Here is a 44,253-nt window from a genome sequence, read left to right on the forward strand (position 1 = left end):
TCTCGGGCTGCAGTGCCGGAGGCGGCAGCCCGCAAAACTGGGTGTCGCCCTAGCTCGTCACTCGCATGTCGCCTTACATGAACGGGGTGAAGCCCATCCGGGCGCAGCGCTTTCCGTTCTGGTTTGTGCAGCCATGGGCGACCTGGGCGCAGCACAACCCGGTCGAAGGTCCGACGCCGATAGCACCGCCGCTGCTGACCCTAGAATACGTGAAGAAGGATCAAGGTCATGGGTGAGTTTGAGGTTAAAGTGCTGGGCGTCAAGCCGCCCGGAAAGCCGGATGGCACGCTGAAGCGTCTGATCAAGCGCAGCGGCGAGCTGCTGAAAGCCATGCTGATGCGTCCAAGGGTGCTGGTCATCGCAGGACTTGCTGGTGCCGTGATCTTCATCGGCACGCCGCCCTTCGCCCGGTCCGACCGCCTCGGCGCCGTGTCGAGATCGGCCCTGAAAATCTCGACGTCGACCACAGCCGCAAGCCCTTCGAGCGGATCGCCTGCTCTCGAAAGGGCCGCATACCGCTCATCCAGATCGAAGAAACCGCGCTGATCCGCCATGCCGCCCTCCCGCCGCCGATACAGCGACGGAATCACGCCAAGCCGTTCGATGCGAGACGTTTCTCAAGGCCTCCAATCGTCTCATTCCGGGCTCCCCGCTCTCTTCCAAAGAGCACGAGGCTACCCCGCTGCACGATCGCTCGAGACGCGTCCCTCAGCCGGAACCCGGGTGACCGGGGAGTCCCGAATCTGTGACCGGATAGGCCCGGAATGCGAACGAAAAATAGGCCGAAGACTCATCCAAAACTGCTATGCCATTTGTCAGACAAGAAGACTGAGAAAACAAACAAGCCGCCAACTCACCAAGTACTTCAAGCACTTCGCCGTAGTCAGTCAGGCCCCGGTCCAGACCTCCATGATCAGATCATGTCGAGGCGTTTCGCGCGCTACCGGGCGTTCCGAAACAGGCTCTATACTTCCACGATCAGGTAGTCGTCTTCGACAGAGACATCGAATTTCTCGACCTGCAGCTCCTCCGGAACCTCCCCCGGTGCGGCGCGCTCCACGTCGTAGCGCCGGACCTTGATATCCGCAGGCCGGCACTTCGACTTCCCCGTGCGAATGTCGAATTCCCATCCATGCCAGGGACACCGTATGAACTCGCCTTCGCGGGAATAGCGGTATTCCCCCGGCACTTCGGACTCGATCAGGCCCACCTGGCGTCCCTTGCAGAGGTCTCCGCCCTGGTGCGGGCAGCGGTTCAGGAGGGCGAACCATTCGCCATCCAGGTTGAAGATCACGATCGGACGCCCCTTGACCGACACGAGCTTCCGCGCGTTCGGCGGGATCTCCGACGCCCGTCCCACCACATGCTTACTCATGTCCGACCCCGTAAAGATTCCTGGCGTTCTCGAGGAAGAACTGCTGGCGCTGCTCCTTCGAGAGCGGTGCCGGCAGTACATGGGCGGGGTCGTCGAAATCCCAGTGCGGGTAGTCGGAGGCGAACAGGACCCGGTCCCACCCGATCCAGCCCATCACGTCGACAATATGGCTCCGGTCCTCCGGCTCCTCGATCGGCTGGCTCGTGAGCCAGACATGCTCGCGGATGTATTCCGAGGGAGGGCGCTTCACATGCGGGACTTCACTGCGCAACTGGGACCACAGCCGGTCGAGCCGCCAGGCAAGGCTTGGCAGCCAGGCGAGCCCCCCTTCCACCAGGACCAGCCTGGTGCGCGGGAACCGCTCGAACACGCCTTCGAAGACAACGCTGGAGACCAGCGACTGCATGGATTGCGAATGCGCGACCATGTCTTCCATGTAGTAGGATGGCCACCCGCCCCCCGTGACCGCCCAGCCGCCATAGCCGAAGGCATGGACGGCGACCGGAAGGCCCGCCGCCTGCGCCGCCTCGAAGATCGGCCAGTACTTGCGGTTGCCCAGCGGCTCGGCGCAGCGGCTCAGCACCTCGACCTGCACGAAGTCGGGTTTTCCCGCGCACCGCTCGATCTCCTGCACGCTTGCCGCGGGGTCTTCGTACGGCACCATGACGGAACCTCTCAGCCGCGGTTCCTTCGAGGTCCATTCGGTGATCTGCCATTCGTTCACGGCACGGCACAGCGCAGCGGCCAGTTCCTGGTTCTGCAATCCGAGGCCGACGCGCAGGGGCAGCATCACGCCGAATTCCACATTGTTGGGATCCAGATGCTGCTCTCGCATGAAGGCCAGATCGCTGCCAGGGAAACCGCCATCGGGCAGGAAGGAATCGCGCCGCGATGCCTGCGGCTGCCCCTTCGGATAGTTGGTTCCGTTCTGGAAACCGGAGCGGAGCGGCGCGCCGTACTCGGCCAGATGCGACTGCCACCGCTTCTCGAGATGCGGATAGATGTCCTGCTCCATCGACCGAGGAGCGGGGTGAATGTCGCAGTCGGCGACCCTTTGCTTGCTTGTCGGCCTGGCGCGCACGGCGCGGAGGTTGTTCTGAATCTCGTTCATTGCCGTCCTCCCTCGGATAGCCGCCGATAGGTCGCGTGCGGATTGTCTATCTTGATCTTGCTGATGAGACTGGCGGGAAAACCTTCGGGGATGGGGTCGCGGTCAAACTGCCAGTGCGGATAGTCGGTCGAATAGAGGATCAGGTCGTCGCAATCGAGATGGTCGAACAGCCGTTCCAGCTGCGCCGGGTCGGGCGGCGCATCCACCGGCTGCAGCGTGAAGCGCACGTTCGACCGCACGACCTCGATGGGGGAAACCGTGAGCCACGGCACTTCCATGCGCAGGCCATGCCAGTACTTGTCCAGCCGCCAGAGATAGGGCGGCAGCCAGGTGAAGCCGCTCTCGCTCATGACGATCTTCAGGTCCGGAAACTTCTGGAACACCCCTTCGCAGATGAGGCTCGTCAATTGCGTCTGCATTGCGGTGGACTGGCTGGCATAGTCCTGAACGTGGTAGGTCGGCCAGCCGATGCCGGTGATCGGGTGGCGATACATGCTGCCTGCATGCACGGCGACCGGGAGACCGTGGCGCTCGGCGGCCTCGTAGATCGGCCAGTAGTAGCGCTTGCCAAGCGGCATGTCGCCCATGGCCAGCATGAGCACCTGCACGAACCTCCGGTCCGGCGCGCAGCGGTCGATCTCTTCGACCGACATGGCCGGGTTCTGCATCGGCACGGCGATCGACGCCCGCAGGCGCGGGTCGCGGTCGAGCCACTCCGCCTTCATCCAGTCGTTGATCGAGCGCGCGAAGGCCCGGCCCATGTCCTCGCTGTTGAGCATCTGGAAGCCATAGAGGCAGTTGCAGATCGCGAACTCGACATCGGTGCCGTCCAGGGCCTGGCTCGCGAGTTGCTCCAGCGGCACGGCATGAAACGGCGCATTGCTGGCCCGCCATTCCGGGCGGATCGTCAGCGGCGAGTTGTTGGGATATGCGTTGGTGTCGATTTCGGGGATGCCGCGCTGCATGATGGTATCGCGCCATTGCGGCTCGAAATAGGGCAGCAGGGACTTCAGTCCCGGCAGAACAGCATGGATATCACAGTCTACTGCGCCGCGGCCCGCCAAGCTGTCATCGTATGCCATCCGTTTCCTCTCCTCATCGCCCCGAATATGGGCGCAATCTTTTTGTACTAGTATACCCAGGTCCGTTGCGATCTGGCCGGTACAGATGCGCCTCGCTCGAACCGGCCGCTACCTGCGCTGCGGTCTGCCGGTTCGACGCGCGCGCCCGATGCGCCGCGGCCTGCCCGCCGCTTCACGCGCATTTCGTCTTGCCGGCTTCCTGCGCGGTCTCTTTCGGGCAAAGGACCTCCAGGATCCCGTCGACGACCCGAAGCTCGTAGGTCTGCAGGTCCACTTCGACCGGGTCTCCCAGCGCCTTGCCGGTGCACACGTTGAAACACCCGCCATGCAGCGGACATTCGACAACGTCGCCGTCGAGCCAGCCATCCGACAAGATCGCAAAGGCGTGCGTGCAGATATTGTCGGTGGCATAGAATTCGCCATCCACCTTGTAGATGGCTATCCGACGCTCGCCGATCTCGACACCGATCATCTCCCCATCGTCGAGTTCGTTCACGTCGATGACCTGATGCCACTGCCCGTTTTCTTCCGTCACAACCGTCTCCTGTCATCCGCATGTCAAGGCCTGAACGCCGAGGTTCAGAGCAACATTCCCATCCAGCGCACCGGTCATCGGGGGTCAACCGACTGCGTCTTCCGAAGACAGCCGCACCGCTTCGCATTCGTCCACAAAACTTTCGGGCAGGCGCCCCCCTTTCAGGATGACCCGGCGCAGCATCGAGATGTCGCGGCCATTGTTGATCGCGACCGCACCCATCGGCTGCATGGCGTCATTGACCGAAACGAGCGTCCAGCCATCGGACTTCGCCGCCCGGTGCAGGAGCTGCCGTGTGCCCGCCAGCGGATCGCCGAGGCTCTGTATGTTGAGGTCGTACTGATCCGACCAGAGATAGGGCGGATCGTCGAACGCCACGTCCTCTCCCAGCATGGATGCCGCGGCGATGGCGGCCTGGTTGCCGGCGTGGCGCCAGGATTCGATCCGCCGCAGCTGCCCGGATGGCCCGCTCGGATGCCGGGTCACCTCGCCGGCTGCGAAGATGTCGGGATCGGAGGTCCGGCACTGCGCATCGACAACGATGCCGTTCTCCACCTCCAGCCCGGCCTCAGATGCCAGCTCGGTATTGGGAACGATCCCGATCCCGACGATCACGACATCCGACACCAGGCTGCCGTCCGGCAGGTTCAGCCTCAGCTGCCGCGGCCCTTCCGCGACGATCGAGCCGGGAACGGATGCCAGCATGACATCGACCCCGTTCTCACGATGCACGCCTTCGATGTAGTCGCTGACGAGACGAGGCATGCCGCGCGACAACAGCCGGTCGCGCGCCTCGACCACGGTCACATCGCAGCCGAGGGAGCGTGCCGCCGCTGCCACCTCGAGCCCGATGAAGCCGCCGCCGACGACGGTCACCCGCGCGCCCTGCCCCAGCGCGCTCCGAATCCGCTTCGCGTCGTCCAATGTCCTTATGTAATGCAGGTTTTCCCGCTCGCCTTCGAGCGGCATCTTCCTGACCCGCGATCCGGTGGCAAGCAACAGCTTGTCATAGGACAGGGTGGCGCCATCCGCCGTCGCCACGATCCTTGCGCCGCGATCCACGCGGGTTGCGCGGACACCGGCGCGAAAGTCGATCTTCTTCTGCTCGTAGTTCTCCGCATTGCTGAGCGTCAGCCCGGCCTCGTCGATCTCGCCCAGGAGGAAATCCTTGGTCAGAGGCGGCCGATCGTAAGGCAGGCCAGGCTCCTCGCCGAGCAGGGTGATCTGTGCATCGTCCGACAGGCGCCGGAGCTCCAGCGCCGCCTTGTGCCCGGCCAGCCCGCCCCCAATGATCACGAATGCCTGCATTATCGATCCCTAGCTGAAACCGGTTCGCGGTCAGACGACGACGGTTTCGTTGACAACCGAGGCGCAAGAGAGCAAAAACACTACTGTACTGATAGCATCAGAAATATCCAATATGGATCAGTACAGACTTTGGGGGCCCCGCTTGTACCGATACGAGAGGATTCTCGTCCAGATCCGCACATGGATCGCGTCCGGCATCCTGAAGCCGGGAGACCGGCTCCCCTCGGTCCGGGAAATGAGCAAGCAGACCGGCTTCAGCGCCGTGACGGTCCAGAACGCCTATGCCATTCTGGAGAGCGAAGGCGTTGTCACTGCGCGACCCCGGTCAGGCTATTATCTGAACGAGGATCAGCATGATGCGGCGCCGTTTCCGAACGGGCAGGAAGATTTCCGGGCGTCTCCCGACCGCCCGGCATCGACCCTCAAGCGCCTCTACCGGCTGAAGCGGGCCTGGCACGAACACCGTCTCGACAGTTTCGGCCACACGCATCTGAGCGACGACCTGCTGCCGCGCAAGGAAATGATCACCCACATGCTGCGCGCCCTGCGGGACCAGAACCACCGTCCGTCGGAGGTTGGCCCCGTCGAGGGAGAATCGGCCCTGCGGAAGATCATCGCGAAACGGGTCGCCATGCGCGGTCAGTTTGCGCATGCCGACGACGTGATGGTCACCAGCAGCGCCCAGTCCGCCCTGAACCTGTGCCTCGACGTCGTCACGAGCCCCGGCGATACCGTCATCATCGAGAGCCCCGGCTTCTTCCCGCTGTTCGGCGCGCTGCGTCGGCGGCAGCTCAACGTGATCGAGATCTACTCGCATCCCGATTCCGGCCTCGACCCCGATCAGCTTGGCTATCTGCTGCAGCAGAACGACATTTCCGCCTGCATCCTGATGCCGGTCCATCACTTTCCGACCGGCGTCACCTGTTCGAATGATGCACTGATGCGCATACTCGAGCTGTGCGGGGCGCAGGAGATCCCGATCATCGAATACGACATCTATGGAGAGCTCGGGCATGGCGTCGTTCCCGCATCCAGCCTGAAGAAGTTCGATCACGACGATCTTGTCCTACAGATCGGGAGTTTCTCCGAAACGCTGGGGCCCCGGTATGGCATGGCATGGATCATCAACCAGCGGTTCAGCAGCCGGCTGGTCGAGCAGTTTTTCCTGGACGACATTGCCAATCTGGACGGGGCCCTGCAGTCGGCCCTGATCCATTACTTTCAGAAGCGCAGCTATGATCGACATCTCAGAACGCTGCGCGAGGAGCTGACGCGGCGGATGCGTTTCGGCATGGAAACCCTCCGGAACGAGATGCCGAGGAATTGCATCATCTCGGAGCCGACCGGCGGGTTCATGTGCTGGATGCGGGTGTCGTCTGACTTCGATTCGCTGGAGGCCGCGTTCAAGGCGGTGGGCCGGGGGATCAGCATCGCTCCGGGCTCGCTCTTCTCGGTGACCGGCTCCTTTCGCAATTTCATCGGGCTGAACCTGTCATGCCCCTGGAGCGAAGACTACTGCCGGCGCCTCGGAACCCTGTCGGATCTGATCAGAGCCCGCACACCGTAGCTGTTGGCGTTGCCCTCAGTTGACCGGACCCCTCGGCGGGTTTTCGGGTATGCCGGAATGCGGATGGTTCCCGCCTTGGCCCTCGCACCAACCGGCGGTCGCCCGAAGCACCGCTGCGGCACCTGGCAAAAAGGGCACGCGCGCATCATCGGACCAAGCGACCCGATCCGCCCGGACTGAATGGACCAGACGATGCGGTCAGGCCGGATGCCCGCCGGGGCGGGCAGGAACCGCGAGGTCAGGGTCCGGCGCGGAAGGCCCTGCAGTTCTGCCATCCCCAGCCGAAGACGGCCTCCTGCCCCGGCCTGAAGTCGGGGCGGTTCTCGGAGTTCGGCTGCTTGAAGATCAGCTCCTGCGACCCGAAGGCTGCGAGATGGCCGCGCAACTGATCGCCAAGGAAGATGACATCGCTCAGCGTCGCGCTGAAGCGGTTGTCGCAGGCCTCGGCATCCTGCCCGATCAGGATGCGCTCCGGCCGGATCGCCAGCCTTGCCTCGTCGCCCTCGCGCAGGTCGTCGACCGCCAGGGCGGACACCTCGTCTCCGCTCTCCAGCCGGATGCGCGCCTGCCGGTCGTCCCGCCCGATCACCCGGCCGGCGAGCTGGTTGTTCTCGCCGACGAACTGCGCGACGAACAGGTTGCGCGGGCGCTCGTAGATCTCGCCCGGCGAGGCCACCTGCTGCATCACGCCATCGCTGAACACGGCGACCTCGTCGGACATCGTCAACGCTTCCTGCTGGTCATGGGTCACGTAGATCATGGTCACGTCGAGCCTGTCGTGCAGTTGCTTGAGCTCGTATTGCATCTGCTCGCGAAGCTGCCGGTCGAGCGCCCCGAGCGGTTCGTCCAGCAGGATCAGCTCCGGCTCGAAGACCAGCGCACGCGCGAGCGCCACGCGCTGCTGCTGCCCCCCCGAGAGCTGCGTCGGCCTGCGGTCCATGAACCCCTCGAGGCGGACCGTGGCCAGTGCCTTCTCCACCCGCTCGCGGCTCTCGGCACGCGGGATGTGGCGAACATCGAGCGGGAAGGCGACGTTCTCCGCCACCGTCATGTGCGGAAACAGCGCGTAGGACTGGAACACCATGCCGATGCCGCGCTTGTAGGGCGGCAGGTCGTTGATCGGACGGCCGGACAGCTCGATCGTTCCCTCCGTCACCGACTCGAAACCTGCCAGCATCATCAGCGTTGTGGTCTTGCCGGAGCCGGATGGCCCGAGCAGCGTGAGGAAGGTGCCTCGACGGACCTCGAGGTCGAGGTTGCGGACGACCAGGGTCCGGCCATCATAGCTCTTCTGCACGCCCCGGAACCTGACGAGGGGGGCCTCCGTCTCGAGTTGCGCCACGGTCAGGACCCCGTCCATCCGGCGAAGCTCGGCGGGAAGACCTCCTCGACCGTCCGGCCGGCCCAGTGATAGTCGGAGAAGCTGCCCCAGACCCGTTCCGCATTCGCCCATGCGGCATCGAGCACCGCCGCCTGGTCCCACGGCCGGAGACGCTTGTCGGCGACCACGGTGCGCCCGTCGATCACGACCCTGTCCACCATGTCGCCGGTGCCGCTGTAGACGAGGGCGCGGATCGGGTCGATCACGGGGCCTATCGTGTGGTTGTCGAAATCGACGATGGTGATGTCTGCCTTGGCGCCGGCGGACAGCCGGCCGATATCGTCGCGCCCGAGCGCCCGGGCGCCGCCGGTCGTCGCCGCGCGGAACACGTCGCGCGCCGCCGGCTCCTCGTTGTTGCGCTCGAGCAGCTTGCCCACGAGAGCGGCCATGCGCATCTCCGAGATCACGTCGGTCGGGAAGGTGTCGGTGCCAAGCGCCATGTTGATGCCGTGATCGATGTAGCGCTTGAACGTTTCGAGCGCGAAACCCCGGCGGGCATAGGCCACCGGCGAATGCGCGACGCTCGCGCCCGATGCGGCGATGGTCTCGAGATCGCCGGGAAACGGATAGGCGGTCATGCTGTGCCCGCCGAGATAGATCCCGTGGCCGAGGATCACATCGGCCCCGAGGAAACCCTCGCGCGACAGCAGCTCGACGGGCGTGAGGCCGGTCTCCCGCAGCGTGTGATGGAACTCGTAGAGCTGCTCGGCGAAATGGGTGGTGATCGGCACGCCGAGCCGGGTCGCCGCCTCGCGCGTGCGGCGGCGAAGTTCCGGCGTGCTGGCGAAGAATTCGTTCAGCACCAGGATGCCGGTCAGGCGGCTGTCGGCGTCGCAGCGGGTCTCTATGAAGCCGACGGCCTTCTCCAGCCCCTCGAACCCTGCCTTTTCGTCCCATTGCTGAACCAGGCGCCCGTCCGGGGCATATCGGTAGCCGGCGGCCGAGAAGGCCGGGGAATATGCCATCCTTATGCCGCATTCCGCAGCCAGCGCGGCAACCGTCTCGCCATCGTCCGGCGCGCCGTCGTCCATCTCGAGGATCGTCGTCACGCCGGCGAGGAGATGCGTCGAGAGGCAGAAGCGTATCGCCTCCTCGTGATTGGTGGGGGCGAGGAAGGTCGGCCCGCCGTCGAGCTTGCTCCCGGCATAGTTGGTGAAGCCGCTGCGCAGGAAGTTTCGCCGGCCGCCGTCGATCACCATGCGGTAGCCTTCGTTGATCCGCAGATGGGTATGCGTGCTGATCAGGCCCGGGATCACCAGACGGCGCCGGCCTCTGACGACGCCGTCGGCATCGCCGCTCCAGTCGCGCCCGACATGGATGATCCGGTCTCCGCGATAGACGACGACGCCATCCTCGATGATCCGGTGGTCCTCGCCGTCATGCGCCACCACCCAGTCGCCATGCACCACGGTTGTCCGCGCATCGCCATCGTCTGACATCATGGATCGCTTTCCCGCACTCATTGTTTGCCTTGTATCCGCCTGCCCTGGCGGCGCAGCCATTCGGCCAGCAGCATCACCAGAACCGAGACCAGCATCAGGACGACCGCAGCCGCCGCGATGGTGGGGTTGATCGTCTCCTGTACGCCCGACCAGAGCTGCCGCGGCAGGGTCCGCTGCTCGGGCGACGCGACGAAGAGTGTCAGGATCAGTTCGTCGAAGGAGGTGATGAAGGCGAACAGGCCGCCGCTCAGCACCCCCGGAAGGATCAGCGGGAGGGTCACCCTCGCGAAGGCCTGGCGTGGCGTCGCGCCCAGCACCAGCGCCGCCCGGAGCAGGTTGGCGTCGAAGTTCTTGAGCGTGGCGTTGACCGTCACCACGACGAAGGGGATCGCCAGCGCGGTATGGCCGAAGATCAGCCCCGGATAGGTGCCGACGATGCCGAGCCGCGAGTAGAAGTAGAAGGCCGAGACCGCATAGATGATCACCGGCACGATCAGCGGCGTGATCAGGAACACGGCAACCGCCGGCACGAGGCGGGATCGCAGCCGGTTCAGCCCGAGCGCGGCGAAGGTGCCGAGCGTCGTCGCCAGCACCGTCGTCGGGACCGCGATCAGCACGCTGTTCCACGTCGCCTGGACCCACAGCCGTTCGGTGAAGAACTCCTCGTACCAGCGCCCCGAAAGCCCGGGGAGCGGATAGATCAGCAGCGTGCCCGAGGTCAGCGAGAGCGGCACGATGACGATCATCGGCGCGACGAGCACGACCAGGATGACCAGCGCCGCGATGCGGGTGCCGCGAAAGACGAGACGCTCGACAAGCGAGGCCTGGTTGGGTGCGCCGGCCATCAGCGCGCCTTCAGCCGGTCGAGCCCGACGAGCCGGGCCAGCGCCGCATAAAGCACCACCACCATCAGCAGCAGGATGCCGGCGAGCGACGCCGCCATGCCCCAGTTGACCGAGGTCGAGGTGAAATAGGCGATGAAGTGGGCGATCATCTGGTCACGCGGCCCGCCGACCAGCGCCGGTGTGATATAGTAGCCGAGCGCCAGGACGAACACGAGCGAGCATCCCGCGATGATTCCCGGCATGACCTGAGGCAGATAGACCCTGCGGAACACGGTCGATGGCGGCGCGCCCAGTCCCGCCGCGGCGCGGGTGAGATCGCCGCCGACGCCCTTCATCACGCTGTAGAGCGGCAGCACGAGGAAGGGCAGCAGCACATGGGTCATCGCGATATAGACGCCGAGCCGGTTGTAGATCAGCGTCAGCGGTGCATCGATCAGGCCGAGCCGTTCCAGAACCTGGTTGACGAGGCCATTGCGCTGCAGCAGCACGATCCAGGCTGTCGTGCGCACGAGCAGCGAGGTCCAGAACGGCAGCAGCACCAGCACCAGCATCCAGCTGCTGAGCCGCGGCCCCGAAGAGGCCATGACATAGGCCAGCGGAAAGCCGAGCACGAGGCAGAGCAGGGTCACCGCGATGCTGATCCAGGCCGTCCGGACGAGGAGATCGACGAAGAGGCGCCGCTCCGGCGGGATCGTCCGGATGCCCTCGGGCCCGCGTTCGAGGTCCAGCGATGCGAGGAGATAGAGCGGTGTGAGCCAGCTCCGCTCCTGCTGGATCACGCGCCAATGGGCCGGGTCCGACCAGCGCTTGTCGATCGCGATCAGCGCTTCGCGGCCGAGCGGTCCCTCGTGCCGGCGCAGGCCCGTGAAGGTCCGCATGACGAGGCTGCGATAGCCCGTCAGGTTGTGGTTCAGCCGCCGGCCGAGGCTGGCTGCGGCGGTAATGTCGGGCAACGCGGTGAAATCCTCGCCGAGCGCCATGAACAGGCTCTCGTCGGGCAGATCCTGGCCGTTCCAGCCCCCGATTTCCGCCATCGTCCGGGGCATCGCGCCCACCAGATCGGTGTTGTCCACGGATCTCAGCAGGAACGCCCCGATCGGCACGGCAAAGAAGAACGCCATGAACAGCAGTGACGGGGCAACCAGGAGCCAGCCGACAAGCTCGCGGCGGCGGTCGGCGCGCTCCACCTTCCGGCGGAGGCGCCTGGTTCCATCGATTGGCGCTGAACTCGAAATGGTCCCAACTCCCCCAAGGCACCGCAGGACACGGCCGATCGGCCGGGCCGGAAGGGTGGCCGCGGCCTGCGAAACCCGGCGTTACTGCGCTGCCCAGGTGGCGAGGCGCTGCGTCAGGCTCTCGAGGTTGTCGATCCAGAACTGGATGTATGCCTCTCCGCCCTGGATATACGCCTTGTCCATGTACTCGCTCGGCAGCGTCTTGAGCAGCTCGGGATCGACGAACTCGAGCGCCTGCTTGTTCGGCGGACCGTAGCGCATGCGGTTCGAGAACCTGGCGAGCGGCTCGGCCGAGGATGCGTAGGTGATGAAGTCGATGGCGAGCTCGCGCTCGGACGTTCCCGCCATCACCGCGAGATACTGGTTGCCCAGCACGAAGCCTGCCTCGAACGCGTACCGGAAGTTCCGGTTCTCGGTCTTGTTCATCGTCGCGACCCGTCCGTTCCAGACATAGGCCATCGCGACCTCGCCGGTGGCGAGGATCTGCACCGACTCGGCGCCGCTCCGCCACCAGTGGATGTGGTCCCGGATCTCCTCAAGCTTGGCGAAGGCCCGGTCGATCCCCTCGGGCGTCGACAGCGTCGCAATGATCTGGTCCGGCGGGACACCGTCGGCCATCAGGGCGATCTCGAGCGTGCTGGCCCGGAAGAGAAGCCCGCGCTTGCCCGGCCAGGTCTCGACATCCCAGAAATCGGCCCAGCTCTTCGGCGGATTGTCGCTGAACACGTCGCCGTCATATGCGAGCCCGCCAACGACGCTCATGATCGGAACAGCGCAATCGGTCACGCCGCCGGCATCCGCGAAATCGGCCGGGTCCAGGTGCTCGGACCAGTCCACCTGCTCGATGTAGCCCTCGTTGCAGGCCAGCGACATGTGGTTGAGCGTGATCTCGACCACATCCCATTGCAGGTTGCCGGTCTCGACCTGCGTGCGCAGGCGCGCGTATTCCTGGCTCCAGTTGTCCTCGACGATCTCCACGCCGCGCTCGGCGGCAAAGGGTTCGTACCAGGCTTCGCGCGAAGCCTCGGCAACCGCTCCCCCATTGTTGACGATTCGCAGCGTCTCTCCGGCGTAGACCCGATCGGCGAGCCCGAAGGCCAGCACCCCGATCACCGACAGCAAGGCCGGCGTCATTCTGTTCTTCATTGTCCGTTCCCCCTATTGTGGCAGGAGCCTTGGCAATTCGGAAATCGCCAGGGCGAGATCTGGAACCGTCCTCCCGATATCTTGTTTTTCTCAAATACGGCGGAAAGCTTTTCTGCCGTTACCGACACCCGGTTGGCAGAAAGAGTTGCAGCCCCTTCCACTTTGTGTAAATACCAATCTTGAGAAGCTTACTTTGGATTTCCAAGAGGTAATAGGCGTGCCGGCCCGGGTGGACGACGTCGATTTCCGCTTGTTGCGGCTCTTCGCAAGCATCGTGGAATCCGGCGGTTTCGCGGCGGCGCAGGTCGCGCTCAACATCAGCCCCTCGACGATCAGCACGCGCATGGCCCAGCTCGAGGCGCGGCTCGGGATGCGGCTCTGCCGCCGCGGCCGGGGTGGCTTCGCCCTCACCGCGGAGGGGCAGCGCGTCTACCAGGCATGCCTGCAACTCTTTGCGGCCACGGAAGATTTCCGCGCCGAGGTCAGCGGCGTGAAGGGCCGTCTTTCCGGCGAGCTGCGCGTAGGGGTCGTCGACAATACCGCAACCAATTCCCGCTCGCGGATGATCGAGGCGCTTGCCGCCGTCAAGGATCGCGGCAGCGACGTGGTCATCAGCCTGTCGATCATGGCGCCGAACGATCTCGAGATGGCGATGGCCGAGGGCCGGCTCGACGCCGCCGTCGGCGCCTTCTACCGGCAGCTTCCGATGTTCGAATATGTGCCGGTCTTTCGCGAGCGGCTGCATCTCTACTGCGCGCGCGGGCACCCCTTCTTCGATCGGCCCGGGGAGGATATCGGCAGGGAGGAGCTGGAGGCGGCGGCCTTCGCCGGGCGTGCCTATGTCTACGAAGGCGAGGGCGAGCCGTTCAATCTGCGCTTCAGCCCCGCCACCGCCACACTGCACATGGAGAGCCTTGCAATGCTCGTCCTGACCGGCCGGTACCTGGGCTTCCTGCCGGATCACTACGCGGCGATCTGGGTCGCCCGGGGGGAAATGCAGGCGCTCCTGCCGCAGGAGATCGGCATCGACAGCGAGTTCACGCTGGTCCTTCGCCGGGGCATGACGCGGACCTTGCTGCTCGAGGCCTTCATCGAAAGCTTCCTGTCGCTTCAGGACGCCGGGCCGGCAAGCTGAGATCCCGCTGCGATTTCCGGGGCCCGGTTCCGGCGCCCGGACGGCACCGGATCGAATGCCGGCGACAGGCGCGGCCGGGCGGCGCGAGCCCCGGGCTGCCGAGGAGTTGGCGCGCCGCTGGCCCGGCCCGGGGTGCGCCCGGAGATCACAGGCCGTTAGCCGAGTGAAAAACTCGGATTGACAATTCCGAGTGTTTCACTCAGATCTCAAGGACGGCCTGCCGAAGGCCCTCGTCGAACCGGGAGCGCGCCCATGATCGTCTGCCATTGCCGGGCCATCACCGACCGCGACATCCATGCTGCGATTGACTGGATGCGTGCGGCCGACAAGGATACGCTCATCACACCGGGCAAGGTTTATCGCGCCCTCGGCAAGACACCCGACTGCGGCGGTTGCCTGCCGCTCTTCCTGGGAACCATGCGCGACAATCCGAACCTGGATATCCCCATGCAACTCCGCAATCTCCGGGCCGGAGCCACACAGGAAGACCGAGCATGCAAGGCGACGCGAAAGTCATCGACTATCTGAACCGGGCACTCCGCAGCGAGCTGACCGCGATCAGCCAGTACTGGCTGCACTACAAGCTGCAGGAGGACTGGGGCCTCAGCCACATGGCCAAGAAGAGCCGCGAGGAAAGCATCGAGGAGATGAACCACGCGGACAAGCTGATCGCCCGGATCATCTTCCTCGAGGGCCATCCCAACCTGCAGAAGCTGGACCCGCTGCGCATCGGCCAGACCCCCCGGGAGACGCTGGAATGCGACCTCGCCGCCGAGCAGGAGGCCCGGGCGCTCTACAAGGAGGCGCGGGAATACTGCCGCGAGGCCGGGGACTATGTGAGCATGGCGCTGTTCGAGGAGCTGCTGGCCGACGAGGAGGGCCATATCGACTTCCTCGAGACCCAGATCGACCTGCACGACCGCGTCGGCAAGGAGAACTACGCCCAGCTCAATGCCTCGAGGATGGACGAGGCGGAGTGACCCGATCCGCGGGGGCGCCCAGGCGCCCCCGAAACGCGCTTCAGTGCGCGCCCTCGAAGAGCCCCACCTTCACCGAATAGTCCACCGCCACCTGGTAATCCGGGTCGTCGTCGGATTCGTCAAACAGCAGCCCGGTCCGCGAGAGCAGCCGGTAGCAGTCGCGCGAGAGATGGCGCAGCCGGATCGACTTGCCGGCCTGATTGTAGCGCGCGGAGACGCCCTCGATCGCCGAGAGGGCCGACTGGTCGAACACCCGGCTGTTCGCGAAATCGAGGATCACCGTATCCGGATCGCGCTCCGGGTCGAAGAGCTCGCCGAAACCGGAGGCCGAGCCGAAGAAGAGCGGACCCTGGATGCGGTAGACCTTCTCGCCATCGGGGCCGGTCTCGGCGATCGCGTCGATCCGCTTGGCGCTCTCCCAGGCATACCAGAGCGCCGAGGCGATCACGCCGACCACCACCGCGATGGCGAGGTCCTCCCAGACCGTCACGACGGTGACGAGCAGCATCACGAAGGTCGCGTGCAGCGGCACCACGCGCATGATGCGGAAGGTGTTCCAGGCGAAGGTGCCGATCACCACCATGAACATCACGCCGACCAGCGCCGCCAGCGGGATCTGCTCGATCAGCGGCGAGCCGATCAGGATGAAGCTCAGCAGGAACAGCGCCGCCGAGATGCCGGAGAGCCGGCGCCGCCCGCCGGAGCGCACGTTGATCATCGACTGGCCGATCATCGCGCAGCCGCCCATGCCGCCGAAGAAGCCGGTGACGATGTTGGCCGCGCCCTGGGCGATGCACTCCTTGCTGGCGCCGCCGCGCTGACCGGTCATGCGGTTGACCAGGTTGAGCGTCAGCAGGCTCTCGATCAGGCCGATGGCGGCGAGGATCACCGCATAGGGCAGGATGATCCAGAGCGTCTCGAAGGAGAGCGGCACCAGAGGCAGGTGAAAGCTCGGCAGCCCGCCCTCGATCGAGGCCATGTCGCCGACCCGCGGCACGTCGATGTCGAGCCCGATCACCACGAGCGCAACGATGCCGATCCCGGCCAGCGGCGCCGGCACCACGGTGGTGAGCCGCGGCAGCAGCCAGATGATCGCCATGGTCAGCGCGACCAGCAGCAGCATGGTGGCGAGCGGCCAGCCGGTGAGCCATTCGCCCCCCGCGATCCCGTGGCCCGCAGCTTCCGCGGTGCCCGGCACCTGGAATTGCCCGAGCTGCGCGAGGAAGATCACGATCGCCAGCCCGTTCACGAAGCCGAGCATCACCGCATGCGGCACCATGCGGATGAACTTGCCGAAGCGCAGCACCCCGGCGGCGACCTGCAGCAGCCCCATCAGCACCACGGTGGCGAAGAGATACTCCACCCCGTGCTGCGCCACCAGCGCCACCATCACCACCGCGAGCGCGCCGGTGGCGCCGGAGATCATCCCCGGGCGGCCGCCGAAGATCGCGGTGATGAGCCCGACGAGGAAGGCCGCGTAGAGCCCCACCAGCGGATGCACCCCGGCGACGAAGGCGAAGGCCACCGCCTCCGGAACCAGCGCCAGTGCCACGGTGAGCCCGGAGAGCAGCTCGGTGCGGATCTCGCCGGCAGAGATCGGCTGGCCGGCAAGCGCCCGGGCGGCGCCGCGCGGGAAGCTCTCCTCGAGGTTCCTCACGAAGTCGGTATACATGGACATCTGGCTTGGGCTCGCTGTCGAAAGGCTCGCATTGCACGGAAGCCCGGGACCTAGCACGCTGCCCCGTCAGCTTCTACCGCAGTTGCGAAAAAACAGAGTTTCGATCGCGCATCAGGTGCGGAAAGCCGCCTTGCGTCAGCGGCAGGCCTCGGCGATCGCGCGCCCGGCGGCATGACCCGAAGACCAGGCCCACTGGAAGTTGTAGCCGCCGAGCCAGCCGGTCACGTCCACCGCCTCGCCGATGGCGTGGAGCCCGGGCACGCCGCGTGCGCCCATGGTTTTGGAAGACAGGCAGGCGGTGTCGATGCCGCCGGCGGTGACCTCGGCCTTGGCATAGCCCTCGGTGCCGGTGGGGTGGAGGGCGAGGTGCTCCAGCTCCGCCGCGGCGCGATCGAGCACGGCATCGGGCACGTTGCCGAGCTCCTTCGCGATACCGATCCGCGCGGCCATCGCCTCGGCCAGCCGGCTCGGCAGGTGCTCGGCCAGCGCCGCCTTCAGATGCGCCCGCGGCATCCGCCGCTTGGCTGCGCGGAGCTTCTCCGCCGCCCCGGCCAGCACGGTCAGCGTCACCGGATCGCCCTCACGCCAGTAGGACGAGACCTGCAGGATCGCCGGGCCGGAGAGCCCGCGATGGGTGAAGAGCGCCGCCTCCTCGAAGCGTGCGCCGTTCACCTGCGCCGCGACCGGGAAGGCGACCCCGGCCAGCGCGCGGAACTCGGCCTCCGCCTCGCCGAGCCGGAAGGGCACCAGCGCGGGCCGCGGCGTCACCACGCCAAGGCCGAAGCGCCGGGCGATGTCGTAGGCGATGCCGGTGGCGCCCATCTTCGGGATCGAGGGCCCGCCGGTGGCGATCACCAGATGCCGGGCCGCGGCGCCGGCCACGCGGAACCGGCCGTCGCCATGCCCGATCTCGCCGATCTCCGCGCCGAGCCGGATCTCGACGCCGCCCATCCGGCACTCCTCGAGCAGCATCTCGACGATCTGCCGTGCCGAGCCGTCGCAGAACAGCTGGCCGAGGGTCTTCTCGTGCCAGGCGATGCCATGGCGCTCGACCAGATCGAGAAAGTCCCACTGCGTGTAGCGGCTGAGCGCCGAGCGCGCGAAATGCGGGTTCCCGGAGAGGAAGCACTCCGGCGCGGCGCCCATGTTGGTGAAGTTGCACCGCCCGCCGCCGGAGATCAGGATCTTCCTGCCCGGCCGGTCGGCATGGTCGAGCACGAGCACGCGGGCGCCCGCCTGCCCCGCCGTCGCCGCAGCGAGGAGCCCGGCACCGCCCGCCCCGAGGATGATCGCGTCATACAGCATCGGGCGCCTTCTAAGCCGGCAGCGCGCCGACCGAAAGCGCCGCGTTCGCCGCGCCTGTTCCGGGCTGCCCGCCAGACCGCCGGCCAGCGGGACTTGATTGGAATCCGCCGGCTTCTGTGCGACACCCCGTGGTCGACGGCGCTACGGGGGAGTGGTCTGCTCATGGATGGAGCTGCGGAGTCGGTTTCCTTTGTCCTGCCATGCCTCAACGAGGCAGAGACCATCGAGTGGTGCGTGCGCCGGGCGCGGCTGGCCGCCGAGAAGATCGAGGCGCTGCACGGCATTCCGAGCGAGATCATCGTCGCCGACAACGGCAGCACCGATGGCAGCCGCGAGCTTGCCGAGGCGGCCGGCGCGCGGGTGGTGCCGGTGGCCGAACGCGGCTATGGCGCGGCGCTGCTCGGCGGCTTCCGGGCGGCATGCGGCACCTATCTGGTGATGGGCGACAGCGACCGCTCCTATGATTTCGTCGACGCCCTGCCCATGGTGGCGGCGCTGCGCGAGGGCGCCGATCTCTGCATGGGGTCGCGCTTTCGCGGCGAGATCAAGCCCGGCGCCATGCCGTGGAAGAACCGGCATATCGGCAATCCGGTGCTCTCGGGCATCCTGCGGCTGCTGTTCCGCACCGATATCGGCGATGCCCATTGCGGGCTGCGCGCGCTCAGCAAGTCCGCCTTCGAGCGCATGCGCCTGTCATCGACCGGCATGGAGTTCGCCTCCGAGATGGTGCTGAAGGCGGTGCTCATGGAGATGCGGATCGCGGAGGTTCCGGTGACGCTCTGGCCCGACGGGCGCGGGCGGCCCCCGCATCTGCGGCCCTGGCGCGACGGCTTCCGGCATCTCGTCTACATGCTGCTGCTGAGCCCGACCTGGCTGTTCCTGGCGCCGGCGGGCGCGATGTTCCTGCTCGGCCTCGCGGTCATCGCGGCGCTGCTGCTCGCGGGGGATGCGCCGGTGCTGCGCTTCGGCGGCTTCTTCATCGGCGACCACTGGGCGATCGTCGCCAGCGCGATGCTGATCGTCGCGGTGCAGGCGGCGCTGATGGGGCTGACGGCGCTGCTCTACACCTATCGCGAGGGGATACGCCGGCCGAACGGTATCGCGATGGCGCTGCTGCAGCACTCGCGGCTGCAATACTGGATCCTCGCCGGCCTCGTCCTGAGTGCCGCCGGCATCGCCGGCATCGTCCATATCGCGCTGGTCTGGGTCGCCTCGGGCTACGGTCCGCTCAACGAGATCCGGGGGCTCGTCGCCTGGGCCACCTGTTTCGTCATCGGCACGCAGGTCTTCTTCTCGGGTTTCCTTCTGTCGGTGGTCTCCGGGCACCGCTCGCGGCATGCGTTCGATCCCTGACGGCGCGGCAGGAGGCGACGGCGATGTCGACGATCCATTCCTTCGCGCTGATGCTGCTTCTCGGCGCATCGGCGGCGGTGCTGGAGCTGTCGGGCCTCACCTTCCAGACGATGTCGCACACGATCTGGGTGGTCGTCGGCGTGCCGGGCCTGCTGGCAGTGCTCGGCTGCCTCGCCGGCGCGGTGCTGTTCGAGCGGCTGGCCGGCGCCGGGCTCGTCGCGCGGCTTGAGCGGCTCGACCCGGGCCGGGTGCCGGTCTGGGCGATCGCGGTCGCGGCCACGGCGCTTGCCGCCATCGCCGTGCAGCTCGTGCATCACGACCACGCCTTCTCGATGGACGAGTGGATGACCCGGTTCCAGGGCGCACTGTTCGCCGAAGGCCGGCTCACCGGAACGATCCCGGCCGAGTTCCTGCCCGAACGCCGCGCCCTGTACCACGACTTCGCCAGGATCGACGGCGCGACCGGGGCGGTCGCCAGCGGCTACCTGCCGGGGATGGCGGCGCTGCATGGGCTCTTTGCGCTGGTCGGAGCCGGCAGCTATGCCGCGAGCGCGATGGTCGGGCTCTCGGTGATCCTGGTCGCCGCGGTGGCGCGCCAGATCTGGCCGGGACAGGCGGCCCCCGCGGTGGTCGCGGCGCTGCTCGTCGCCACCTCGCAGCAGGTGCTCGCGGCCGGCAGCACCTCCTATGCGATGCAGGCCCATCTCGCGCTCAACCTGCTCTGGCTCTGGCTCTTCCTGCGCGACCGGCCGGTCTGCCATGGCCTCGCGGCACTGGTCGGCATCGCCGCCGCCTCGATGCACCAGATCCACGTGCATGCCTTCTTCGCACTGCCCTTCCTGCTCGGCCTGCTGCGGCCGTTCCGCCCGGGGCTCCTGCTCTGGTACGGCGTCAGCAACCTGCTCGGGCACCTGCTGCTCCTGTCCTGGGACCCGTTGGGCTGGGCCGGCGCCGCATCGGCCGCGCCCGCCCCGGCGACGGGCGCGGTGGCCGCGACGCTCGCGCGGATCGCCGGCTGGCCGGGCCTCGAGGCCTGGGCCACGGTCTACGGCAATCTCGTCCGGCTGCTCGCCTGGCAAAGCCTGGCGCTGCTGCCGCTGCTCCTCGCCTGGGCGGCCCGGGGCAGCCGGCAGCGGGTGCTGCTGATGCTGGCTGCCTCGGTGGTCACGACCTTCCTGCCCTATCCGATCCTGATGCCCGATCAGGGCCATGGCTGGGGCTACCGCTATCTCCATGGCATCATCGGCAATCTCGCGCTGCTCGGGGCCGCGGGATGGATGGCGATCGCCGGGCGGGCAGAACTGGCCCGGCTGCGCGCCGCGGTGCTGCTGCTCCTGCTGCTCACACCGTTCGTGATGCTTCCGCTGCGCGGGGCGCTGATGCGCGATCTGGTCGGGCGCTATGCCGAGGCGGAACGGCTGGTCGCGCGCGATGCCGGGATCGTCGTGGTCGATGATGTCGGCATCTACTACGGCGCCGATCTGGTGCGGAACGACCCCTTCCTTGAGGAGCGCCCGCTGCGGATGCGGCTGAGCCTGCTCGACCCGGCGCAGATCGCCAGGCTCTGCCGGGCGCACCGGCTGGCCTACATGGCGCCGTCGGAGGCGGCGCCGCTCGGCCTCGCCGTGCCGGACCCACAGGCCCTCGCCGGGCGCTGGCCCGGCTATCGCGCCCGCATCGAGGCCCTCCGCGCCTGCCCCGGCGGCGCCGAGGCGGTGCAATGACCCGACTGAGCGTGGTGATCCCGGTCTACAACGGCGCCGCCACGCTCGGGCGCACGCTCGGCTCGCTCGACGGGCAGGCACGGCTCGGGGAGGTCGAGATCGTCGCCGTCGACCAGGCCTCCGGCGACGGCTCGCGCGAGATCCTCGAGCGCCATGCCGCCAGGTTGCCGTTGCGCGTGCTCGACGCGCCGGACTGCCGCAACTGGATGCAGACCACCAATGCGGGGCTGCGCGCGGCGCGGGGGCCGCTCGTCTCGATGCTGCACCAGGACGACATCTGGCTGCCCGGGCGCGTCGCGGCGATGCTCACCCTCGCCGAGCGCCATCCGGAGGCAGCGCTCTGGCTGCACGCCGCCTGGTTCATCGACGGGCAGGACCGCAGGCTCGGCCGGTTCTCGCCCCCCTTCGGCCGGCGCGCGCGGCTGATCGACAGCGAAACCGCGCTCGCCACGCTCCTGGTGCAGAACACCGTGGCGCTGCCGGCCGCCATGTTCCGCCGCGAGGCCGCGCTCGCCCGCGGCGGGCTGTCGGAGGATCTCTGGTACACCGCCGACTGGGATCTCTGGCTGGCGCTCGCCCGGCAGGGGCCCGTGGCCTGGACGCCGGAGCGGCTCGCCGGGTTCCGCATCCATGCCGGATCGCAGACGGTGACGGGCTCTCGCGATCTCGAGGACTTCGCCGCACAGCACCAGATCCCGCTCGCGCGGCACGGAGCGGCGCTCGGCGGGCGCCGGGGGCGGCAGGCACGGGCGCTCGGCGCGGCGGCGGCGGGCATCAACCTGGCGCTGGTATCACGGCTCCACGGCAGGCCCCGCCCGGTCTGGCCGCTGCTCGGCGAGATCCTGAGGCTCGGGCCGCTCGGCTGGGGGCCGCTGCTGGTGCGCAGCCAGATCCTCCAGCGCCTCGTGCCGCGGCTGCGAGCGCTCCGCCGGCGCGGCTGAGGCGGCCGGGCTGGCGGCATAGCCCCGGCCGGTGTATCAGGCGGGCAAGCCCGGCAGGGCCTCCCGACCAACAAGCCCCGGTGCCGCCCGTGACCACGCTCTATATCGATGCCGATGCCTGTCCGGTGAAGGCCGAAGCCGAGCGCGTCGCCACCCGGCAGGGGGTGCCGATGGTGCTGGTCTGCAATGGCGGCCTGCGCCCCTCGGCCAACCCGCTGGTGCGGGTGCAGATCGTCGCGGAAGGCCCGGATGTCGCGGATCGCTGGATCGCCGAGACCTGCGGCCCGGGCGATGTGGTGGTGACCGCCGACATCCCCCTTGCCGACCGCTGCGTGAAGGCAGGCGCCGCGGTGCTGCAGCACAATGGCGAGCGGCTGACGCCGAGCAATATCGGCCAGCGCCTCGCCATGCGCGACCTGATGAGCGACATCCGCGCGGCCGACCCCTTCCACCAGGGCGGCGGCGCGGCGTTCTCGAGGGCCGACCGCGCACGCTTCCTGCAGGCGCTCGACACTGCGCTCCTGCACGCCCGGCGGGGCGGCGGGGCCTGAGCCCGGCGCAGGCCCCGCGCGGACCCAAGTTCCGACGACAGCGCGGATGCCCCCGGCGCGCCGCGGGGCTTGACCCGAGTACATTTCGGCATTGCACCATCCGGCGTTGCGCAAGGCAGCCCGCCCTCTAGATACCTCCGGCGACATGCAGGAACGAGGGACAAGGAATGGGCAGCACGGCCAGGCAAGGGCATCATCTCTGGACGATCGCGGCGCCGCCCGCCGCCGCCCTCCTCGTCGCCGCGCAGCTGCTGCAGCTCGTCGAGCCCGCCAGCATCCCGGTGCTCGTGCTGGCGGCCGTGCTGCTCGGCGCCGCGGTCTTTGCCGCGGTGCATCATGCCGAGGTGATCGCGGCGCGGATCGGCGAGCCCTTCGGCTCCATCGTGCTGGCCGCGGCGGTCACGGTGATCGAGGTGGCGCTGATCGTCTCGATCATGCTGGCGAGCCCGGAGAGCGGCGTCGAGACCGCCCGCGACACCGTCTTTGCCGCGGTGATGATCGTGCTGAACGGCATCGTCGGGCTCTGCCTGCTGACCGGCGGCATCCACCACCGCGAGCAGGAGTTCCAGGTGCAGGGCGCGGGGGCGGCGCTCGGCGTGATCGGCGTGCTGGCCACCCTGACCATGATCCTGCCGAACTACACCGTGGCGGTGCCGGGGCCAGTCTATGCGGAGCCGCAGCTGGTCTTCGTGGCGGCGGCGAGCCTGCTGCTCTACGGCCTCTTCCTGTTTGCCCAGACGATCCGCCACCGCACCTATTTCCTCGACGAGCGGCGCCCCGAGGGCACGCCGCATCCGGTGCCGGAGACGCGCGCCGCGCTGGCCAGCGCCGGGCTGCTGCTGGTGGCGCTCGTCTCGGTGGTGCTGCTGGCCGAGACGCTGACGCCGGTTGTCAGGTCCAGCGTCGCCTGGGCCGGGCTGCCGGCGGCCTTCGTCGGCGTGGTGATCGCCGCGGTGGTGCTGCTGCCGGAAGGGCTCTCGGCCTTCCGCGCGGCGCGGGCGAACCGGTTGCAGACCAGCCTCAACCTCGCGCTCGGCTCGGCGATGGCAAGCATCGGGCTGACCATTCCGGCGGTGGCGGTGGTGTCGCTGATCCTCGGCACGCCGCTGGTGCTGGGGCTGGAGCCCGAACACGTGGTGCTGCTGGTGCTCTCGCTCTTCGCGGCGACACTGAGCCTCGCGACCGGGCGCACCACGATCCTGCAGGGCGGCGTCCACCTGGTGATCTTCGGCGCATTCCTCACCATCGCCGCGGTGCCCTGACACGGGCGCCCGCTGCCCGGCTCAGTGCGCCTGCCGACGCAGCGCCTCGACCTCGCCGGCCATGTCATCGGCCAGTGCGGCGAGTTCCTCCGCGCCGGCGCCGCGCTGCGCCTCGATCCGCAGCGCCGTGAGATTGGCCTGGTAGCGCTGCGCGAGCCGTGCCGGATCGGCCTCCGCCGGCAGCTCGCCCAGTGCCTGCGCCTCGGTGAAGGCGGCGAGGATCTCGGCCCGCATCGCCGCCAGATAGTCCCGCGCTCGATCGCCGATCGCGGTGCCCTCGGCCGTGGTGTCGAGCATGGTCTTGACCAGCATGCAGGCATGGATGCCGGTTTCGGGCTGCCGCCCGGCGCTCTCCCTCAGATAGCCCGCGAGCGCGGCGAGCGGCGAGGCCGCCTCGCCAAGCACGGCCCGGAGCCCGTCGCGGCTGCGCAGGAAATAGCGTTCCAGCGCGGCGAGATAGAGCGCCTCCTTGCTGGTGAAGGCGGCATAGATGCTGCCGGGTTTCATCGCGAGCGCCGCCTCGAGATCCTTGAGCGAGGTCGCGTGATACCCCTTCCGCCAGAAGAGGAGCATCGCCGCGTCGAGCGCGGTGTCGCGGTCATATGGCCGGGCACGTTTCATCACGTCTCCGAGAATAGGGGGCCTCGCCGCGCTTGTCTCTGCCCCGCGAGGCGTAGCTGCGCTCACATTTGAGTGATCGCTCAAAATTACACTTGAGCGATCACTCAAACCGGTTATCTCTCGCCGCACAGGCACGGACCCGCCGCGCCGCCGAAACAGGAGCCTGCAGATGACCAAGTTCACCTTCCACGACGAGACCACCGCCCCCGAAGAGAGCAAGCCGCTGCTCGAGAAGTCGAAGGCCGCCTTCGGCCGCCTGCCCGGTCTGCACAAGGTGATGGCGGATGCGCCCGGCCTGCTGGAGACCTACCAGGTGGCGCACAAGGCGTTCCAGAACTCGAGCCTCGACAAGGACGAGATCACCGTCGTCTGGCAGGCGATCAACGTCGAGAACGAGTGCCACTACTGCGTGCCCGCGCATACCGGCATCGCCAAGGGCATGGGCGTGGACGACGCCATCACCGAGGCGCTGCGCAACAACACCGCGCTGCCCACCCCGCGCCTCGAGGCGCTGCGCGACTTCACCCTGAAGCTCGTGCGCCAGCGCGGCTTCGTGAGCGACGAGGACGTGCAGGCCTTCCTCGATGCCGGCTTCACCCGCCGCAACATCCTCGAGGTGATCCTCGGCTACGCGCAGAAGGTGATGTCCAACTACACCAACCACCTCGCCAAGACCCCGGTCGATCCGATCTTCGAGAAGTTCGCCTGGACGCCGCCGGCAAAGGATGCCGCCTGACGGTCGCACGGGCCCGGCAGCGCGCCGGGCCCGCCTGCCCCTGCGCAAGCACGCGCGCAGGCCGGAAATCTCCGCTTACAGAAGCGGTCATAATAAATCGATTTTTGAAATCCCTGATTTTGATAGACTGCGGGCCTCGATCCAGATCCGATCAGCAAGCCGAACCGCGCCGAGGTTGCCCGCAAGATGTCCGAACTTCCCAGCCTGCATGTCCGCGTCTGGCGCGGCACCCCGGAGGCCGGCGACTATGCCGCCTACGAGGTCCCGCGCTACGAGAGCCAGACGGTTCTCGACGTGGTGTCGTGGATCCAGCAGCATCTCGATGGTGCGCTGGCCTATCGCTACGCCTGCCGGGTGGGAATGTGCGGCTCCTGCGCGATGACCGTGAACGGCGTGCCGCGCTGGACCTGCCGGACCCATGTCGGCAAGGTCGCCGAGGACGGCAATCTCGAGATCGGGCCGCTGGCGAACTTTCCGGTGATCCGCGATCTCGCGGTCGACATGGATCCGTTCTTCGAGAAATGGGTGAAGGCCGGCGGCGTCTTTCATGCCGGCGCCACGCGCGACGATCCGGTGGCCGAGATCGACCCCGCCGCCGAGACGCGCCAGATCGCCGATGCCGGGATCGAGTGCATCAACTGCGCGGTCTGCTATGCTGCCTGCGATACGGTGGCGGGCAACCCGGACTATCTCGGCCCGGCGGCGCTGAATCGTGCCTGGACGCTGCTGAATGACGCCAAGGACACCGGCCGCGCCGCGATCCTCGAGGCGGTGACCGGCGACGGCGGCTGCCACAGCTGCCACACCATGGGAAGCTGCGCCGCGCATTGTCCCAACGGCCTCAACCCGCTCGAGAGCATCGCCGGGCTGAAGCGCGCGGCGGCGCGGTCGTTCTTCGGCAAGGGGAGCTGAGCGATGGGCGAGATGCGACTCTACATGGCACAGCGGCTTTCCGCGCTGGTGATGGCGCCGCTGGTGCTCGGCCATGTCGCGGTGATGATCTACGCCGTGCAGGGCGGGCTCTCGGCGGCGGAGATCCTTGGCCGCACCGCCGGCTCGGTCGGCTGGGTGCTGTTCTACGGGCTGTTCGCGCTGGCGGTGGCGGTGCATGCGGCGATCGGGCTGCGCACGATCCTGCGCGAATGGGCCGGGCTCGGCGGGCTGGTGCTGAACGCCGCCGCGCTGGCCATCTTCGCGCTGCTGCTGGCGATGGGCTGGCGCGCGGTCTGGGCGGTGACCTTTTCCGCCGGTGCAGCGGCCGCGGCCGCGGGAGGTGGCGCATGATCCGGCCACATCGCAGGCACCCGCTCTGGTTCGCCTTCATCCTTCACCGCGTCTCCGGGCTGGCGCTCGCGCTCTTCCTGCCGGCGCATTTCCTGATGCTCGGCAGCGTGCTCGAGGGGGCGGCGGCGCTCGATGCCGGCCTCGCCTGGACCGACAACCTGCTGGCCAAGATCGCCGAGTTCGGGCTCGTCTTCCTGCTGGCGGTGCATCTCTTCGGCGGGCTCCGGCTGATGGCGCTCGAATTCCTGCCCTGGAGCCCGGCGCAGAAGACCATGGCCGCGGCCTCGGTGGCGCTGGCGGTGCTGGTCTCCGGCGGCTTCTTCCTGCAGGCGGTGTGAGCGGAGACCCAGATGACCCAGTCCACGACCGAAATCGACCGCCACGACACCGACATCCTGATTCTCGGCTCGGGCGGTGCCGGGCTCTTCGCGGCGCTGCACGCGCTGCAATCGGCGCCGGAGGGCACCAAGGTGACCCTCGCGGTGAAGGGCCTGATCGGCAAATGCGGCTGCACCCGGATGGTGCAGGGCGGCTACAACGTGGCGCTCGGCCCGGGCGACAGCGTCGAGCGGCACTTCATGGACACCATCATCGGCGGCAAGTGGCTGCCGCACCAGGACATGGCCTGGCGGCTCTGCGAGCAGGCGGTGGTGCGGGTGCGCGAGCTCGAGAACGAGATCGGCTGCTTCTTCGACCGCAACCCCGACGGCAAGCTGCACCACAAGGCCTTTGCCGGGCAGACCGCCGACCGGACGGTGCACAAGGGCGACCTCACCGGCATCGAGATCATCAACCGGCTGATGGAGCAGGTGCTCGCGCGCTCCGTGGAGAAGCTGCAGGAGCACCGCGCCATCGCGCTGATCCCCGCCAAGGGCGGCGAGGGGCTGGCCGGCGTGCTGCTGATCGACATGCGCACCGGGCGCTTCCGGCTGGTCCGTGCCAAGGCGGTGCTGATGGCCACCGGCGGCGGGCCGACGATGTACCGCTACCACACGCCCTCGGGTGACAAGACCATGGACGGGCTCGCCATGGCGCTGCGCGCCGGGCTGCCGCTGCGCGACATGGAGATGGTGCAGTTCCACCCCACCGGGCTGCTGGCGGGGCCGGAATCGAAGATGACCGGCACCGTGCTCGAGGAGGGCCTGCGCGGCGCCGGCGGGCATCTGCTGAACGGCGCCGGGCACCGCTTCATGTTCGACTACGACGGCAAGGGCGAGCGCGCCACCCGCGACGTGGTGAGCCGCGGCATCTATGCCGAGATGCAGAAGCAGAACGCCTCGCCCGGCGGCGGGGTCTACATCTCGATGGCGCATCTCGGCCCCGAGAACGTCGCGAAGAAGTTCAAGGGCATGGTGCGCCGCTGCGCCGATTGCGGCTTCGATCTCGCCGGCGGGCGGGTCGAGGTGGTGCCGACGGCGCACTACTTCATGGGCGGCGTGGTGGTCGATCCCGACACCCGGACCGCGCTTCCCGGCCTGCACGTGGCCGGCGAGGATGCCGGCGGCGCTCATGGCTCGAACCGGCTCGGCGGCAACGGGGTGGCCAACTCCACGGTCTTCGGCGGCATCGCCGGCGACGTGATGGGGGCGGATATCGCCGGCGCCGGCGCTCTGCGCGAGCCCGATCCGGCGGTGCTGGAGGCCGAGATCGGCCGCGCCCTCGCCCCCTTCTCCCGCCCTGCCGCGAAGGCCGGCGCGGTGCAGGGCCTGCGCCGCGCGCTGCAGGAGGCGATGTGGGAGCATGTCGGCGTGATCCGCACCGGCAGCGGGCTCGCGCGCGGCATCGCCCGGGTGGGCGAGCTCCGCGCCGAACTGGCCGAGACCGGCCTCGACGGCACCGGCACCGCCGGCGAGCGGGCCTTCAACCTGACCTGGCACGACTGGCTCAACATGGCCTCGCTGGTCGAGGTCTCGGCCGCGATCGCCGAAGCGGCACAGGCCCGCGAGAACTCCCGCGGCGCCCATCACCGCAGCGATTTTCCCGAGGCGGGCGATCTCGAGGCATCGTATTATACGGTGGTGCGCCAGAGCGCGGCGGGGCTCGATGTCGACCGCGAGCCGGTCGCGTTCACCATCGTCCGCCCCGGCGAGACCGTGCTGCCCGAAGGCGAGCCGGAGACGCTGGTCGCCGCCCAATGAGCCACCCGCCGGCCGCCGAGCCGCGGGCAGTCAAGAGGAGCACGGGACGATGATCCCCATCGATCTGATCCAGTCGACCGCCGAGAACCTGATGGACAAGGCCGCCATCGAGATCCCCGACGACTATCTCTCGGGGCTCGAGGCCGCGGCCCATGTCGAGGACGGCGATCTCTCCGCCTTCGTGCTGCAGGCAATGCTGGAGAACTACAAGGCCGCCAAGGAGGACCGCCGGGCGATGTGCGGCGACACCGGCTGCCCGCGCTGGTACGTCAAGATGTCGAACGAGGCGCAGGTGCAGGGCGGGCCGGTGGCGCTGGAGACGGCGCTGCGCCGGGCCACCGCCGCGGCGACCAACGGCGTGCCGCTGCGCCCCAACCGGGTGCATCCGCTCTGGCGGACCGACCACGACAATAATGTCGGCATCGCCGCGCCGGAGATCGAATACGGCTTCGAGCCGGCGCCGGGCGGCGAGTGGATCGACCTGACCACCGTGCACAAGGGCGGGCTCTTCGGCACCGACTACCGCATGCTCTTCCCGTCCGACGGGATCGAGGGGATCAAGCGCTTCTACCTCGACAGCCTCGTGGCCTTCGGCAAGCGCGGGCTGTCCTGCCAGCCGGCGATCATCGGCATCGGGCTCGGCGGCTCCAAGGATGCCTGCATGGTGCTCGGCAAGCGCGCCGCCTGCCTGCGCACCGTGGGCGACCGCAACCCGGACCCGAAGATCGCCGCGCTGGAGATGGAGTTCAAGGAGCTCGGCAACTCGATCGGCATGGGCGCCATGGGCTTCGTCGGCAAGTCGATGGTGATCGACTGCCATATCGAGGTCGGCTACTGCCACACCGGCGGCATGCAGATGTCGGTACATGCCTTCTGCCTGAGCTCGCGCCGTGCCTGTGCCCGGATCTGGGCCGATGGCCGGGTCGAGCACCGCACCGATCCGGCGTGGTTCACCCCATACCAGCGGCGCGAGACGGTCGAGTGGCCGACCGCGCTGGCGGCGGAGTGAGGGCTTGAAACCTGCCCGCCATCCGCGGCCGCTCGACGGCATCCGGGTGCTCGACCTCACGCATGTGCTGGCCGGACCCTATGCCACCGGCCAGCTCGCGCTGATGGGGGCGGAGGTGATCCGCATCGAGCGCATCGGCGGCGACGATTTCGTGCGCCGCCACGGCGGCACGGCCGAGATGCGCGCGGCCGGGTTCGGCGCCTCCTTCCTCAGCCAGAACACGGGCAAGCGCTCGGTGGCGCTCGATCTCAAGGCGCCGGAGGGGCGGGAGATCTTCCTCGAGCTGGCGGCCACCGCGGACCTGGTGACCGAGAACTTCCGACCCGGCGTGGTCGAGCGTCTCGGCATCGGCTTCGAGGCGGTGCGGGCGCGGCGCGGGGATGTGATCTATGCCAGCCTCAGCGGCTTCGGCCCAGGGGGGCCGCTCGCCGGCCGCCCGGCCTATGACCACGTGCTCCAGGGGCTCTCGGGGCTGATGGCGATGACCGGCACCGCCGAGAGCGGACCGATGCGCGTCGGCATGCCGATCGTCGACTATGTCGCCGGCCAGGCACTGGTCGCCGCCCTGCTCGGTGCGCTGATCGAGCGCGGACGCCGCCCCGGCCGGGCGCAGCGGCTGCAGGTCTCGATGCTCGACGCGGTGACCACGCTGATGGGCGCCTATGCCATGCACCACCAGGCCACCGGCCAGCTCCGCGGGCTCGACGGCAACCGGGCGTTTTCGGATTCCCCTTTCTCGGGGCGCTTCGACACCGCCGAAGGGCAGCTCGTCATCACCGCGAACACCCCGGCCCAGGCGGTGCGCCTCGCCGCCGCCATCGGCCGCCCCGAGCTGGCCGAGGAGCCGGATGCCGCGCGCGTCGCCGAAGGGCTCGCCGCGGAGCTGGCCACGGCAACCGCCGCCGACTGGGAGACCCGCCTCGCCGCGGCCGGCGTGCCGGCGGCCCGGGTGCTGAGCCTCGCCGAGATCCTCGCGCACCCGCAGATGACCGATACCCCCTGCTGGCAGCCGCTCGCGGTGCCCGAGCTCGGCATCACGCTGCGCGCCCCGGCGCTGGCGTTCCGCGCACCCTGGCAACCCGATGGCCTGGACCCCTGCCCCGCCTTCGGCGCCGACACCGCCGCCCTGCTCGGCGAGATCGGCCGCGACGGCGCGGAGATCGCGCGGCTCGCCGATGCAGGCGTGATCGCGACCGGAACCGCCGATACCGCGGCGACCGGCTGAGCCGCGCTTCACCAAGAGGAGACCCGAGATGGCGCCACCCGCCAAGATCCGCCTCAGCACGACCCCGACGCGCCAGGACCTCGAGGCCCTGCGCCTCGGCGACATCGTCCATCTCGACGGGCTGATGTATACCGCCCGCGAAGGCGTCTACAAGCGCGCGCTCGAGGAGCAGGCCAACATCCCGATGGAGCTGCCGCGGGAGAGCGCGGCCAACTTCCATTGCTCCCCCGCCGCGAGCATCGACGCCGACGGCAGCTTCCGCCTCGGCGCGGTGACGGCGACGGCCTCCTTCCGCTTCGAGAAATGGCTCGGCGAGTGGTTCGAGAAATCCGGCGCGAGGCTGATCGTCGGCAAGGGCGGGATGTCCTCCGCCACCTACAAGAAGCACTTCGTGCCCAATGGCGCGATCTACCTCACCACGGTGGGCTACGGCACCGGCGCGCTGCTCGGGCGCGGGGTGGAGAACGTGGAGGCGGTGCACTGGGAGAAGGAGCTCGGCCTCGCGCAGGCGATGTGGGTGCTGAAATGCCGCGACATGGGGCCCTTCATCGTCGCCTCCGATCTCGAGGGCAACTGCCTCTTCGAACGCGAGAACGCCAAGATCGCCGAGAACCTGCACCGCGCCTATGAGGGCACCCGCCCGGCGGTGCTCAAGCGCTATGGCGAGACCGACGACCGTTCGGACGAACTGATCGGATGACGCTCACCACAGAGGCGTCCCGCGCGGACGCCGCCAGACGGCTGTTTCCGGGGGTGCTGATCGCCGGGACGGTGGCGCTCGCCGCGAAATTCCTGTCCGAGCACTACGGCGCGCCGGTGATGCTCATGGCGCTGCTGCTCGGCATGGCCTTCGCCTTCCTGACGGAGGAGCCGACGAGCCGCTGCGCGCCGGGGATCGAGTTCGTATCGAAGGGCATCCTGCGCCTCGGCGTGGCGCTGCTCGGCCTCGGCATCACGGTGCAGCAGGTGATCGCGCTCGGCGGCTCGGTGGTGGCGATCACGCTGACCGGCGTCGCGGCGACCATCGGGACGGGGCTACTGCTCTCGCGTGCGGTCGGGCGGCGGCACCGCTTCGGCGTGCTGACCGGCGGCGCGGTGGCGATCTGCGGCGCCTCGGCGGCGCTGGCGATCTCCTCGGTGCTGCCCAATCACCCGGAGAAGGAGCGCGACACGGTCTTCACGGTGATCGCGGTCACCACGCTCAGCACGGTGGCGATGATCGCCTATCCGATCCTGGCCGGCGCGCTGGGCCTGAGCGACCGCGAGGCCGGCGTCTTCCTCGGCGCCACGATCCACGACGTGGCGCAGGTGGTCGGCGCGGGCTACAGCATCTCCGAGGAGGCCGGCGACACCGCAACCATCGTCAAGCTGCTGCGCGTGGCGCTGCTGGTGCCGGTGGTGATCGCGATCTCCATGGCCTTCGCGACCCGCCAGCCGGGTGCGCCCGCCCGCCTGCCGGTGCCGCTCTTCGTGCTCGGCTTTGCCGCGCTGGTGCTGATCGGCTCCACCGGCGCGGTGCCGGCCTGGGTGTCGGAGGCGGTGCTCGAGCTCTCGCGCTGGTGCCTGATCGCCGCGATCGCGGCCCTCGGCATGAAGACCTCGCTGAAGAAGCTGGCCGAGGTCGGCCCGGCGGCGATCGGGGTGCTGGTGGGCCTCACCGTGATCCTCGCGGCGCTCTGCCTCGCGCTGATCGCCGGTTTCGGCATCTGAGCCGATCGCCAATCCAAGCAGACAGGGAGAGAACACGCCCATGTTCGTCGATGAACGGATCTACACCCTCCATGCCGGGCAGGTCCCGGTCTTCCTGAAGCTCTATCAGGAGAAGGGGATGGCGGTGCAGCTGCGCATCCTCGGCAGGATGGTGGGCTATTACACCACCGATTTCGGCCCGCTGAACCAGATCGTGCACATGTGGGGCTACGACTCGCTCGACGACCGCTTCGAGCGGCGCAAGCGCCTGCAGGCTTCGCCGGAATGGCAGGACTATGCCCGCGAGATGCGGCCCCTCGTCACCCATGTGGAGAACAAGCTGCTGGTGCCGGCGCCCTTCTTCACCCCGGTGGCGCCGATCACCGCGGACGACGTCGCCAAGGGCTGAGCCCCCGCCGGGCCGCCATCCCCGGCCGCCGCGGCGGCCGGGACGCGCCTCAGAAGAGGCTGCGCACCAGCAGCGCCCCGCCCGAGACCAGCATCAGCACGATCAGCAGCCGGCGGAAGGTTGCGTCGCCGAGCCGCCGGAAGGTCAGGATCCCCACCTGCGCCGCCAGCAGCGTCGGCACCAGCGCCCCGCCGCAGAGCAGCAGGGTCTGCCGGTCATAGGCGCCGTCCATCGCCAGCAGCGACACCGAGAGCCCGAGCACCGCCATGTTGTAGGGCTGGAGCACGCCCCGGCTCGCCTCCTTGGTCCAGCCGCGGAGCGAGATCCACATCGTCGGCAGCGCGCCCGAAAGCCCCGCCGTGGCCCCGAGGATGCCGCCGACGAAGCCGATCCCGCCGTCGATCACCGGGGTCGGCCGCTCGTAGCGCGGCAGCGTGCGGCGGAAGGCGAAGAACAGCCCGTAGAGCAGCATGAAGCCGCCGATCACCAGCTTGAGCTGATCCGCGTCGATCAGGTCGAGCACGCTCAGCCCCAGCGGGATGCCGAAGAGCGCCGGCACCAGGAACATCGCCAGCCGCCGCCAGCGGATCGCGTGGCGCACGATCCAGCAGCCCTGGATGCCGCTCGCCACCGACATCAGCAGCACCACCGGCACGGCCTGCTGCGGCGGCATGATCTGCAGCCACCAGCCGAGCGCGAAGAGCGCCGTGCCGAAGCCCGCGAGGCCGTTGATGAAACCGCCCATGGCGGCGCCGGCCACGAGGACCGCGATGAAGTCGACTGTCATTGGAAGGACGTCCTGCTGGATTCGGGTGGTCGGATGCCGGCCGGCAGAGGCGGCTAGCGGATGCGGGCGGGGTCGAAGACGCCGATGGCGATCGCCTCGGCCAGCTTCTCGTGCAACGCCTCTATGACGCGGGTCTTGACGGTGTCGGCATGGCTCAGCAGCCCGAGCACGCGCGGCCCCAGCCCCTCGGCCAGGGCCAGGCGGCGCAGCGGCAGCCGGTCCGGGCGCGGCACGATCTGGCTGGGCACGATGGAGACCCCGAGCCCGGCATAGACCATGCTCGAGATCGCCTCGAGGCTGTCGAGCTCCATGGTGTCGGAAACCTCGATCTGCCGCTCCCGCAGCCAGGTCTCGATCATCGCGCCGACCACGGCCTGGCGGGAGAAGCGGATGTAGGGATGCGCCTGCAGGATCGCGAGCGGGTCGTCGCCCTCCACCTCGGCGCCGGCGATCAGCTCGAAGCGTTCCTCGCCGAGCTCCTGCCAGCGATAGTGCCGCGCCAGCATCGGCGGGCGGGAGGTGATGACCGCATCCAGCGCCTGCCGGTCGATCTGCGAGACGAGGTCGATGGTCAGCCCCGGCACCACGCGCACGCCGAGATTGGGATGCTCGCGCTTCAGCATGGCCACCGCGAGCGGCACCAGCCCGTTGACGAGGGTCGGCACCGAGCCGATCGTCAGCGTGCCGCGGAAGCCCTCGTCGCCCAGCACCGAGGCGACCATGCCGTCATAGGCGGCGACGATCTCCCGCGCCCGTGCCACCAGCGCCCGGCCGATCGGCGTCAGCTCCGGCGTGCGTCGCGAGCGGTCGAACAGCGTGACCTGCCACTCCTCCTCGAGCGCCTTCATCTGCTGGCTCACCGCGGCATGGGTGACGAAGACCGCCTCCGCCGCGGCGGTGAAGGTCCGGTGGTCGTCGATCGCGATCAGGGTCTTGAGGTTCCGGATCGACATTTCGTCAGTTTTCCTTACGGTTCTCATCAGAATTTTTCAATTCATAAAATACCTTTAACCAATATAAGCTGTCAATGCGGGAAATCGTTGAATTTCAGGTAATTCTGGATTTGACGATGTAAAAACCAAGTGAAAACCGTCCGAGGGAGGGAAAAACATGAAAAACTTCCGGATCGCATCCGTAGCGGCACTGTCAATCGCGCTAACCGCAGGGGCCAGCCTGGCGGCGGACTACCCCGACCGCACGATCAACATGATCATCCCCTATGGCCCTGGCGGCGCGACCGACATCTCCGCGCGCACGCTGGCCGAGCCGCTGGGAAAGGTGGTCCCCGAGGCGCTCGTCATGGTCAACCGCACCGGCGCCGGCGGCGCCACCGGCTCGGTCTCGGTGAAGCACGCCTCGGCCGACGGCTACACCATGCTCTTCGCCCGCGTCGGCTCGCACACCGTGAACCCGGCGATGAAGGACACGCTGCCCTACACGCTGGACGATTTCCGCTTCGTCGGCGTCTACGAGATCAACCCGGTGGCCTGCGCTGTGCGCAGCGACAGCGACATCGACTCGCTGGATGAACTGGCGAGCAAGGTGCAAGCGGAACCGGGATCGGTGACATATTCCTCCTCGGGTGTCGGCGCGCTGCAGCACATCGCGAGCGCAATGGTGCTCAAGAGCTTCGGCGTGGAGAAGCCGCTGGAGCAGGCGGTGCATCTGCCCATGAAGGGCGGCGGTGCAGCGGCAACTGCCGTGCTCAGTGGCACCGCGACTTTCATCTGCACCAACTCCGCGGAACTCGCGAGCTTCGTTGCCAATGGCCAGTTCAAGCCGCTGATGGTCACCACCACCGAACCGGTCGCGGGCTTCGACGCCCCCTCGGCCGCCTCGCTCGGGCATCCCGAGCTCGAGCAGCTGGTCGGCTGGACCGGCGTGGCCGGCCCCAAGGACCTGCCCGATGACATCGCCGCGAAATGGGGCGAGTGGCTCGCCGCCGCGACCGCCGATGCCGGCTTCCGCGAGAAGATGGAGGCCCGCGGCTCGGTGATCGAGCTGATGTCGCCCGAGGACTCGGCGGCCTTCATCCAGAAGCAGTACGAGGTGTTCCGCGCCCTTGTGGACGAGCTGGGGATGCGGATCTCCGGCTGATCCGGGGCTCGCGCGCCCGACGTTCGCAGCAACGCCCTGTCCAGCACCGCGGGCCGCGGCTCCCCCGAGCTGCGGCCCGCCCGCCAGGAGGACATCATGACGCGTACGACCCACAGGCAGATCGGGATCGCGGCGATCCTCTTCGCCGCCTTCCTGACCCTTGCCGGCATTCCCTATGGCGTGACCGCCCCCGACAACATCCGCAACATCGTGCTCTCGCCGCTGTTCTGGCCCTATGCCCTGGCCGGGCTGCTGGCGCTGGGCGGCGCCGGGCTGCTGCTCGCCTCGCGCGGCCTGCCGAGCGCGGCCGAAGCCGAGGCGCCCGGCACCGGCTGGCGCCCCGGCGCGGGCCTGCGCCTGGCCATCGCGGCCGTTATCATGGTGCTGCTCGTGGCCTTCGCCGAGACGGTGGGGCTGGTCTGGGCCGCGATGCCGGCCTTCCTCGCCTTCGCCTTCCTCGTGCGCACGCGCCACCCGGTCGCCGCGACCATCGCCGCCATCGCCGCTCCGCTTGCGCTCTACGCGTTCTTCGCCCATGTGGCCGGCGTCGCGATCCCGCAGGGCATCTTCGTGAGGCTGCCATGACGCTGTTCGACAATCTCGTCACCGGCGCCGCGATCTTCACCGATCCGCAGGCGCTGCTCGCGCTCGTCATCGGCATCGCGGTCGGCACCGTGGCCGGCGCGATCCCCGGGCTCTCGGCGACCATGGCGGTGGCGCTCACCCTGCCCTTCACCTTCGCGCTGGAGCCGATGACCGGCATCCTGCTGCTGCTCGGTGTCTACAAGGGCGGCATCTTCGGCGGCTCGATCCCGGCGATCCTGATCAAGACACCCGGCACCCCGGCCTCCTCCGCCACGGTGCTCGACGGCTACCCGATGGCCGAGAAGGGCGAGGCCGGCCGCGCGCTCACCATGGCGCTCTATGCCTCCTGCACGGCAGACCTCTTCTCCAACCTCGCGCTGATCCTGGCCGCCGGCTGGCTGGCGAGCTTCGCGCTCTCCTTCGGCCCGCCGGAGTTCTTCACGCTGATCCTGTTCTCGCTGACGATCATCGCCGGCGTCTCCGGCGACAGCCTCCTGAAGGGGCTGGTCTCGGCGGTGCTGGGGCTGCTGCTCGCCACCGTCGGGCTCGACCTCGTCTACGGCACCAACCGGTTCAACTTCGGCGATCCGAACCTGATGGGCGGGCTCAATTTCATCGCCGTGCTGATCGGGCTCTTCGCGATCCCGGAGATCCTCGCGATGGTGGCCGACCCGCATGGCAACGACGGCAACGTGCGCGGGCTCGGCGACAACCGCGTGTCCTTCGCCGAGTATCGCCGCTGCTTCAAGTCGATCATCCGCGGCAGCGCGATCGGCGCCTTCCTCGGCTCGATCCCCGGCATCGGCGCGGCGCCCTCGGCCTTCCTCAGCTATTCCGAGGCGCGGCGGACCTCGCCCAACAAGGCGAATTTCGGCAAGGGCGAGATCGAGGGCGTGGCGGCGGCCGAGGCCGGCAACAATGGCGTCGCCGGTGCGACGCTGATCCCGCTGCTGGCACTCGGCGTGCCGGGCGACGTGGTCACCGCGATCATCATCGGCGCCTTCATGATCCACGGGCTGCAGCCCGGGCCGCTGATGTTCGTCACCAATGCCGACATCGTCTACGGGCTTTTCGTCGGGCTGATCCTCAGTTCCTTCGCGCTGTTCTTCATCGGCGGCGCGGCGATCCGGGTGTTCCGCTACGTGGCCGACATCCCCCGCGGCGTGCTGTTCCCGCTGGTGCTGGTGCTCTGCGTCTATGGCTGCTACGCGGTCAACAACAGCATGTTCGATGTCGGCGTGATGTTCGCCATCGGCTGGCTCGGCTTCCTGATGATGCGCTACGGCGTGCCGGCGGCGCCCTTCCTGATCGCCTTCATCCTCGGCCCGCTGCTCGAGGACAATTTCCGCCAGTCGATGCTGATGTCGGGCGGCTCGCCGGAGATCCTGTTCCGCAGCCCGATCACCTGGGTCTTCTGGGGCCTGACGGCGATCACCGCCACGGCGATCGCAATGGCCGGGCTGAAGGCCATGAGCCGCGCCCCGGCGCCGGCGGAGAGCCGCGACTGACCGGCCCGCCGGCCCGCCCGCCGGGCCGGCATCTCGACCGGGCTCGCCCAGCCTGCCGCCCCTGCCCGCCGGCCCTCTGCGCCGGCTCCGCGTCGGCGCCCCGCGCGGGGCGATCCGTCTCCGCCCCGGCCGCAGGCGCCCGAAGGCAGGCGCAGGCCAGGACCGGACGCCCGACGAGACCGGCGAGCGACATTCACATCCCCGGCTCCCCAAAAATCCTGATTGTGAATGGACAGACGCCCTACCAGCGCACAAGGTGTTCGCCGGGAAACAGGGTGGGGTGCACTCGTGCATGGCGTGAACCGCCAGGCGGGCATCCGGCATCTTCAGGACCTGACGCCGGCGCCACCCCCACTCGGAAACACGCGCATACTCCATCGGGCCCATGCTCGCCCGGGGGCGGGGATGTGACTGCAGGAGGCACCATGAAGACCGAGCGTCGTTTGACCCAATCCGGAGCCGGGCACCGCCTTGCATTGCTGCTGAGCTGCTCGGTGATGGCGCTCACGGCGGGATCGCCGGCCCTGGCGGACGATATCTATACCTGCCCGACGCAGCCGGGCGACTGCACGGTGCCCGCGGACCATGTCGATGCCGTGGTCTTCGACTACACCGCCAGCCAGGGCACCGCGGAGGATGATGACGGCGACAATGCCGGCGCCAGCACCCTCACCAACACCCAGCCCCTCTCCGTCCACGACGACACCGCCAGCTCGACCATCCTCTTCGGCGTCACCGGCGGGCGCGGCTTCGATGCCGATTCGGGCAAGGATGCCTCGCGCGGCGGCGATGGCGGCACGCTCAGCTTCACCAACAGCGGCGAGGTCGATTTTCGCGGCGGCGGCACCAGCAGCGACGAGGACGGCGATCCGGGCGACAATCCCGGCGTCTACGACGATATCGGCACGCTGATGGCGATCCGGATCTACGGCGTCGGCGGCGATGGCGGCGATGTCTCTGCCGGCGTCGGCGGCGGCGATGGCGGCAATGGCGGCCAGGGCGGGCAGTTCGACCTGGTGCAGAACAGCGGCAATATCGATTTCAAGCCGAACGACCAGTCCGGCTCCGGCTATGGCAGCTATCTCTACGGCGGCGCGGCGCTCTATGTCGGGGCGATCTCTGGCGCCGGCGGCAAGCAGGACGACACCGCCGGCGACCAGGACGGCGGCGATGGCGGCGACGGCCGTGCGCTGACGATCGTGAACTCCGGCGATATCGAAGCCCGGCTCGAGACCGCCGGCCGTTTTCTCTGGGGCATCGGCGTCGAGGCCATCGGCAATGCCGGCGGCGACAGCAACGGCCCGGGCGGCGCCGGCGGCACGATCGACTTCACCAGCACGGGCAAGGTCGACGTGCAGATCAGCTCGGCGTCGGACGGCATGCCCCTCGGCCTGCGCGGCATCTATCTCGCCAGCGTCGGCGGGCCGGGCTATTCGCAGGTCACCTCCGACAACGACGACGACGGCGGCCGCGGCGAGGAGGGCCAGGTGATCATCGCCACGGTCTCGGCCGACGTGACCGTGCACGGCAACGGCATCGCCGCCCCGCAGGACGGCTGGGACCCCGACCTGATCGACCAGAACTACGACACCTCGGTGATCACCGATGCCACCAGCAAGGGCAACACCAGCACCGTCACCTCCACCGGGGCGCTGCAGCAGTCCGGCGGCGTGGTGATCTACAGCCGCGGCGGCGATGGCGGGCTCGGGCCGCAGCGCGTCGGCAGCGACGACCGCAGCGGCGGCACCGGCGGCGCGGCGAGCGCGGGCGGCACCTCGATCCTCACCCTCGACAGCGGCGCCGAGGTCGACACCTCCGGCGACTACGTTCCCGGGCTCGTCGGCCTCTCGGTCGGCGGCGCCGGCGGCGGCGGGCGCGAGGACAGCAACGGCGCCGTCGGCGGCTATGGTGGCGACATCAATGTCCAGATCGAGGACGACGCCTCGGTCTACACCGACGGCGACTATGCCTATGGCGCCTGGGCAAAGTCCCAGGGCGGGCCCGGCGGCTATTTCTCGCCCTCGAGCGGGGTGATCGACTTCACCGCCGACACCGCCGGCGACGGCGGCAACGGCGGCAACGTGTTCCTCGAATTCGGCGTCGAGTTCGCCGGCTGCTGCGATCTCGCCGCGACCAGCCCGATCTCGATCAGGACCCTGGGCGACTTCTCCCATGGCGCCTTCGCGCAGAGCCTCGGCGCGCAGGGCGGGCCGACGGGGGACGACTTCGAGCTCCTCGGGCAGAGCGAGCCGGTCACCGGGCGCGGCGGCAGCGGCGGGCGCGTGCTGTTCAACTTCGGCGGCGAGATCGAGACCTCTGGCGACGGCGCCCGCGGTGTCCTGCTCGAATCGGTCGGCGACAGCGGCGGCGCGGCCGGCACCGCCTCGGGCGTCGTGGTGCTCGGCGGCTCCAGCGGCAGCGGCGGCACCCGCGACGACGGCGGCGCGGCCGGCACCGGCAACGAGATCCAGGCCACCACCCTCGGCAACATCACCACCTATGGCGATGGTGCGCCCGGTCTCCAGGCGCTGTCGGTCGGCGGCGGCGGCGGCTCCGGCGCGAGCGCGGACGGGGTCTTCGTGGTCGGTGGCCAGGGCGGGCATGGCGGCGCCGGCGGGGCGGTCACGATCTTCGGCGTCGGCGGCAAGGTCGATACCTCGGGCGACTTCTCCTACGGCTTCGCGGCGCATTCCATCGGCGGCGGCGGCGGCGACGGCGGCGCGATCTTCTCGGTGAGCAGCGATTTCGTCGACAACGTCTCCTCCGCGGTCGGCGGCAACGGCAATGTCGGCGGCGATGGCGGCACGGTGACGGTGCAGAGCGCGCCGCCCTTCACGCTCGACGGCGTCGCCCCGCCCGATCCGCTGGCGATCGGCACGGCGGGCGACAATGCCCATGCGATCCTCGCGCAGTCGATCGGCGGCGGCGGCGGATCGGGCGGCGATGCGGTGGGCTTCGGCATCGCGGCGGCCACGGTTCCGATTGCCGGCGGCGCCGAATCCGGCGGCCATGGCGGCACCACGCGCTTCGCGCTCGAGGATTTCTCCCTCAGCACCACCGGCTCCCATGCCAGCGGCATCCTGGCCCAGTCGGTCGGCGGCGGCGGCGGCACCGGCGGCTCGGCGGCGGCGCTCTCGGCGAGCCTGCTGTTCGACTGGTCGGCCTCGGTCGGCGGCCAGGGCGGCGATGGCGGCAATGGCGGCACCGTCGACATGGACCTCTCCGGCGGCCTCATCGCCACCGGCGCGGCCGATGCCTTCGACGCCTTCGGCATCGTCGCGCAGTCGATCGGCGGCGGCGGCGGCACCGGCGGCTCCTCGGTGGCCAAGGCGCTGGCGCAGGCGCTCACCCTCGGCGATACCGGCGTGGCGCTCGGCGCCTCGGCCTCGGCCGCGATCGGCGGCAGCGGCGGCGCCGCCGGCGACGGCCAGACGGTCGAGATCGACCTCACCGGCACCGCAATCTCCACGCAGGGCGAAGGCTCCATCGGCCTGATCGCGCAGTCGATCGGCGGCGGCGGCGGCAATGGCGGCAGCAGCTCGGCCTCGGCCGGCGTGCGCGGGCCGCAGGACAGCGAGGCGGTCAGCTTCACCGCGACGCTCAGCGTCGCCATCGGCGGCAGCGGCAGTGCCGGCGGCGATGGCGGGCAGGTCGTCCTCAGCCTCGACCAGGCCAGCGGCATCCAGACCGCCGGCTCCCACGCCACCGGCCTGATCGCGCAGTCGATCGGCGGAGGCGGCGGCAATGGCGGCGTCGGCTCGGCGGTCACCGGCAACGATGGCGGCGACTTCCAGCTCAACGCCACCATCGGCGTCGGCGGCACCGGCGGCGTCGGCGGGCTCGGCGGAACCGTCTCGGTCGACACCGCGGACGGCAGCACCATCACCACCACCGGCGCCGGCGCGCGCGGCCTGGTCGCCCAGTCGATCGGGCATGGCGGCGGCACCTCGCAGGGCGGCAGCTTCGGCATCTCGGGCGCGGCCAGCGGCAGCGACAGCGAGGGCAACGACTATTCCGCCTCGGGCAGCCTCACGGTGAATGTCGGCGGCCGGGCGGTGAACACCTATGCCGGCGGCAGCGCGGTCGGGCTCGACCACTATGGCGACATCGAGACCTTCGGCGACGATGCCGACGCCATCGTGCTGCAGTCGATCGGCGCCGGCGGCGGCATCGGCGGCTCGGCCAGCTCGGACGCTCCCACCGTGGAGGGCGACGGCGACTTCTCGGGCGACGGCGCGGTGGAATACGATCTCACCCTGAACCTCGGCGGGCGCTCCGGCGCCACCGGCAATGGCGGCCCCGTCACCGCCGAGTTCGGCGGCAACAGCGTCACCCATGGCGACCTCTCCTTTGGCCTGATCGCGCAGTCGCTCGGCGTCGGCGGCGGGCTCGGCGGCACCGCCACCGCGGCGGGCAGCCAGGCGATGGCGGATGTCGACCTGACCCTCGGCATCACCGACGGCACCGGCGGCAACGGCCACGGCTCGGATGTCATGGTCGACCTGATCTATGGCGACAGCAACGTCACCACCTCGGGCTACGGCGCCACCGGCATCCTCGCGCAGTCGATCGGCCTCGGCGGCGGGCTGGCCAGGGAGGGCTCGCTGCGCGCGACCGGCAGCGTGCTGCTCGGCGGATCGGCGACCTCGGGCACCGCCGACGGCGCCGGCGCGGTGACGGTCTCGGGACAGCTCGGCGGGCTCATGACCTCCGGGCCCGATGCCCACCTGATCGTCGCGCAGTCGATCAATGGCGGCGGCGGCATGGCGGTGCTCGGCGATCTCGGCTCGCTCGACATCGCCGGCAGCCACGACATCGACTTCACCCTCGGCGCCGCGGCCACCAGCCAGCCGGCCCACAGCGTCACCATCGATGTCGGTGCGGCGCACCGGACCTTCGGCGACCGGGCGATGGGCTATGTCGCGCAGTCGATCGGCGGCGGCGGCGGCATCGCCACCGCGGGCACGGCCGATGGCGTGTCCAGCCTCAAGCTCGGCGACGGCCGCGGCGATGCCGCCAGCGTCACGGTCACGCTGCAGCGCTTCGACGGCCTCTCGACCCAGGGCGACGGCGCGCACGCCATCGTCGCGCAGTCGATCGGCGGCGGCGGCGGCATCGCGGGCGACATCTCCTTCGCCGACGGCATCACGCTCAACGTCTTCGGCGGGACGCCCTTCGGCGGGCTGGGCGGCACCGGCAACGCCGGCGGCGTCACGGTGGAGCTGAGCGACGACGTCTCCACCGCCGGCGCCGGCGCCTATGGCGTGATCGCCCAGGCGATCGGCGGCGGCGGCGGCTTCGGCGGCTCGGCCGACGGCGCCTTCGCCGGCAAGACCGGCGGCCCGAACGGCAGCGCCAACGACACCGGCAAGGTCGAGATCTTCCAGAGCGACAGCGAGCGGATCATCACGACCCCGGGCCGCAACTCGGTGGCGATCTTCGCCCAGAACCTCGGCGACACGAAGGATTCCAACTCCTCCGTCTCCATCGAGATCCTCGGCACCGTGGCAGGCGGCGCCGGCGACTACGACCCGAACAGCTTCGGCGCCGAGACGCTGGCCGCCTCGGGCCAGGGCATCGGCGTGCTGGTGCATGGCGGCGGCGCGAGCAACATGCTCTCGATCGGCACCGACGGCGCGCTCAGCGCCGCGTCCGGCCTCGCAGTCTACTATCTCGGGCAGGGCAGCGACCCGAACACCGACCGGCTGTCGGTGGTCAATCTCGGCCATATCGACGGCGACGCGATCGGCGAATTCGCCAATGGCGGCAACACCATCATCTCCGGTGCCGCGACCGCCGCCGCCAGCGCCGCCGCGACCGGCGACGCGGCCGGCATCGAGGCCGCGCTCACCCTCGACAACCTCGAGGGCGGGCTGCTGACCGGCGCTTCGGCCTATCTCGGCCATGTCAACAACCACGGCACCCTGGTGATCGGCGAGACCGGCAGCGCCGACACCCTCACCATCGCCGGCAACTTCACGCAGGGCGAGACCGGCCTCACCCGCACCACCATCCACGCGATCGAGGGCACGGCCGACCGGATCGCGGTCGGCGGCAACGCCACCCTCGACGGCAGCCTGTTCGTCGAGCCGATCTCGGTCCTGCGCGATCTCGAGCTGACCGTGCTCACCGCCGAGGGCGGCGTGTCGGGCGCCTTCGAGCGGGTCGAATCGGCGCTCTTCCTCTTCGAGCAGCGGATCGACGGGGAA

39 protein-coding genes are annotated in these 44,253 nt (G+C 68.9%); 24 read left to right on the forward strand and 15 right to left on the reverse strand.

Features of this window, described 5'->3' with window-relative positions:
• Positions 1-228 precede the first annotated feature (228 nt).
• Positions 229-546 carry a hypothetical protein gene (locus QSJ97_RS25185; protein WP_434220943.1) on the forward strand — a complete coding sequence of 106 codons (318 nt, stop codon included), beginning with the start codon at positions 229-231 and terminating at the stop codon, positions 544-546.
• Between the two features lie 418 nt (positions 547-964).
• Here the strand turns inward: QSJ97_RS25185 and QSJ97_RS20090 are convergent, their stop codons facing one another.
• The 5 genes from QSJ97_RS20090 to QSJ97_RS20110 form a co-directional block, all read right to left on the reverse strand.
• Positions 965-1,375, reverse strand: a complete 411-nt coding sequence (locus QSJ97_RS20090; protein ID WP_285673944.1) for a Rieske (2Fe-2S) protein — start codon at positions 1,373-1,375, stop codon at positions 965-967.
• The gene (locus QSJ97_RS20095) at positions 1,368-2,486 is read right to left on the reverse strand and encodes an amidohydrolase family protein (RefSeq protein WP_285673946.1); all 1,119 of its coding nucleotides are present in this window, start codon (positions 2,484-2,486) and stop codon (positions 1,368-1,370) included. Before QSJ97_RS20095 ends, QSJ97_RS20090 begins: the two co-directional genes overlap by 8 nt.
• Positions 2,483-3,568 (reverse strand): amidohydrolase family protein, encoded by a 1,086-nt coding sequence (locus QSJ97_RS20100; RefSeq protein ID WP_285673947.1) that lies wholly within the window; start codon positions 3,566-3,568, stop codon positions 2,483-2,485. Before QSJ97_RS20100 ends, QSJ97_RS20095 begins: the two co-directional genes overlap by 4 nt.
• A 172-nt stretch (positions 3,569-3,740) precedes the next feature.
• Entirely contained in the window at positions 3,741-4,103 is a 363-nt protein-coding gene (locus QSJ97_RS20105; RefSeq protein ID WP_285673949.1) for a non-heme iron oxygenase ferredoxin subunit, read from the reverse strand.
• Between the two features lie 84 nt (positions 4,104-4,187).
• Positions 4,188-5,411 carry an NAD(P)/FAD-dependent oxidoreductase gene (locus tag QSJ97_RS20110; RefSeq protein ID WP_285673951.1) on the reverse strand — a complete coding sequence of 408 codons (1,224 nt, stop codon included), beginning with the start codon at positions 5,409-5,411 and terminating at the stop codon, positions 4,188-4,190.
• A 142-nt stretch (positions 5,412-5,553) separates the two neighbouring features.
• On the opposite strand from QSJ97_RS20110, the gene QSJ97_RS20115 reads away from it, so the two are divergent.
• Positions 5,554-6,978, forward strand: a complete 1,425-nt coding sequence (locus QSJ97_RS20115) for an aminotransferase-like domain-containing protein (RefSeq protein ID WP_285673952.1) — start codon at positions 5,554-5,556, stop codon at positions 6,976-6,978.
• Positions 6,979-7,216: 238 nt separating this feature from the next.
• Here the strand turns inward: QSJ97_RS20115 and QSJ97_RS20120 are convergent, their stop codons facing one another.
• The 5 genes from QSJ97_RS20120 to QSJ97_RS20140 form a co-directional block, all read right to left on the reverse strand.
• Complete coding sequence (locus QSJ97_RS20120) at positions 7,217-8,338, reverse strand: ABC transporter ATP-binding protein (RefSeq protein WP_285673953.1); 1,122 nt, start codon at positions 8,336-8,338, stop codon at positions 7,217-7,219.
• Positions 8,323-9,801, reverse strand: a complete 1,479-nt coding sequence (locus QSJ97_RS20125; RefSeq protein ID WP_285673955.1) for an amidohydrolase family protein — start codon at positions 9,799-9,801, stop codon at positions 8,323-8,325. The genes QSJ97_RS20120 and QSJ97_RS20125 overlap by 16 nt, the downstream gene beginning before the upstream one ends.
• A 17-nt stretch (positions 9,802-9,818) precedes the next feature.
• Entirely contained in the window at positions 9,819-10,646 is an 828-nt protein-coding gene (locus tag QSJ97_RS20130) for an ABC transporter permease (protein WP_285673965.1), read from the reverse strand.
• Positions 10,646-11,833 (reverse strand): ABC transporter permease, encoded by a 1,188-nt coding sequence (locus tag QSJ97_RS20135; protein WP_285673966.1) that lies wholly within the window; start codon positions 11,831-11,833, stop codon positions 10,646-10,648. The genes QSJ97_RS20130 and QSJ97_RS20135 overlap by 1 nt, the downstream gene beginning before the upstream one ends.
• Positions 11,834-11,962: 129 nt before the next feature.
• The gene (locus QSJ97_RS20140) at positions 11,963-13,015 is read right to left on the reverse strand and encodes an ABC transporter substrate-binding protein (RefSeq protein ID WP_285673968.1); all 1,053 of its coding nucleotides are present in this window, start codon (positions 13,013-13,015) and stop codon (positions 11,963-11,965) included.
• A 229-nt stretch (positions 13,016-13,244) separates the two neighbouring features.
• Between QSJ97_RS20140 and QSJ97_RS20145 the strand changes: the two genes are divergently transcribed.
• The 3 genes from QSJ97_RS20145 (at position 13,245) to bfr (ending at position 15,142) form a co-directional block, all read left to right on the forward strand.
• The gene (locus QSJ97_RS20145) at positions 13,245-14,162 is read left to right on the forward strand and encodes a LysR family transcriptional regulator (protein ID WP_285673970.1); all 918 of its coding nucleotides are present in this window, start codon (positions 13,245-13,247) and stop codon (positions 14,160-14,162) included.
• Between the two features lie 252 nt (positions 14,163-14,414).
• Positions 14,415-14,690 (forward strand): (2Fe-2S)-binding protein, encoded by a 276-nt coding sequence (locus tag QSJ97_RS20150; RefSeq protein WP_285673972.1) that lies wholly within the window; start codon positions 14,415-14,417, stop codon positions 14,688-14,690.
• Positions 14,657-15,142 (forward strand): bacterioferritin, encoded by a 486-nt coding sequence (gene bfr / locus QSJ97_RS20155; RefSeq protein WP_285673974.1) that lies wholly within the window; start codon positions 14,657-14,659, stop codon positions 15,140-15,142. Before QSJ97_RS20150 ends, bfr begins: the two co-directional genes overlap by 34 nt.
• A gap of 40 nt (positions 15,143-15,182) precedes the next feature.
• On the opposite strand, the gene QSJ97_RS20160 is transcribed toward bfr, so the two are convergent.
• Together QSJ97_RS20160 and QSJ97_RS20165 are read right to left on the reverse strand one after the other, a co-directional pair.
• Complete coding sequence (locus tag QSJ97_RS20160; RefSeq protein ID WP_285673976.1) at positions 15,183-16,820, reverse strand: SulP family inorganic anion transporter; 1,638 nt, start codon at positions 16,818-16,820, stop codon at positions 15,183-15,185.
• A gap of 135 nt (positions 16,821-16,955) precedes the next feature.
• Positions 16,956-18,125: a BaiN/RdsA family NAD(P)/FAD-dependent oxidoreductase gene (locus QSJ97_RS20165; RefSeq protein WP_285673977.1), complete on the reverse strand. Its 1,170-nt coding sequence runs from the start codon at positions 18,123-18,125 to the stop codon at positions 16,956-16,958.
• Between the two features lie 162 nt (positions 18,126-18,287).
• On the opposite strand from QSJ97_RS20165, the gene QSJ97_RS20170 reads away from it, so the two are divergent.
• The 5 genes from QSJ97_RS20170 (at position 18,288) to QSJ97_RS20190 (ending at position 23,956) form a co-directional block, all read left to right on the forward strand.
• Positions 18,288-19,478, forward strand: coding sequence for a glycosyltransferase family 2 protein (locus QSJ97_RS20170; RefSeq protein ID WP_285673978.1), 1,191 nt, complete (start codon positions 18,288-18,290; stop codon positions 19,476-19,478).
• A gap of 23 nt (positions 19,479-19,501) precedes the next feature.
• Positions 19,502-21,202: a hypothetical protein gene (locus QSJ97_RS20175; RefSeq protein ID WP_285673979.1), complete on the forward strand. Its 1,701-nt coding sequence runs from the start codon at positions 19,502-19,504 to the stop codon at positions 21,200-21,202.
• Positions 21,199-22,143, forward strand: coding sequence for a glycosyltransferase family 2 protein (locus tag QSJ97_RS20180; protein ID WP_285673981.1), 945 nt, complete (start codon positions 21,199-21,201; stop codon positions 22,141-22,143). Before QSJ97_RS20175 ends, QSJ97_RS20180 begins: the two co-directional genes overlap by 4 nt.
• Before the next feature lie 89 nt (positions 22,144-22,232).
• Positions 22,233-22,694, forward strand: a complete 462-nt coding sequence (locus tag QSJ97_RS20185; protein WP_285673982.1) for a YaiI/YqxD family protein — start codon at positions 22,233-22,235, stop codon at positions 22,692-22,694.
• A 167-nt stretch (positions 22,695-22,861) separates the two neighbouring features.
• Positions 22,862-23,956, forward strand: coding sequence for a calcium:cation antiporter (locus QSJ97_RS20190; RefSeq protein WP_285673984.1), 1,095 nt, complete (start codon positions 22,862-22,864; stop codon positions 23,954-23,956).
• A gap of 21 nt (positions 23,957-23,977) precedes the next feature.
• Here the strand turns inward: QSJ97_RS20190 and QSJ97_RS20195 are convergent, their stop codons facing one another.
• The gene (locus tag QSJ97_RS20195; protein ID WP_285673986.1) at positions 23,978-24,577 is read right to left on the reverse strand and encodes a TetR/AcrR family transcriptional regulator; all 600 of its coding nucleotides are present in this window, start codon (positions 24,575-24,577) and stop codon (positions 23,978-23,980) included.
• A 169-nt stretch (positions 24,578-24,746) separates the two neighbouring features.
• Between QSJ97_RS20195 and QSJ97_RS20200 the strand changes: the two genes are divergently transcribed.
• The 10 genes from QSJ97_RS20200 to QSJ97_RS20245 all read left to right on the forward strand — a co-directional run bounded on the left by QSJ97_RS20200 (position 24,747) and on the right by QSJ97_RS20245 (position 33,067).
• Entirely contained in the window at positions 24,747-25,313 is a 567-nt protein-coding gene (locus tag QSJ97_RS20200) for a carboxymuconolactone decarboxylase family protein (protein WP_285673988.1), read from the forward strand.
• Between the two features lie 186 nt (positions 25,314-25,499).
• Positions 25,500-26,225, forward strand: a complete 726-nt coding sequence (locus QSJ97_RS20205; RefSeq protein WP_285673990.1) for a succinate dehydrogenase/fumarate reductase iron-sulfur subunit — start codon at positions 25,500-25,502, stop codon at positions 26,223-26,225.
• 3 nt (positions 26,226-26,228) lie between these two features.
• Complete coding sequence (locus QSJ97_RS20210) at positions 26,229-26,597, forward strand: succinate dehydrogenase (RefSeq protein WP_285673992.1); 369 nt, start codon at positions 26,229-26,231, stop codon at positions 26,595-26,597.
• A complete protein-coding gene (locus tag QSJ97_RS20215; protein WP_285673994.1) occupies positions 26,594-26,935 on the forward strand; it encodes a succinate dehydrogenase, cytochrome b556 subunit in 342 nt (113 codons plus the stop codon). The genes QSJ97_RS20210 and QSJ97_RS20215 overlap by 4 nt, the downstream gene beginning before the upstream one ends.
• Positions 26,936-26,947: 12 nt before the next feature.
• On the forward strand, positions 26,948-28,735 hold the full coding sequence (locus tag QSJ97_RS20220; protein ID WP_285673995.1) for an L-aspartate oxidase: 1,788 nt from the start codon (positions 26,948-26,950) through the stop codon (positions 28,733-28,735).
• A gap of 49 nt (positions 28,736-28,784) precedes the next feature.
• Positions 28,785-29,744, forward strand: a complete 960-nt coding sequence (locus tag QSJ97_RS20225) for a fumarate hydratase (RefSeq protein ID WP_285673996.1) — start codon at positions 28,785-28,787, stop codon at positions 29,742-29,744.
• A 4-nt stretch (positions 29,745-29,748) separates the two neighbouring features.
• Entirely contained in the window at positions 29,749-30,969 is a 1,221-nt protein-coding gene (locus QSJ97_RS20230) for a CaiB/BaiF CoA transferase family protein (RefSeq protein ID WP_285673998.1), read from the forward strand.
• A 28-nt stretch (positions 30,970-30,997) separates the two neighbouring features.
• The gene (locus tag QSJ97_RS20235; protein ID WP_285673999.1) at positions 30,998-31,669 is read left to right on the forward strand and encodes a fumarate hydratase C-terminal domain-containing protein; all 672 of its coding nucleotides are present in this window, start codon (positions 30,998-31,000) and stop codon (positions 31,667-31,669) included.
• A complete protein-coding gene (locus QSJ97_RS20240; protein WP_285674000.1) occupies positions 31,666-32,679 on the forward strand; it encodes a YeiH family protein in 1,014 nt (337 codons plus the stop codon). Before QSJ97_RS20235 ends, QSJ97_RS20240 begins: the two co-directional genes overlap by 4 nt.
• Positions 32,680-32,719: 40 nt before the next feature.
• Complete coding sequence (locus QSJ97_RS20245; protein WP_285674003.1) at positions 32,720-33,067, forward strand: NIPSNAP family protein; 348 nt, start codon at positions 32,720-32,722, stop codon at positions 33,065-33,067.
• Between the two features lie 49 nt (positions 33,068-33,116).
• Here the strand turns inward: QSJ97_RS20245 and QSJ97_RS20250 are convergent, their stop codons facing one another.
• Together QSJ97_RS20250 and QSJ97_RS20255 are read right to left on the reverse strand one after the other, a co-directional pair.
• On the reverse strand, positions 33,117-33,854 hold the full coding sequence (locus tag QSJ97_RS20250) for a sulfite exporter TauE/SafE family protein (protein ID WP_285674004.1): 738 nt from the start codon (positions 33,852-33,854) through the stop codon (positions 33,117-33,119).
• 53 nt (positions 33,855-33,907) lie between these two features.
• Positions 33,908-34,807, reverse strand: coding sequence for a LysR family transcriptional regulator (locus tag QSJ97_RS20255; RefSeq protein ID WP_285674005.1), 900 nt, complete (start codon positions 34,805-34,807; stop codon positions 33,908-33,910).
• Positions 34,808-34,964: 157 nt separating this feature from the next.
• Between QSJ97_RS20255 and QSJ97_RS20260 the strand changes: the two genes are divergently transcribed.
• From QSJ97_RS20260 to QSJ97_RS20275, 4 genes are all read left to right on the forward strand, one after another.
• A complete protein-coding gene (locus QSJ97_RS20260) occupies positions 34,965-35,951 on the forward strand; it encodes a Bug family tripartite tricarboxylate transporter substrate binding protein (RefSeq protein ID WP_285674007.1) in 987 nt (328 codons plus the stop codon).
• A gap of 96 nt (positions 35,952-36,047) precedes the next feature.
• Entirely contained in the window at positions 36,048-36,536 is a 489-nt protein-coding gene (locus tag QSJ97_RS20265; RefSeq protein WP_285674008.1) for a tripartite tricarboxylate transporter TctB family protein, read from the forward strand.
• Positions 36,533-38,044, forward strand: coding sequence for a tripartite tricarboxylate transporter permease (locus QSJ97_RS20270; RefSeq protein WP_285674009.1), 1,512 nt, complete (start codon positions 36,533-36,535; stop codon positions 38,042-38,044). The genes QSJ97_RS20265 and QSJ97_RS20270 overlap by 4 nt, the downstream gene beginning before the upstream one ends.
• A gap of 425 nt (positions 38,045-38,469) precedes the next feature.
• Positions 38,470-44,253 (forward strand): beta strand repeat-containing protein (locus QSJ97_RS20275; protein ID WP_285674011.1); only part of this gene is annotated, 5,784 nt, incomplete at its 3' end.

It is taken from the genome of Paralimibaculum aggregatum, assembly GCF_030270585.1.
GTDB lineage: Bacteria > Pseudomonadota > Alphaproteobacteria > Rhodobacterales > Rhodobacteraceae > Thermohalobaculum > Thermohalobaculum aggregatum.

Excerpts from the sequence above, each read along its gene's own strand:
- QSJ97_RS25185 (WP_434220943.1), top strand. The coding sequence starts at position 229 with ATGGGTGAGTTTGAGGTTAAAGTGCTGGGCGTCAAGCCGCCCGGAAAG.
- QSJ97_RS20090 (WP_285673944.1), bottom strand. The coding sequence starts at position 1,375 with ATGAGTAAGCATGTGGTGGGACGGGCGTCGGAGATCCCGCCGAACGCG.
- QSJ97_RS20095 (WP_285673946.1), bottom strand. The coding sequence starts at position 2,486 with ATGAACGAGATTCAGAACAACCTCCGCGCCGTGCGCGCCAGGCCGACA.
- QSJ97_RS20100 (WP_285673947.1), bottom strand. The coding sequence starts at position 3,568 with ATGGCATACGATGACAGCTTGGCGGGCCGCGGCGCAGTAGACTGTGAT.
- QSJ97_RS20110 (WP_285673951.1), bottom strand. The coding sequence starts at position 5,411 with ATGCAGGCATTCGTGATCATTGGGGGCGGGCTGGCCGGGCACAAGGCG.
- QSJ97_RS20120 (WP_285673953.1), bottom strand. The coding sequence starts at position 8,338 with ATGGACGGGGTCCTGACCGTGGCGCAACTCGAGACGGAGGCCCCCCTC.
- QSJ97_RS20125 (WP_285673955.1), bottom strand. The coding sequence starts at position 9,801 with ATGATGTCAGACGATGGCGATGCGCGGACAACCGTGGTGCATGGCGAC.
- QSJ97_RS20130 (WP_285673965.1), bottom strand. The coding sequence starts at position 10,646 with ATGGCCGGCGCACCCAACCAGGCCTCGCTTGTCGAGCGTCTCGTCTTT.
- QSJ97_RS20140 (WP_285673968.1), bottom strand. The coding sequence starts at position 13,015 with ATGACGCCGGCCTTGCTGTCGGTGATCGGGGTGCTGGCCTTCGGGCTC.
- QSJ97_RS20150 (WP_285673972.1), top strand. The coding sequence starts at position 14,415 with ATGATCGTCTGCCATTGCCGGGCCATCACCGACCGCGACATCCATGCT.
- bfr (WP_285673974.1), top strand. The coding sequence starts at position 14,657 with ATGCAAGGCGACGCGAAAGTCATCGACTATCTGAACCGGGCACTCCGC.
- QSJ97_RS20160 (WP_285673976.1), bottom strand. The coding sequence starts at position 16,820 with ATGTCCATGTATACCGACTTCGTGAGGAACCTCGAGGAGAGCTTCCCG.
- QSJ97_RS20165 (WP_285673977.1), bottom strand. The coding sequence starts at position 18,125 with ATGCTGTATGACGCGATCATCCTCGGGGCGGGCGGTGCCGGGCTCCTC.
- QSJ97_RS20170 (WP_285673978.1), top strand. The coding sequence starts at position 18,288 with ATGGATGGAGCTGCGGAGTCGGTTTCCTTTGTCCTGCCATGCCTCAAC.
- QSJ97_RS20175 (WP_285673979.1), top strand. The coding sequence starts at position 19,502 with ATGTCGACGATCCATTCCTTCGCGCTGATGCTGCTTCTCGGCGCATCG.
- QSJ97_RS20180 (WP_285673981.1), top strand. The coding sequence starts at position 21,199 with ATGACCCGACTGAGCGTGGTGATCCCGGTCTACAACGGCGCCGCCACG.
- QSJ97_RS20190 (WP_285673984.1), top strand. The coding sequence starts at position 22,862 with ATGGGCAGCACGGCCAGGCAAGGGCATCATCTCTGGACGATCGCGGCG.
- QSJ97_RS20195 (WP_285673986.1), bottom strand. The coding sequence starts at position 24,577 with ATGAAACGTGCCCGGCCATATGACCGCGACACCGCGCTCGACGCGGCG.
- QSJ97_RS20200 (WP_285673988.1), top strand. The coding sequence starts at position 24,747 with ATGACCAAGTTCACCTTCCACGACGAGACCACCGCCCCCGAAGAGAGC.
- QSJ97_RS20205 (WP_285673990.1), top strand. The coding sequence starts at position 25,500 with ATGTCCGAACTTCCCAGCCTGCATGTCCGCGTCTGGCGCGGCACCCCG.
- QSJ97_RS20210 (WP_285673992.1), top strand. The coding sequence starts at position 26,229 with ATGGGCGAGATGCGACTCTACATGGCACAGCGGCTTTCCGCGCTGGTG.
- QSJ97_RS20215 (WP_285673994.1), top strand. The coding sequence starts at position 26,594 with ATGATCCGGCCACATCGCAGGCACCCGCTCTGGTTCGCCTTCATCCTT.
- QSJ97_RS20220 (WP_285673995.1), top strand. The coding sequence starts at position 26,948 with ATGACCCAGTCCACGACCGAAATCGACCGCCACGACACCGACATCCTG.
- QSJ97_RS20225 (WP_285673996.1), top strand. The coding sequence starts at position 28,785 with ATGATCCCCATCGATCTGATCCAGTCGACCGCCGAGAACCTGATGGAC.
- QSJ97_RS20235 (WP_285673999.1), top strand. The coding sequence starts at position 30,998 with ATGGCGCCACCCGCCAAGATCCGCCTCAGCACGACCCCGACGCGCCAG.
- QSJ97_RS20240 (WP_285674000.1), top strand. The coding sequence starts at position 31,666 with ATGACGCTCACCACAGAGGCGTCCCGCGCGGACGCCGCCAGACGGCTG.
- QSJ97_RS20245 (WP_285674003.1), top strand. The coding sequence starts at position 32,720 with ATGTTCGTCGATGAACGGATCTACACCCTCCATGCCGGGCAGGTCCCG.
- QSJ97_RS20250 (WP_285674004.1), bottom strand. The coding sequence starts at position 33,854 with ATGACAGTCGACTTCATCGCGGTCCTCGTGGCCGGCGCCGCCATGGGC.
- QSJ97_RS20255 (WP_285674005.1), bottom strand. The coding sequence starts at position 34,807 with ATGTCGATCCGGAACCTCAAGACCCTGATCGCGATCGACGACCACCGG.
- QSJ97_RS20260 (WP_285674007.1), top strand. The coding sequence starts at position 34,965 with ATGAAAAACTTCCGGATCGCATCCGTAGCGGCACTGTCAATCGCGCTA.
- QSJ97_RS20265 (WP_285674008.1), top strand. The coding sequence starts at position 36,048 with ATGACGCGTACGACCCACAGGCAGATCGGGATCGCGGCGATCCTCTTC.
- QSJ97_RS20270 (WP_285674009.1), top strand. The coding sequence starts at position 36,533 with ATGACGCTGTTCGACAATCTCGTCACCGGCGCCGCGATCTTCACCGAT.